The organism is Micromonospora trifolii (genome assembly GCF_050516465.1).
GTDB lineage: Bacteria > Actinomycetota > Actinomycetes > Mycobacteriales > Micromonosporaceae > Micromonospora > Micromonospora trifolii.
The window spans coordinates 2,839,161-2,895,540 of record NZ_CP191526.1 but is presented as its reverse complement, the minus strand read 5'-3'; the positions used below and the strand labels follow the sequence as shown (position 1 = coordinate 2,895,540).

The following is a 56,380-nucleotide window of genomic DNA, read 5'->3' as shown; positions in this document are numbered from 1 at the left end:
TCGCCACCCGGGCGCAGTTCGTCAACTACGAGAGCCACCGCGCCATGTTCGAGGCGTGGAACGCCAACCTGTGGCAGGACGCCACCGGTCTGCTGCTGTGGATGTCGCACCCGGCGTGGCACAGCACGGTCTGGCAGACCTACGACTACGACCTCGACGTGAACGGCGCCTACTACGGCGCCCGCAAGGGGTGCGAACCGGTGCACGTCCAGGCCGACCCGGGCACCTGGCAGGTCCGGGTGGTCAACCACACCGCCGCCCCGCTCAGCGGGGTCACCGTGAGCGCCCGACGCTACGACCTGAGCGGCCGGTCGCTGGGTTCGCCCCAGCGTCAGCGGGTGGACGTGGCCCGCTCGGCCACCACGGCGGTCTTCCCGCTCGCCGCGCCGGACGGCGGCGGGTTGCACCTGGTGCGACTGGAGCTACGGGACAGCCGCGACCGGCTGCTCGCGGAGAACACCTACTGGCGCTACGACAAGGCAGAGCAGTTGCGGGCGCTCAACGACGTGCCGAGCACCCGACTCTCGACGTCGTCGAGCACTGTGCGCGTCGTGGACGGGCGCAACACCGTCACCACGACGGTCCGCAACCAGGGTCGTACGGTCGCCGCGTTGGTGCGGCTCGCCGTGCGCGACCAGCGCGGTAAGCGGGTCCTGCCGGCCCGCTACGACGACAACTACTTCTGGCTCCTGCCGGGGGAGAGCCGCGAGGTGCGGATCTCCTGGCCGGCGCGGTCGGGCCTCGCCCGCCAGGTCACGGTGACCGCGCAGGCGTACAACTCCTAGGAGTACGCGGTGGGAAGCGGCGCCGTGCGGTTCCGCTTCCCACCGTGACCCGTGCGCTGCCACCTGATGCGGGCGTTTAGGTTCGTTAGCGCCCCTCGGCCCGGGACCGAGATCCATGCTGTACGTGTGACACGGTCCGGTTCCACGTCCGGCGCGGTGCGGGTCGCGTTCGCGTTCTGGATCACGCTCGTGGGCACCACCGTGCCGACGCCGCTGTACCCGCTCTACGAGCTGGAGTTCGGCTTCTCGTCGTTGACCGTGACCGTGGTCTACGCGCTGTACGCGCTGGGAGTCGTGGTCGGGCTGCTGGTCTTCGGTCGGCTCTCCGACCAGATCGGCCGACGCCCGGTCATCCTCATCGCGCTGCTGCTCTCGGTCGCCGCCGACGCCGTGTTCCTGGCCGCCGTGGACCTGGCGATGATCATCGTGGGTCGGATCCTCGCCGGGCTGTCCGCCGCACTGATCATCGGCACGGCGACCGCGGCGTTGGCGGAGCTGATCGACCCTCGGCACCCGAAGCGTGCCGCCACAGTGTCGATCTTCGCGAACCTGGGCGGCCTGGCCACCGGCACCCTCCTGTCCGGGATCGTGTCGGACGTGGCACCCGATCCGCTCCGGCTGCCCTGGGTGATCGTGCTGATCCTGGCGGTAATCGCGATCATCGCGCTGCGCGGGGTGCCGGAGACGGTCCGGGAGCGCTCGCCGGTGACCCTGCGGGTGCAGCGGTTGCACGTGCCGGCCACCATCCGCGGCGCCTTTGTCCGCTCGGCGATCACCGCTGGCGCGGGCTTCGCCGCCCTCGGGGTGCTCACGTCGGTGAGCGGGCTGTTCCTCGGCATGGTCCTGCACGAGACCTCACACACCCTGGCCGCGCTGGTGGTCTTCGTGGCGTTCACCGGCGCGGCGTTCGGTCAGCTGCTGACCCGCGTGCTGTCCTCGCGCGCCGCGCTGGCCAGCGCCTGCGCCGGCCTGGTCGTGGGGGCGGGCCTGCTCGCGTTCAGCATGTGGATGGCGTTGCTGACAACGCTGCTCATCAGCGCGGCGATCATCGGGGTCGCGTCCGGGGTGGCGGTCGGCGACGGCATCGCGACGATCACGATGAAGACCGAACCACAGCACCGGGCCGAGGCGGTGTCGACCTTCTTCGCCATCCTGTTCGCCATGCTCGGTGTGCCCGCGGTCGGGGTCGGTCTGCTGATCCAGACGATCGGTCTGCGCCCGGCCGGCGAGGTCTTCAGCGCGGTGGTGGCGGTGCTCGCGCTGGTCGTCCTGCTCAGCCTGGTTCGGGGCGGCCGGACACGGCCCGTGAGCTGATCACCGGCCGGGCCTGTTCAGGGCACCCGGGGTGCCTGGCGAGCCCATTCACGGAGGTCTTGCGGCGGTCATCGTATACAACATACGCTCCCCGAATCGCCCACTTGAGGAGCTCTCCATGACGAACCTCTCCGTCCGCGAAATGAACCTGCCCCGCCGCCGGGTGCTCCGGGCCGCCGTGGCGGCGGCCGCCGTCGTCTGCACTGTCGTCGCCTGCTCACCGGTGTCGAACAACGAAGGCGGCGACCCGTCCGGTGGCAACCAGTCGGCAGGCCAGGATTCCTTCGGTACGCCCGCAGACCCCGCCGCCGTGAAGCAGGGCGGCAAGCTGGTCATCGCCCTCTCCGCCGAGCCCGACGCGCTGGACCCGACGCTGTCGAGAAGCCTCTACTCCCGCTACGTCTTCCAGGCCATGTGCCAGAAGCTCTACGACGTCAACGAGCAGGCGCAGGTCGTACCGCAGCTCGCGACGGCCCTGCCCACCACGAGCGGCGACGGCCGGACGGTGACCATCCCGCTGCGGCCCGGCGTGCGCTTCGCGGACGGCACGGCGTTCGACTCGGCCGCGGTGAAGGCCACCCTGCAACGCCACCTCACCAACGCCCGGTCGGCGCGCAAGAGCGAACTCGGCCCCATTGACGGCGTCGACACCCCGGACGCGCAGACCGTCGTGCTGCGGCTGAAGCAGCCGTTCGCACCGCTGCTCGGGGCCCTGGCCGACCGGGCCGGCATGATCATGAGTGCGCAGGCGCTGCGGACCCGGGGTGACGACTTCGCCTCGGCGCCGGTCTGCGTCGGTCCCTTCAAGTTCGCGAAGCGGGTGCCGCAGAACTCCATCGAGGTGGTGCGGGACCCGAACTACTACGACGCGAGCAAGGTGCACCTGGACGCCATCTCGTGGCGGATCCTCACCGACGCCAGCATCCGCGCGGCCAACCTGCGCTCCGGTGACGCGCAGGTCGCCGACTCGGTCTCCACCCAGGACGTCGCCTCGCTCCGGCAGGACGCGGCGGTCTCCGTCCTCCAGTCGCAGTCCCTCGGCTACCAGGGCCTGACCATCAACGTCGGCAACGTCGACGGCGTCGGCACCGCCGCCAAGCCCATCAACCGCCCCCTCGCCCAGAACGCCAAGGTGCGGCAGGCCTTCGAGCACGCCATCGACCGCAAGGCCCTGGTCGACGCGGTCTTCAACGGTCTGCACGCCGCCGCCTGCTCGCCGATCTCACCCGCGAGCACGTTCTCGTCCCCTGAGGCGCAGACCTGCCCGGCGCACGACCCCGCCAAGGCCAAGCAGTTGCTGGCCGAGGCCGGCGTGCAGACGCCGTACACGGTGACGATGCTCGCCTCGAACAGCCCCGACACGCTGCGCCTCGCGCAGGCGTTGCAGTCCATGGTCAAGGACGGCGGATTCGACCTGAAGATCAACCCGGTGGAGTACTCGTCGCTCCTCGACGAGCAGGACCGCGGCAACTTCGAGCTGCTGCAACTGGGGTGGAGCGGACGGATCGACCCGGACGCCAACATCACGAACTTCGTCGGCACCGGCGCCAGCCAGAACGTCGCCGGCTACAGCAACCCGCAGCTCGACACCCTGTTGACCCAGGCCCGGCAGGCCGGCGACGTCGAGGAGCGCAAGAAGCTGTACGGGCAGGCGGTCACCCTGCTGCAGCAGGACGACGCCCTGATCTACCTCTACCGGCAGCGCAACCTGACCGCCGTCAGCAAGCAGATCCAGGGCCTTCAGGTCTACCCGGACGGCGTGATCCGGGCGGCCTTCGCCGGCTTCGGCAAGTAGGCCGTCGTGGCCCGATATCTGCTCACCCGCGCCTGGCAGTCGGCGCTGACCCTGCTGTTGTCGACGATCGTGGTCTTCGTCGGCGTACGGGCGCTCCCCGGCGACCCGGCCCTCGCCCTGGCCGGGGAGGACCGGTCGCCGGAGGCCCTGGAGGCCATCCGCCGGCACTACGGGCTCGACCAGCCGCTGCCGGTGCAGTTCGCCCAGTACGTGGAGCGCATGGCGCAGGGTGACTTCGGGGTGTCGATCCGCACCGGTACGCCGGTCTCGTCGATGCTCATGACCGCCCTGCCGGTGACCGTCGAGCTGTCCGTCCTGGCGATCCTCATCGCGGCGGCGCTCGGCGTCGGCGCCGGGGTGCTCGCGGCGGTCCGTCGTGGACGTCCGGCGGAGTGGCTCGCCAACGGCCTGGCCCTGATCGGCCTGTCGGTGCCGCACTTCTGGCTGGGGCTGCTGGCGATCCTCTACCTGTCCGTGGCGACCGGGCTCTTCCCCGCCTCCGGCTTCGTGCCGATCCTGGAGGACCCCGTGGACAACCTGCACCACATCGTCCTGCCGGCCGTGATCCTCGGCACCGGTCTGGCCGCCATCATCATGCGGCAGACCCGGTCGGCGATGCTGGACTCGCTCTCCTCCGACTACGTGCGCACGGCGAAGGCGAAGGGCCTGCGACCGCGCGCCGTCATCACCCGGCACGCCCTGCGGAACAGCCTCATCGTGGTGGTGACCGTCGTGGGTCTCCAACTCGGCGGGCTGATCTCGGGCGCGGTCGTCACAGAGCAGATCTTCGGGCTGCCGGGCTTCGGCAAGATGACCATCGACGCGGTGTTCCAACGGGACTACCCGGTGATCCAGGCCGTCGTCCTGCTCACCGCGGCGGCCTACATCGTGATCAACTTCTTCGTGGACCTGCTCTACTCGGTCATCGATCCACGCATCCGGGTGACGGGAGATCCGGCATGACCGTCCTCACCGTACCGATGGCGGAGACCGGCGCCGCCAGCATCACCAGGCGTACCCGGGTGCTGCGGCGGCTGCGGCGCAACCCGCTCGCCGTGGTGAGCTTCGTCGTCCTTGCGCTGGCCGGCGTCATCGCGCTGCTCTCACCCTGGCTCGCGCCGTACTCGGTCGACCAGACCGACTTCGGCCGTACGTTCGCGCCTCCCGGCACCGCCGGGCACCTGCTGGGCACCGACGACCTCGGCCGGGACGTCCTCTCCCGCATCATGCTCGGTGCGCGGGCGTCGTTGCAGGTGGGGCTCCTGGCGGTGGCCACGTCGCTGGTCATCGGCGTGCCGCTCGGGCTGGCCGCCGGCTACTTCCGGGCCTGGGACGCGGTGATCTCGCGCTTCACCGACCTGCTGCTGGCGTTCCCGTTCCTGATCATGGCGGTGGGGTTGGCGGCCATCCGGGGCGCCAGCCTCGGCAACGCCGCGGTGGCCATCGGCATTGCCCAGATCCCCGGGGTGATCAGGGTCGTCCGATCGGACACGTTGCGCCTCAAGTCGCTGGACTTCGTCGCGGCGGCCGTCGTGGATGGCGCGAGCGACCTGTGGGTGCTGGCCCGGCACATCCTGCCGAACGCGACCTCGGTGATCCTGGTGCAGGCCACTGTCGCCATCCCGGCCGCGATCCTCGGCGAGGCGGTGCTGTCCTTCCTCGGCCTCGGCATCCAGCCCCCGGCGCCCAGTCTCGGCACCATGCTGGCCACCGCCCAGCAGTTCGCCGCCCGGGCACCGTGGGCCGCCGTCTTCCCCGGCGTCGTGATCATGGGTTTGGCGCTGGCGTTCAACGTCTTCGGTGATGCCCTGCGTGACGCCCTCGACCCGAAGGGAGACCGGCGATGACCACCGCCTCCGCGCCCGTGCTGGAGATCCGTGACCTGTCGGTGTCGTTCCCGACCGAGACCGGCACCGTCTCCGCGGTCGACGGGGTCAGCCTGGACCTCGCAGCCGGGGAGATCGTCGGGATGGTGGGCGAGTCGGGGTGCGGAAAGAGCGTCACCGCGATGAGCATCGCCGGGCTGCTCCCGGGCAGCGCCCGGGTCACCGGTTCGGTGCGCCTGAACGGCACCCAGCTGGTCGGGGCCCGCGAGTCGGCCCTGCGTCGGGTCCGTGGCCGGGAGATCGCCTACATCTTCCAGGAACCGATGACGTCGTTGAACCCGGTGCTCACCGTCGGGCGGCAGATCGGGGAGGTGCTCCAGGTCCACGAACGGATGTCCCGACGGGCGGCGCGGGCGCGCGCCGTCGAGCTGTTGACGCTCGTCGGAATCCCGTCCGCCGCGCAGCGGGTCGACGGCTACCCGCACCAGCTCTCCGGCGGCATGCGCCAGCGCGTGATGATCGCGATGGCGGTGGCCTGCGGCCCGAAGGTGCTGGTGGCCGACGAGCCGACCACCGCGCTGGACGTCACCGTCCAGGCCGGCATCCTGCAGGTGCTGCGGGACCTGCGCGACCGGCTCGGCACGAGCGTCCTCATCATCACCCACGACCTCGGCGTGATCGCCGACATCGCCGACCGCGTCGTCGTCATGTACGCGGGCCGGGTGGTGGAACGGGCGCCGGTGGACGACCTGTTCGCCCACCCCCGGCACCGGTACACGGCCGGGCTCCTGTCGGCGTCACCGCAGCCGGGCCGGCACGCCGGCACCGACCGGTTGACCGAGATCCCCGGGCTGGTGCCCGTCCTGGCCAGCCAACCCGACGCCTGCACCTTCGCGGATCGATGCCCGGCCGCCGATGAGCAGTGCCGGGCGGCCGCCCCGCCGCTGGAGGGCATCGGTGGAACCGACCATGTCGCGGCCTGTTGGCACCCCTGCACAACGGCACCGACGGCACCGACGGCAGCTCAGGAGGCGAACCGATGACGCCGCAGCCGAACGCCCTGGAGATCGCGGACCTGGTGATGCACTTCGGCCCGGTGCGGGCCGTGGACGGGGTGTCCCTGACCATCCCGCGCGGCCGGGTCACGGCCCTGGTGGGGGAGAGCGGCTCTGGAAAGTCGACGGTGGGCCGATGCGTGGTGCGGCTCGTCGAACCGACCGCGGGAACGGTCCGGATCGCGGGCACTGATGTCACCCACCTGTCCCGACGCCGACTGCGCCCCCATCGCGGCGCGGTGTCGATCGTCTTCCAGGACCCGGCCGCGTCACTGGACCCACGCATGCTGGTGGGCGAGATCGTGGCCGAGCCGCTGCGGCTGGCCGGCAAGCGAATCTCCCGGCGTGACCGGGACGCCCGTGTCGCTCCCCAACTCGAACGGGTGGGCCTGCGCGCCGAGGTGGCCCGTCGCTATCCTCACGAGTTGTCCGGCGGGCAACGCCAACGGGTCAGCATCGCGCGGGCCCTGATCTCCGAGCCCATGCTGCTCATCGCTGACGAACCCACCAGCGCGCTCGACGTGTCCGTGCAGGCGTCGGTGCTCAACCTCCTCGCCGACCTGCAACGCGACATCGGGTTCGCCTGCCTCTTCATCACCCACGACCTCTCCGCGGTCGAGTACCTGGCCGACGACATCGCGGTCATGTACCTGGGTCAACTCGTCGAGACCGGTAGCCGCGAGCGGATCTTCGCCCGGCCCGCACACCCGTACACGCAGGCGCTGCTCTCCGCCGCGCCGGTGGCCGACCCGGTGCGTCAGCGCCACCGTCAGCCGGTGCTGCTCGGCGACGACCTGCCGTCCGCGCTCGACCCGCCGTCCGGCTGCCGGTTCCGGACCCGGTGCCCGCTCGCCTTCGACCGGTGCGCGACGGAGGTGCCGGCGCAGACCGCGATCGGCGACGGCATGGCCGCGTGCCACCTGGTCCGGCCGGACGGCACCGGTCCCGACGTTCGTACCGCAGATCCCAGTGAGGTGTTGTCATGACGTTCACCACCCGACCCACGTTGCAGGGCACCTTCGGCATGGTGTCCTCCACCCACTGGCTCGCCAGCCAGGCGGCGATGGGCATCCTGGAACGCGGGGGCAACGCCTTCGACGCCGCGGTCACCGCCGGGTTCGTCCTGCACGTCGTGGAGCCGCACCTGAACGGGCCGGGCGGCGAGGTGCCGGCCATCGTGGCCACCGCCCGGGACCCCCGACCGAAGGTGCTGTGCGGGCAGGGGCCGGCCCCGGCCGGCGCCACCATCGCGCACTTCCGGTCCCTCGGGATGGACCTCATCCCGGGTGCCGGGCCGCTCGCGGCGGCCGTACCCGGCGCGGTGGACGCCTGGCTCCTGCTGCTGCGCGAGCACGGCACGCTCACCCTCGCCGAGGTGCTGGAGCCGGCGATCGGCTACGCCGGCGCCGGGCACCCACTGGTGGGCCGGGTCGGTGACACAGTGGCGGCCGTCCGGTCGTTGTTCGAGGAACACTGGCCCACCTCCGCCGCGCTCTGGCTGCGCGGCGGCCGGCCACCGGCCGCGGGGGAGTTGGTCACCAACCCGGCGTACGCGGACACCCTGCGCCGGCTCGTCGAGGCGGGACGGGCGGCCGGCGTCGACCGGGAGGCCCAGATCGAGGCCGCCCGCCGGGCCTGGAGCACGGGTTTCGTCGCCGAGGCGATCGACGCGTTCAGCCGACGACCGTTCCAGGACTCCAGCGGACGCCCGCACGCCGGGCTGGTCACCGGCGACGACCTGGCCGGGTACTCGGCGAGCTGGGAGCAGCCCGCCACCCTCGACTGGCACGGCTACTCGGTGGCGAAGACCGGTTTCTGGGGTCAGGGCCCAGTGTTGCTGGAGTCACTGGCCACCCTGGACGCGCTGGACGACCCGGGCGCGTACGACCCGGGGACCGCGGCGGGCGTGCACGCCCAGGTCGAGGCGCTCAAGCTCGCCTTCGCCGACCGGGAGGCCTGGTACGGCGACGGTGTCGACGTGCCCGCCAAGGCGCTGCTCTCCCCGCAGTACGCGCGGGAGCGGGCCGCCCTGATCGGCGATCGCGCGTCGGCGGAGTTGCGGCCGGGGCGTCCGGATGGGGCGCAGCCGCGCCTGCCGGCCCACGTTCGACAGGGCGCCGGGCGGCGTACCGGGCCGACGGATGCCACCACGGGGGAGCCGACAGTGCAGTCGGACGGGGTGACCCGGGGCGACACCTGTCACGTGGACGTCGTTGACCGCTGGGGCAACATGATCTCCGCTACGCCCAGTGGTGGCTGGTTGCAGAGTTCCCCGACGATTCCGGAGCTGGGCTTTCCGCTGGGCAGCAGGTTGCAGATGTTCTGGCTGGAGGAGGGGCTCGCCTCGTCGCTGGCGCCGGGCCGCCGCCCGCGTACGACGTTGAGCCCGACGATGGTGCACCGCGACGGTGAGCCGGTGCTGGCCTGCGGCACCCCCGGTGGCGACCAGCAGGACCAGTGGCAGTTGCCGTTCCTGTTGCGGCACCTCGTCGGTGGGCAGAGCCTCCAGGAGGCCATCGACGCGCCGGCGTGGCACACGGTCAGCCTGCCGGGGTCGTTTTACCCCCGCGACATGGAGCCCGGTGTCCTGGTGGTGGAGGACCGGCTCGACGAGGGCGTGCTGGCGGCCCTGCGGGCGTACGGGCACGAGGTGCGGGTCACCGACGGGTGGAGCCTCGGTCGGCTCTGCGCGGTGACCCGTGACCCGGCGACGGGCGTGCTGGCCGCCGGTGCGAACCCTCGGGGGATGCAGGGCTACGCGTGCGGCCGGTAGCGGGCGCCATGGCCACACGCCCGTCAGCGGGCGCCGTAGCCGCCTTCGGCGTTCTCGTACGCCGCGGCGGATGCCGCGTCGAGGTGGTCGAGCGCGGCCCGCTCGGCGCGGTCACCGTCGCCTGACTCGATGGCGTCGACGAGTTGGATGTGCTCGGCCCACGAGTGTGGCGCGCGTTCGGCCGCCCCGAGCCGGAAGACCCACTGGACATGGAGGTAGAGCGACTTGGCGATCGACGACAGCCAGGGGTTTCCGCTGATCTGGAGGATGCGCAGGTGCAGCGTGCTGTTCAGCTCGGCGACCCGGGCCAGGTCGTGGCGCTGCGTCGCCTCGCGGCCCTGGTCGAGCAGGGCGCGCAGGGACGCCACGTCGGCTGCGGTGGCCCGCTCGGCGGCCAGCCGGGCGGCCAGCGCCTCCAGGCGCTCGCGCACGGCGAACATGTCGGTGATGGTCCCGCTGCTCGGTGAGGCGACGACCGCTCCCCGGCGGGGGAGGATCACGACGAACCCCTCCGCCTCGGCGACGCGCAGTGCCTCCCGGACGGGGTTGCGGGAGACGCCGAAGTCCTCGGCGAGCCGGTCCTCGGTCAGCCGTTCCCCGGGCAGGTAGTCGCCGTCGATGATGGCGGTCCGCAGCGCGGCGAGGACCTGATCGCGTAGCGGCAGGTGTTGCGCGCCGAGCTTGTCCCGTAGGTCTTCAGCCACCTGGTCGCCTCTCCGTGAACGTGTCCGGACAAAGTGTATACGAAGAACAATTACTGGAAGGTGGCCGACAGTGTCGAGCACAGCGCCCCGCGTCACCCGCCCCCGCGCCGCCCCGCGCCGAGACGAGCGCCTGCTGCGGCGACGGCAGGCGCTCGTCGTCGTCCTCACCTTCCTCACCGGGAGCGCCGACGCTCTCGGTTTCCTCGCCCTCGGCGGCGCCTTCGCCAGCGTGATGACCGGCAACATGGTCCTGCTCGGGCTCTCGGCCGGCCGGGGTGAAGCCGACCTGGCCCTGACGTCGGGCTGCGCCATCGTCAGCTTCATCGTCGGTGTCCTCGCGGGTGCCCGCGTCGTCGGCTCGGCACAGCCCGACGACCCGGTCTGGCCCCGGCGGGTCACCTGGGCGCTGGTCATGGAGCTGTCGGTGTTCCTGGTGTTCGCCGTCGTCTGGGAGGTCACCCTGCACACCCCCGACGCTGGTGTCCACCTGGCGCTTTTGATGCTGTCCGCGGTCGCGCTGGGCGTGCAGAGCAGTGCGATCCAACGCTTCGGCGTTTCCGGCCTGTCCTCCACGTACCTGACCGGCACGCTCACCAGCCTGATCGCCGGGGTCGCCGCGCGCAGCCCGTGGGCCAGCCTGCGCCCCAAGGCTCAGGTGCTGCTGGCCCTCATGGTCGGCGCGGCGGGCGGCGCCCTGGTCGCCCTGCACCTGCCGGTCGTCGCCCCGGCCCTGCTGATCGTGCCGCTGGTGCTCGTCATCGCCGTGTCCGCGCGGATGCGGGCCTGAGCGTCAGACGCCGCGAGCGAACAGGGCCAGGCGTACCCGGTTGGGGCTGTCGGTCTTGGTCATCAGGCTGGTGATGTGGGTCTTGACAGTGGTGACACCGATGTGGAGCTGGTCGGCGATCTCGGTGTTGGACAGGCCGTCGGCGACCAGGTCGAGCACGTCCCGTTCCCGGGCGGTCAGGCCCGGCAGGGCCGGTGGTGACCCGGGGCGGGCGTGCACCGCGCGCTCCACGAGGCGACGCAGCACCTCCGGGCTGAACGGGCTGTCCCCGACGGCGGCCCGGCGGATGCCGTCCAGCAGCTCGGTCGGCGGCGCGTCCTTGAGCAGGAACCCGCACGCTCCGGCGGTCAGCGCGGGGTAGAGGTGGTCGTCGTCGCCGAACGTGGTCAGCACCAGGACGCGGGTGGTGGGGCGTTCGGCGAGGATCCGGCTGGTCGCGGTGATCCCGTCGACACCGGGCATCCGCAGGTCCATGACGACGACGTCGGGAAGGAGCCGCCCGGCCAGTGGGATCGCCTCACGGCCGTTGTCGGCCTCCCCGACGACCTCGATGTCGGGTTGGGCGTCGCAGAGCATGCGCAGCCCGGCTCGGATGAGGTGCTGGTCGTCGACCAGCAGCACCCGGATCACGCCGGCTCCGGCGCGGGCGACCCGGCCGGGGCCTCCCGCTCGCGGGGCACCGATCCGACCGGAGCGTCGGCGGACGCGGCGGCCACGGCCGGGAGGACGGTACGCACCCGCCACCCCGCGTCGGTGGGGCCCGCCTCCAACCGGCCGCCGAGGACCTCGACGCGCTCGCGCATCCCGGTGATGCCGTGCCCGCCACCGGCCGGCATGCCCGCCGGCACCCCGCCTCGCCCGTTGTCGGTGACCTCCCAGTGCACGGAGCCGCCCCGGACGGCGACCACGAGATGCGCGAGCGCGGACGTCCCCGCGTGTTTGGCCACGTTGGTCAGCGCCTCCTGAGTCAGTCGCAGCACCGCCATGCCGCGCACCGAGTCGAGTGAACCGATCGCCGGATCGAGATCGGCCTCCACCGTGACACCCGCCTGCCGGGCCCGGTCGACGGACGCGCCGATCGCCGCCGGCAGCGCTGACGGTTCGATAGCGGTCAGCGCCGCGTCGCCGCGTACCCCGTCGGGGTTGCGCAGCACCGCGACCAGCCGGCGCAGCTCCGCGAGGGCCGCGGTGCCGGTGCCGTGCACGTCGTCGAAGACCTCGTCCACCCGGGGATCCAGGTCGGTGAGCACGTGCCGGGCGACGCCGACCCGCAGGACCATCGATGCCACGTGGTGCGCGACGACGTCGTGCAGCTCGCGGGCGATGGCGCTGCGTTCGTCGGCGCGCGCCGCTCGGGTCTCCGACTCGTGCTGGCGTTGCTCGGCCACGGCTCGCTCCACGGCCTGCCGACTCAGCTCCCGGTTGGTGCGGATGACGAGGCCGAGCAGCACCGGCACGCCGACCTCCAGGGCCAGCCCGACGGCACCGGAGGCGACCTGGCCGGCCGGGTCGCCGATCGAGTCGGTCAGGTCGACCACCACCAGCAGCGCTGCCGACAGCCAGATGATCCGGGGGCGGTGCGCCCGCATGGTGACCTCGAGCAGTGCCCAACTGGCGCCGACCTGGTTGATGGTGGAGTCGTCGAGCAGGCGGATCGCGACCGTCAGCAGGGCGGCCTGCGCCAGCAGGTTGACCATCGGCCAACGGTGCACCGCCAGCCCCACTGTGAACGCGAGTACCGCGAGGATCCACTGTGTCGTCGTGGGTGCGCTGGTGGAGTGCGGGACGACGAGCAGGTAGCTCAGCCCGGCGAGGTCGAGCAGCACCATCCGCACGAGCGTTTCCCGCATGTCGAACAGTCGCCCCGGCCAGCTCACGGTGGTCAGCCTAGGTGCTGCGGGCCGGTGGCAACGGCCGCCGGCCGCCGCCACCGGGTCCGGACCGCGAGGTACGCGGCCAGGCCGAGCGGTCCGAGCAGGATGGTCAGCAGCAGCACCGGAGCCATCACCAGCGCCGGCACCCCCCGATCCCGGCTGTCCAACCACGCCCACCGTCCGACGAACAGATCGAACGCGATCATGTGCGCCCAACCCGCCGCCGCCCCGTCCGAGGTGCCGAGCAGGTCGCGCACCCCGGCCAGGGTTGGCGACGTCACGGCCGGCAGCACGTCGGAGAACGCCGGCAGCACCAGCAGCGCGTAGATCACCACGACCGGCAGCACGATCAGCGGTGAGGCGATGATCCGGGCGGTCCACGACCAGCGGGGCAGCAGGATCATCAGCGCCCAGAACGGCGCGGCCACCGCGAACGTCAGGGAGAACAGCGTGGCGGTCACGCGGCCAGCGCCAGTTCCGGGCGACGTCGGCGGGCCAGCACCAGGCCGGTCGCGGTCGCCGTCGCGACCACCAGGGCCGCTACCGCGGCGAGCGTGACGGCGTCCGGCCGCAGCAGCGGCTGTTCGCGCAGGGCCTGCCAGGTCAACAGCACTGTGAGTACGCCGTACGCGCCGCCCGCGACGACCAGCAGCCGGGCGCGGGTGCGCTCGTCCAACCGTGTCGCGAAGCGGCTCAGCAGGATCGCCAGGATCGGCAGCGCCTGGAGGGCGTGCAGCCCCACGAAGTGCCCGATCCGCAGGTCACCGCCGGTGGTGCTCCAGCCCACGATCGGCAACCCCGGCCCGCCGTCGGGCACGCCGACGCTGTGCGCCCCACCGATCCCCTCGATCCCCGGGTCCTGCATCGGCAGCACCATCGGCACCGCCGCGAGCATGCCCAGCAGGGACAGGCCGAGCCCCCACCCGACGGCTGTCGCGGCGACCCGATCGGGGATCCGCTGGATCAGGACCACGATCCCGATGACGAGGTGCGCGAAGAACAGGACCATGATCGCCGCGCCCATCGACGCGACCAACACGATGTTCAGCGGGGTGGTGGAGTTGAAATGGCTGGTCTGCCCGCGTATCACCTGACCGACGATCCACGCGTTCTCGACGACCGCCACCGCGACGATGACGACGACCGCCCTCTCGACGGCACGGCTGCGCCGCGGCAGCAGGGAGAGCATCCAGGCGAGCGTCGCGCCGTACAGCACGAACGACACCGCGAACTTGAACGGCTTGAGCCAGATCGGCGCCCCGGTGAGGACGCGCGGGTCGACGAGGATGCCGACCACGGCGACGACGCCGAGCACCCCCATCACGGATACCAGGACCATCAGCGGGCGGTTCCAGCGCGTCGCCCGGCGCACAACGGTAGTCATGTCTGTAGATGTTCGTGGCCACGAGCGCCGATTTCGTCCGACCCCGAGCCCCGGTTGCGGCCGGTGGTCGGAGTGCGCCTCCTCCCTGGGTAGGAGGCGAAACCCGTCGAGGCCGCTCGGCGGTGCTGGCACAATGGCCGGCCTGCCGACCGGACCGGGAGTGACCATGACGACCAACGAGGACCGTGTCCAACCGAACGAGACCACCGTTCCGTTGCTGCACTGCGCGGCCCCGGAGGAGACCCTGGCGTTCTGGCGAGCCCTCGGGTTCGAGGTGGCTTATGAGCAACTCAGGCCCTATGTGTACCTGGCCCTCACCTGGAGTGGGTTCCAGCTGCACTACGGCCCGGCGCCCAAAGACCTTGACCCGGCGAAGGAGCATTCCGGCGGCTGCCTGGTGATGGTGGACGCGGTGGCGTCGTACCACGCGGCGTTCGCCGAGGCGATGCGCCGCAGTTACGGCAAGGTGCTGGTCAAGGGTCTACCCCGGATGACCCGCTACCGCGCCGGGGCGTCGCGGTTCAGCATCGTCGACCCGTCGGGCAACTCCATCGTCTTCATCCAGCGCGACGAGCCGAAGGACGTGGAGTACGGCGGGTCGAAGGAGCTTGACGGACTGGCCCGGGTGCTCGACAACGCGCGGATCCTGCGCGAGTTCAAGATGGACGACAGGGCGGCCTACCGGGCGCTCGACTCGGGGATGCGCCGCCGCGCCGAGGACGCCCCGGTGGTCGAGCAGGCGATGGCGCTGGCCGGCCTGATCGAGCTGGCCACCGCGTTGGACACGGCCGACCGGGTGCCCGAGTGGGGCGCCCGACTCCAGGCCCTGCCCCTGACCTCGGAGCAGCGGACGCAGGTGGCGCAGTACGTCGCCGACCCCACCCTCCTCGAACCATGGTGGCCCGACCCGCGCTGACCCCGGACCTTCCCGCGCCTCGCGCACCGTCGGCGATGTGGTTGTCTCCCGAATCCGTCAGGGCCGTAGCCTGCCGTCGTCCTTGAGGACAGCCTCGGCCAGCCGCTCCGGGAACATGCGCCGCACGCTGGTGGAGTATTCGCTCCCGTCGCCGGGCTGGGTGACGCGATCGCCGTCCACCCGCACCGGTATGGAGAGTCCGAAGACGTCCCCGACCCCCGGTGCTGCTTCGCAGTGCGCCCAGGCGAACGACGAAGAGCCGTCTCGCCCCAGCAGTCGGACCTCGCAGGTGCCCGGTCCACCCAGCAACTCGGCGGGGAGGAGCGTCGCGAGACGCTCCTCCTCAGCCCGCACGTCAGCCGCGTTTCGGTCGGGTAGTGCGTACGGCGGCTCGGAGCAGCCGGTGAGCAGCCCGATCGCCAGACCGAGCCAGACGGCGTGTCGGCGAATCACCCCCGCAGCATCCCACCCGGTGGTGCTGAGCCGCCATCACCGTCGGTCTGCGGACCGAGCGCTCGCGGCGCTGTGGCGGAACAGCGCCGCCACGCCGGCGAGCATGACCAGTAGCAACCCGGTGAACCAGTTCATCGCCGTGCCGGCGGTGACGGCCTGGGTGGCGACGCCGATGCCGACGGACGGCAGGATCATCCCCAGGTAGCCGATGAGGAACAGCCCGGCCAGGGCCTCGCCGCGCTGGGCGGGTGCGGCCATCGCCGCGACCGCGCCGACGGCGGCCTTGAAGAGCACGCCTGCGCCGATGCCGGCGACCACCCCGCCGACCAGGAAGACCGAGAGGCTGGCGGTGTGCATCCCCACCAGCAGGACGGGCACGCCGACGGCCTGGGCGAGCAACCCCAGGCGCACCTTCGCCGGGGCGGCCAGCCGGCTGGTGAGGGTCTGCGCAACGGCCGCACCGCCGAACACGGCGAACACGATCGCGCCGGCCAGGGCCCGCGACGGGAGGTGCAGGGCACCCGCGACGAAACCCGGGGCGACCGAGGTGAACAGGCCGAACACGGCGAAGGAGGCGAACCCGGCGGCTGCCGCGGCCAGGTATCCGGCCCGGTCCCCATGGTCGGCGCTGATCCGCTGCGGCCGGTAGGGGGGCTTGACCAGCCGCTCCTCGACGGTCTCCGGCGTCAGGGCGACCGCCACGATGCTCACCGCCAGCAGGACGGCGAACACCAGGTACGGCGTACGCAGCGGCGCGTCGACGTACTGGGCGAGGACGCCCGCGACCAACGCGCCGACACCCAGCCCGCCGATGTTGGCGGCGGTGGAGACCATCTCGAAGCGCTGACGGGACGAGCCGGGCCGGTGCGCGGCGTGCAACTCCTGGAGGTACGCGGTGGCGGTCGCGGTGATCAGGCCGATGCCCAGCCCGCTCACCAGCCGGGCGACCAGCAGCACCGGCAGGGACGGGTCACCCAGGAACAGGGCGGCGGCCACCAGTTCCAACGCCAACGCCGGAATGAGGATCTTCTTGCGGCCGACCCAGTCCGAGACGTGACCGGCGAGCAGCAGGCTGATCACCACGCCCACCGCGTAGACCGCGAACACGATCGTGCCCATGAACGTGGAGAAGCCGTCCCGCGCCATGTAGAGCGGGTAGAGCGGGGCGGGCACTGTGCAGAACGCCATCGCGGTGAGGAACGCCAGGGCGATCGCCCAGAAGCCACGGCCGTGCCGGCGGGACGAGCCGTCGCTGCGGTCGGACGTGGTGGGGCCGGGTGTCAGGGTCGACAAGGACATGACCCCACTGTCGCCTCGCCCAAGCATCAGGTCCAACGAAAGTTGATGTTCGCGACGATCGCGATCGGTGATACTTGGCGGTGTGGAGCTCCGCCAACTTGAGTACTTCGTCGCCGTGGCCGAGGAACAGAACTTCACCCGCGCCGCCGCCCGCCTGCACGTCGTCCAGTCCGCCGTCTCCGCCGCGGTCAAGACCCTCGAACGCGAACTGGGCGCGTCACTGCTGGACCGCAACTCCAAGCGCGTACGCCTCACCGACGCCGGTGCCGCGCTGCTGCCGCGCGCCCGGATCGCCCTCGACGCGGCCCGCGACGCCCGCGACGCGGTCGCCGAGGTGCACGGCGGCCTGCGGGGCACCCTGCGCATCGGCACGATGACCTCGATCAGACTCCTGCACCTGCCGGCCCTGCTCGGCGAATTCCACCGCCGGCACCCCGGAGTCCTGCTGCACACCAGCGTCGCCCCGCACGGCTCCCAGGGGCTCATCGACGCTCTCGCGGAACGCCGGCTCGACCTCGCGTTCGTCTCGCTGCCCGGCACGCCCCCGGCGGAGATCCACCTCACCGAGCTGGCCAGTTCGGTCCTCGACCTCGTCGTCCCGGACGACCACCCGCTGGCCACCCGCGAGGCGGTCACCCTGGCCGACATCGCCGGGCTGGACTTCATCGACTCCCCGGTCGGCTACGGCAACCGGGCCGTGACCGACCGGGCGTTCGCGGCCGCCGGCCTGTCCCGGCGCGTCACGATCGAGATCCCCGACATCGCCACCGGCGCCGACCACGTGCGGCACGGGCTCGGCATCGCGCTGCTGCCCCGCTTCGCCGTCGCCGACGACCACGGGGTGCGTCTGCTGAGCGTCACCGGCGCCGACCTGAACTGGACGGCGTCCCTCGCCACCCCGGTGGACCGCCCGGTCGGGGCCGCCGCCCGTGCGCTGATCAGCCTGACCGCCGAGTTCCTGCCCTGACGCGTAGGCCAAATTCGCGCGTACGTCTGGTCATTCCACGGAACGGCACGAAATTACCGCTTTAGGGTAAGTGAGGGCAACACGCTTAGTTGCTCCGATAGCTTTCGAAGGAGAGGAAAACTCGTATTCCTCCCTTCGGGTGCACAAGGAGTCAGTGATGAAGCGCAGTGTCGCGCTCGCGGCAGCCCTCCTGGCAGGTCTGACCAGCATCGGATCGATCCCCGGTACCGCCTTCGCCGATGGCGGTGGCCCCGGATACCACGACGACCGCAAGGGGGGTGATTACCACCACGGCGACGAGGGAGCGGTCTTCGTTCAGACCAACAAGGCCGAGGGCAACACCATCAAGGTGTACGACCGCGACGAGGACGGCCGTCTCACCAAGGCGGGCGAGTACGAGACCGGCGGGCTGGGCGGCTTCACCATCGGCGCACCGCTCGACGCGCTTGCCTCGCAGGGCTCACTGACCTATCACCGCGGACTGCTGTTCGCGGTGAACGCCGGCAGCAACACCGTGACGGTCTTCGGCGTCGAGGGCACCAAGCTGCACAAGCTCCAGGTCATCTGGTCCGGCGGTCTCCTGCCGGTCAGCGTCGCGGCCCGTGGCGACCTCGTCTACGTCCTCAACGCCGGTGGGGAGGGCTCGGTGCAGGGCTTCGAGCTGCACAAGGGGCGCCTGTCGCGCATCGAGGACGCCAACCGGTCGCTCGGGCTGCACAACGGCAACCCGCCCGCGTTCGGGACCGCCCCGGCCCAGGTCAAGATCGACCCGGACAGCGAGTTCGTTCTGGTGTCGACCAAGGCCGCCAACGTCATGTTCAGCTACGAGATCGGTCGCCACGGCAAACTGTCCCGCAACCCCGTCATCAGCGACGCGGGGAACACCCCGTTCGGCTTCACCTTCGACACCGATGACTCACTGCTGGTCACCGAGTCGGGAGCGAACGCGGTCAGCCGCTTCGAACTGGAGGACGACGGCGCGCTCGACCAGATCGGCCCGTCGGTGCCCAACGGCCAGCAGGCGACGTGCTGGATCCAGCGCGTCGGCGACTACTTCTTCGTCGCCAACGCCGGCAGCTCCACCATCAGCTCCTACCGGGTCAACGACGACGGCAAGCTCGAAATCGTCAAGAATGTCGCCGCCGACACCAACGGCGGGTCGATCGACATGACCACCAGCGACGGCTTCCTGTACGTGCAGAACGCCACCGCCGGCAACGTGCAGGGCTACAAGGTGCACGAGGACGGGTCCCTGAATCTCGTCACCACAGTGGAGGGCCTGCCGAAGTTCGCCGACGGCATCGGCATGGAGGGCATCGCCGCCTCCTGAGCGCACCACCCGCTGGTCCCGGTCGTTCATCGACCGGGGCCAGCGTCTTCTGGTGGGTCGTCGGCCGACGCGTCGTGCTGCGCCAGCGGGGTCGGGACTAGGAGGCCAACCGCTCGCGCGCGGTGCGCGTCGGTCGAGGGAGTTCGGCGCCGTCGCCCGACGTGTTGATCTCCGACCAGACGGCGTCGAGGGAGAGGCCGAGGACGTCGGCGATCGCCGCGATGGTCGGAAAGGCGGGGGTGGCTATCCGGCCGGACTCGATCTTTCGAAGGGTTTCCGGCGAGACGCCCGCGTCCAGCGCGGTGAGGAGCATCGAACGCTCTCCACGGGCTCGACGCAGGAGCGCGCCGAGGCGCTGTCCGCGTTCGACCTCTGCGGGAGTGAGCGGCAACCTGACCATGACCCGATTCTAGTACCGGGATAATATGGCCGGGATACTTATTGGTCGACCGAGGAAGGCGCTGCATGATCGAGATCCTGAGCCCCACCGACGTGCTGCGAGCGAAGGACACCGGCGCACTGGTCGCCGGCATCCTCAAGTCGCTGAAGAGCCGCTGCGTGGTCGGCACCAACCTCCTGGAGATCGACCGGTGGGCGCAGGCCATGATCACCGAGGCCGGGGCGCAGTCCTGCTACGTCGACTACGAGCCGTCCTTCGGGCGCGGACCTTTCGGCCACTACATCTGCACGTCGGTGAATGACGCCGTGCTGCACGGGTTGCCGCACGACTACCCGCTCGCCGACGGCGACCTGCTCTCGCTCGACCTCGCCGTCTCCCTGGGTGGAGTCGTCGCGGACTCGGCCATCAGCTTCATCGTGGGAGACGTGCGGCCAGCGGAGAGCCTCGCGCTGATCGACGCGACCGAGCGCGCGTTGCAGGCGGGGATCGCCGCCGCCGGCCCGGGCGTTCCCATCGGTGACATCTCGCACGCGATCGGCTCGGTCCTCAACGCGGCGGGGTACTCGGTCAACACGGAGTTCGGCGGCCACGGCGTCGGATCGACGATGCACCAGGACCCGCACGTCTCCAACACCGGGCGCCCCGGTCGCGGATACCGGCTGCGCCCGGGGCTGCTGCTGGCGTTGGAGCCGTGGGTGATGGCGGACACCGCCACGCTCGTCACCGACGCCGATGGCTGGACCCTCCGCAGCGCGACGGGCTGCCGGACGGCGCACAGCGAGCACACCATCGCCATCACCGACGACGGCGCAGACGTGCTCACCCTGCCGACGCCCTGACCCGTACGGCACGATCGACGCCCTCGCCGGTCAGCCGACGACGGGCCACCCACGATGGACGGTTAACGGGCCGCCGAAGGGGCACGTCCCTCCGTGGCACCCTGCCGGGTCGCGTTCAGAATGAACCGATCGGTCATATTTTCCGTGATGACGGTCAGGGTCACCCACCAGAGTCACGGAGGCACGATGTCAACGGTTCGAACTGGTCCGGTCATCGGACTGCTCGTGCAGATCGTCCTGCTGGCGGTGCTGGCGGAGACAGTCGGTCTGGGCGCGGCGGGCTGGGTGGCGGGGCTGGCGTACGGGTTGGTCCTGTGCGCCCTGCTCAGCCGGGGGATGTCCCGCTCGGGCGCGCGTGCGCTCAGCCCGGCCGACCGGGTGACCCTGAGCCGGGCGATCCTCGTCGGCGGCGTGACGGCCCTGGCCGCCGACTCGTTCGGCCGGTCGGCGCCGGTCACCCTGATGGTCGTCCTCACCAGCGTGGCGTTGGCCCTCGACGCCGTGGACGGGTACACGGCCCGCCGCACCGGGACCACCAGCGAGCTCGGTGCACGCTTCGACATGGAGATCGACTCCTTCCTGGTCCTGGTGCTCTGCCTGCACGTGGCCCCCGCGGTGGGTGGCTGGGTGCTCGTGATCGGCGCGATGCGCTACCTCTTCGGCGCCGCGACCTGGGTGTTCGGGTGGATGCGGGGATCCGCGCCGCCGCGTTACTGGAGCAAGGTCGTCGCCGCGATCCAGGGCGTGGTGTTGACGGTGGCGATGGCCGACGTGCTGCCCGCGCCGCTGACGACCATGGTGCTGGTGGTGTCGGTGGCGCTGCTGGTCGAGTCGTTTGGGCGTGACGTCGCGTGGCTCTGGACGACCCGGCACCACCGCCACACCGTCATCCACGGTGCCCCGGGCGCGATGGTCCAGCCAGTCAGTTCGGCGAGCCACAGTGCCCCAAGCACCGGAGCGGGGCTGGCCGAGCTGACCCCGAGTAAGACCGATGGGCTGCCGTGGTCGGACCGTCCCACGGTCACCGTGGCCCGACGCGGGATCGCCCGCGTCTGAGCCGCCCGGATGCCGCGCCCAACAAAGATCATGGAAGGATGCCCGGGTTGTCGCTCTTGACGCGCGTACGTCAGCTGCCGAACCAGGGACGGAGGGCGATGAGGGGCGAGGTATCGGGCGGTACCGCCGACGGCACCGACGTCGAGGATCGGCCGAAGCGCTCCATCGCGGCCCGGCTGACGACCGTGCTGGCCGCGCTGCTCGTGCTGCTCGTCCTCACCCTGCCGTACGACTTCGGCCGGCTCAGCCCGGCGGCGTTCGCGCGGATCCCCCTGGAGGCGCTGCTGGTCGTGGCCCTCCTGCTCGCCCTGCCGTCTCGTGGCAGCCGACTGGTCGCGACGCTCGCCGGCGTGGCCCTCGGCCTGCTCGGCCTGTTGAAGCTGCTCGACCTGGGGTTCACCGCCTCGCTGAGCCGGGCGTTCGACCCGGTGCTCGACTGGGCGCTCCTCGACGAGGGGTTCGCCTTCCTCAGTGAGTCGTACGGTCGACCCGCCGCCATCGGCGTTGCCATCACCCTGACGGTGGTGGTCGTGGGCCTGCCCACTCTGGTCACGCTGTCGATGCGGCGACTGCGGCGGCTGGTGGTTCGGCACCGCACCGGGACCACCCGGATCGTCGCGGCGCTGGTGGTCGTCTGGGTGGCCTGCGCCGCGTTCAACGTGCGGGTGGTCGAGGGCGTACCGGTCGCCGACACCTCCGCGACCACCCTGGCCAACGGTCACGGCTTCCAGGTGCGCCTGCGCCTCGACGACCGCGAGACGTTCGGCGCGCTGATCGAGGCCGACAGGTACGGCGACACCCCGGGTGACCAGCTACTGACCGCGTTGCGCGGCAAGAACGTGGTCGTCGCCTTCGTGGAGAGCTACGGCCGGGACGCCGTCGAGGACCCGGAGTTCGCGCCGCAGGTCGGTGCGGTCCTCGACCGCGGCGCCAGCGAGCTGGGCGCGGCGGGTTTCGCCGCGCAGAGCGGCTTTCTCACCTCGCCGACCTTCGGCGGCGGCAGTTGGCTCGCGCACGACACGCTGCTCTCCGGCCTCTGGATCGACAACGACCAGCGGCACCGCACTCTGCTGGCCAGTGACCGGATGACCCTCAACGGCGCCTTCCGACGGGCGAACTGGCAGACCGTCGGCGTGATGCCCGCCGTCACCAGGGCGTGGCCGGAGGGCTCCTTCTTCGGCTACGACCGGTTCTACGACGCCAAGACGCTCGCGTACCGTGGCCCGAAGTTCAGCTTCGGCACCCCGCCCGACCAGTACACACTGGCCAGCTGGCAGCGCCTGGAGCAGGCGAAGCGCGACGGCAACGTGATGACCGAGCTGGCGCTGGTGTCGAGTCACGCGCCCTGGACGCCCGTCCCGCCGCTGCTCGACTGGGCCGACGTCGGCGACGGCGCGGTCTACCGTGGGGCCGCGGGCAGGTCGGACGACAAGCGCCGCAACACCGCCCAGATCCGGGCGGACTACCGGAAGTCCATCGAGTACACCCTCGGCGCGCTCATCTCCTACGTGCGGACCTACGGAGACGACGACCTCGTGTTCATCGTCCTCGGTGACCACCAACCCGCCGCGGTCGTCACCGGCGAGAACGCCAGCCACGACGTCCCGATCTCGATCATCACCCGGGACCGGGCCGTGTTGGACCGCATCTCCGGGTGGGGCTGGCAGGACGGGCTGAAGCCCGGGCCGCAGGCGCCGGTCTGGCGGATGGACGCCTTCCGGGACCGGTTCCTGACCGCCTTCGGACCGTAACCCCGGCCACCTCTACGGACTGGACCCCAGACAGATGACGGCTATCACCGACACCAGGATCGCCGCGCTCCGGACCGACCCGGCCCTGGCCCTGCTGCACCGGTCGCTGGACGTCTACTACGGCGATCCCGAGCGGGACGCGAGGATGGACGCCTTCTACTCCCGCTTCGTCAGCAGCGGGGACCTCGTCTTCGACATCGGCTCCCACGTGGGCGATCACATCGCCAGCTTCCGTCGCCTCGGTGCCCGGGTCGTCGCCGTGGAACCGCAGCCGCTGTGTCTGCGCGCCCTGCGGGCGATCTACGCCGACGACGACCAGGTGACCCTGGTCGACGCCGCGTGTGGCGCGCTCCCGGGGCGCACCCGGTTGCACGTCAACTCCGCCAACCCCACCGTGTCGACCGCCTCACCGGACTTCGTCCGGGCGGCGAAGGGCGCGGGCGGATGGGAGGGCCAGGTGTGGGATGCCGACATCGAGGTCCCGGTGGTCACCGTCGACGCGTTGATGGAGACGTACGGCGTGCCGACCTTCACCAAGATCGACGTTGAGGGTTTCGAGGACGAGGTGCTGGCCGGCCTGAGCCGCCCACTGCCCGCGCTGTCGTTCGAGTTCACCACCATCGCGCGTGCGGTCGCCGACCGGTGTCTCGACCGCCTGACCACACTGGGCTTCGACGGCTTCGACGTCGCGGTGGGCGACGACAAGTCGATGACGTTCCGACGTTGGATACCCGCGACCGACCTGGCGACGCACCTGCACGACCTGCCGCACGCCGCGAACTCCGGCGACGTGTACTGCGTGGCTCGCGACAGGCAGACCATCACCACGCCGTAGCCGTACCCGACGTCAGATCATGCGCAGGACGAGCGCGGCAGAGACCGCCAGCTCACGATCGAGCACCTCGTCTCGGGGGACGAACAGCATGGCCTGCCCCTCACCGAGGACCACGTCCTCCTGACGAGCCGTGGTGGTGCCACGGAACACGTGGACGGTCACGGTGTGGGGAAAGCCCGCTTCGTACGGGCGCGGTCCGCTCCACAGCGGGTGCAGCTCGCCCGCGGTCAGACCAGTTTCCTCCAGCAGTTCGCGGCGGGCCGCTTCCTCCGGTGACTCGCCCGGCTCGATGTGGCCCCCCGGCAGGCTCCACTGGCCCAGCGAGACGACCGCATCCTCGTCGCGGTGTTGCAGCAGCGCCGCGCCCGACGGATCGATGAGCAGCACGAGGGCGACATCGTAGGTGGCCATGACGAGACCGTGCCACGTCGCCCGTGAACATGTCGACGACGGTCACGCCCGGCGCGCCGGGTCGCGTACCCTCCGTGGATGGACCTCGATGATCTTCCGCTTGCCGAGTTCGCGTTTCCGGGGCCACTGCGGGACAAGCTCGTGGGCGCGATCCTGTCCGGGGCGAAGACCTCGACGACCGGCCTGCTGGTCGGGTACGAGTGCGCGAACGAGCCGCTGCCCGAGGTGGGTCAACTGTCCGCCGTGGTGGACTCCGCCGGCCGCCGGGTCGCGGCCATCGAGCTGACCGACGTACGGGTGGTCCGGCTCGCCGAGGTCGACCTGCCACACGCCCTGGCCGAGGGGGAGGGCGACGAGTCGGTGGCGCAGTGGCGTGCGGGGCACGAGACGTTCTGGCACAGCGCCGAGGTGCGCGCCGAGCTGGGCGACCCCGGCTTCACCGTGGACGACGACACCCTGGTGGTGACCGAACGCTTCCGGCTGGTGCACGTCGCCTGAGCATCCCCGCCCACTGTGGACCGCCTAGCAACGGGCCACGCCGCCGTACAAGGTCACCTATGCTCGGCGCGTGATCCCCCCGGCACTCGAGATCCGCGGCCTGGTCAAGACCTTCGCGGCGCACCGCGCGGTGGACGGCATCGATCTGACCGTCCACCCCGGCACGTTCCACGGCATCGTCGGGCCCAACGGCGCCGGCAAGTCCACCACCATCGGGATGGCCGTCGGCCTGGTCACCCCGGACTCCGGGCAGGTCCGGATCCTCGGCCACGACGCGCTGCGCGAGCGCCGCCTGACCCGCGCGCTGACCGGCGTGCTGCCCGACGGCCTCGACTTCCCGGAACGCCTCACCGGCGCCGAACTGCTGCGCTACAGCGCCGGCCTGCGCGGGCTACCCCGGGCCGCGGCCACCGACCGTGCCGCCGAACTGATCGACGTGCTCGGGCTGGCCAAGGGCGCCGGCACCCCGCTGGCCGACTGCTCCACCGGCACCCGCAAGAAGCTCGGCCTCGCCCAGGCGCTGCTGCACGCACCCCGGCTGCTCGTGCTCGACGAACCGTTCGAGGCGGTCGACCCGGTCTCCGCGGCCACCATCCGCCGGGTGCTGCGCCGATTCGTGACCGGTGGCGGCACCTGCGTGCTGTCCACCCACTCGATGCTGCTCGTCGAGCAGATGTGCGACGAGGTCACCGTGATCCATCAGGGCCGGGTGGTCGCCGCCGGATCGGTCACCGAGGTCGCCGCCGGCAGCAGCCTGGAGGACCGGTTCGTCGAGTTGGTCGGCGCCGAAGCCTCCGGCAGCGCCGGTCTGGACTGGCTGACCGAGGCACGATGAGCGCCGAACCCATCGCCCCCGGCCGGCTGGGCGGCACCCTCGGCGCGATCGCGGTACCGGCCCGGATGCGCGCGACGATGCTGCGTCGCTCGCTGCGCGAGCACCCCGGCCCCACGGTGGCCGGCCTGGTCGGTCTGCTCGCCGCCGCCTGGTTGATCCGGTACGCGCTCCGCGGTGACCCGCACACGCTCGGGCTGCTCGCCGGGGCGTGGGTTCTCGGCTGGATCGTGTTGCCGTTGCTGCTCGGCGGCGGGCGCGGCCGGGTCCGCCCGGCCCACCTGCGGTTGGAGCCTATCGGCGGGGTCCCGGCCGCGATCGGTCTGCTCGCCGCGTCGGCGATCGGTATCGGTCCGGCCGTCTCGCTGGTGGCACTCGCCGCGCTGCCGGTGCACGCCGCCCGGCACGGCACCGTCGCGGTCCTCGTCACCGCCGGAGGCGCGGTGCTGCTCTGGCTGCTCGGGCTGATCGGCTCGGCCATCGCGCTGGAGGTCGTCGGCCACGCCGGCGGTCCGGCCGGGGCCCTGCTCACTGGCATCTTCACCGGTACGGCGATGGGTGTCGCCGGGTCGCTGTGGGCGGTCTTCCCGTGGGTTTCGGTCCTGCTCGTGGCAGCGCCACAGGAGGTGGTCCGGGCCATGGCGTACGTGCCGAGCGCCTGGCCGGTCGCCGCCGCGACCGGGCCAACCGGGCAAGGGGTACGCAGGATAACGGCCCTGGTCGGCATCGTGGCGCTCTGCGCCGCCGCGTACATCATGCTTGTCCGAAGGGTGATCGCCGCCGGCGCGCCGTTCCGGCCGCGCCGGACAGCGGCGGCGTCACCGGCCGGGGCTGAGCGCGAGTGGCTGGGGTGGGTGCCGGCCGCGACGCGGGCGGTCGTCGGCCGTGAGCTGCGTGCCTGGACGCGGCATCCACTGCGTTTGCAGTATCTGGCGTTCGCGGTGGTGTACGGGGCGCTCCTCGCCGGACTGCCGCTGCTGTCCGACGTGGACCTGCTGCTGCCGTGGGCCGGACCGCTAGCCGTGCTCGGCGCGGCGGCGATGTCCGCCGGGCTGGTCGGACTGGACGGCACCGCGTTGTGGCTGCCGCTCACCACGCCCAACGGCGAACGGGCCGAGGTCCGGGGTCGGGCCTTGGCGTGGCTGGTTCTGGTCACCCCGATCGGGGTGCTGCTCACCGTCGCGGGCATCATCGTGGCCCCCGACGTCGACCCCCTGGCCGCGCTCTGCACCCTGCCGGCCCTGCTCGGCGCGGGCGCCGCGGTGCCGGTGTGGGTGTCGCTGCTGCGCGTACGCCCGGTGGCCGACCCGCGGCATCCCACCGCCGCTGACAACCCGACCGACATCGTCAGCGTGCTGGTCGCCACCGCTGCTGGGCTGCTCGCTGCGGCGCCGGTGCTCGCCCTGGTGGTCTGGGGTCCGCCGCCGGCGGCACCGCTGTTGCCGCTGGTCGGGCTGCTCGGAGGCGCCGCAGCCTGGTGGGGCGGCGTGTGGCTGGCCGACGAGCGGCTCGCCCGGCGCGGCACGGCGGTGCTCGCCGCGGCCGGTCAGCGGAGCCGGCCCCCGGAGACGGCACTCCCGCTGACCTGGGACGTGCAGTGGTATCGGGAGAACAAGTCGACCGCGTGGGCGCTGGGGTTGCTGACGGTCGGGTGGATCCCGGTGATCCCGCAGGGGTTGATGCCGCTGGCGTTCGGGATAGACAGCGGGTGGATCGTGGCGGGCCACCTGGACGGGGGCGCGCGTACGTCGGTGGGGTTGGCGATGGTTGGTCTGGGCGTCGCGATGCTGCTCACCGGCCTGGTGCTGTGGGATCGCCGACCGCAGCCGGGAGGTCCTCCCCAGACCGCTCCCCCCGGATGACCGTCCCTGTCCGCGGGATCGCCCGCCTACAGCAGCGCGAGTTGGCCCTCGACCTCATCCGTGTGCGGCTCCCGTAACTGCCAGAGCCGGACCACTCCAGCGTCGGCGTCGTGCGTCAACCACTGTCCCTGCCCACCGGCGGACCGGATGGAGTTCTGCGGCATGTCGATGCCGTAATCCATGACGGTCTGGGGGCGCAGCGTGCGGGTCGAGAGTAAAAGATGCTGCTCGGCGTCGCTCTCGTCGGTCGCGACGCCGACCATCACCCAGTCGTCGGACACGACCGCCGCGGCCTCGTACATTCGGTAGTCGTCGGAGTCGCCGAACTCCGGGATGTCGTCGAAGTGGCGCTCGACCCGCACGCTGTCATCGGCGACCTCGCGTACCGAAACCCAGCCGCTGCCGTGCGGCATCGAGAGATAGCAGGCCCCACTGGCGCTCAGGTCGGCCAGGCAGCCGTTCAGAGTCCGCGCGAGGACCTGCTGCCTATCGACTGTCGTCAACCAATGGCTGAGGCAAGTCTCCGGGCCCACCGCGATGTGCACGCCGACGCGTCCCTGATCGGCGTGCACGACGAAGGTGGCTCCGCCCTCGAGGGTCTGGAGGGGATGCCGGCCGACCTCCGAACCGCCTGCGGAGTCCCATACGACGACCTGGTCTCCGGAACCGTGGGGCACGAACAGCCAGACAAGGCCGTCACCGGCCAGGTGACAGCGTGGTTGTGGCCATCCGGTCGACAGTGCTGCGCCGTGCTCGGCCGACCATTGAACGCGGCCGTCGGCACAGCGGACCTGCACCTCACGTGGTCCCACCAGCGCGAACCGCGACCGGTCCGGTGCCACGCCGACAGCCAGGATCGGATCCGCGTCGCGGCTTACCGCCTCCCACGCGAGCGCGACGGTCAGATCCGGGTCCAACACCCGCAGCGAGCGACGGTCCCAGACCAGCGCCCCCGCACCGGCCACCCACTCGACGCAGCTCGACGGCGTTACGACCGTCTCGGCGATCAGTAACGGGCGCACGGCCGTGAGCCTACGCATCACGACGAGCCGAGGTGCGCGTGGTCGTACCGATCAGGCGTGACGGCACCGGCCCCGCGATGTCGGCTGCGGGCTGCACTGGAGAAGTCGTTCTAATTCGACTGCGTAGGCTCAGCTACATAGACACCCTTGCCCGGATGCCCCTCGACCAGCTCGCGGTCCTTGAGGATCGTCATGACCCGGTTGATCGTAGAAATGTGCACGCTGTACTGCTCGGCCAGCTCGCGTGTGGACGGTAGCTTCTCACCCGGCGCGAGCTGCCCAGATTTGATCTTCTCGGTGATCTCGGTAGCGATGCGCCGGTAGTCCACTTTCTCGGTCGGCATGAGTCGATCTCCGTTGGGTCCCTGGTTTCGGCACCCCAATTCGATCACGCCCGCCGATCGTTGCCCGACAGCGCCATCGAGTGGAGTCTTCAGGATCCCGATGCCGGGGCTGGTCTTCGTAACCTTGGTCCGACAGACTGCGCGGTATGGGTGATCGTTGGCGCCGGTGGGCGTGGGTCGGGGTGCTCGTCATCGGGCTGATCCTCTATCTGGCGGTGCTGCGGACCCTGGTCAGCACCAAGAATCCGAACTTCGTACCGGCGTTGATCCTGCTCGGGGCGACGTTGGTGCCGTTGACGTTCCTGACGTTCGCGCAGGCCCGAACCGGGCGGTGGCAGGTGCCGGCGTCGGTGTTGGTGACGTCGGCGTTCTTCGGCGGCGTGATCGGCACGGTGGTCGCTGGCACCCTGGAGTACGACACCCTGCGCGGCCTCGGCACCCTGCCGATGCTGTTCGTGGCGCTGATCGAGGAGTCGGCGAAGCTGATCGTCCCGGTGGTGCTGCTGTTCACGGTGGTGGCCCAACGTCGTCGCCGGGTGCCCTCCGATGGGCTGATCATCGGGATCGCCGCCGGCATGGGGTTCGCCGCGCTGGAGACGATGGGCTACGCCTTCAGCGCGCTGCTGAGTTCGCAGGGCAACATCGGCGCGGTGGAGCAGACGCTCTTCATTCGGGGTCTGACGGCGCCCGCCGGGCACACCGCCTGGACCGGGCTGACCGCCGGCGCGCTCTGGGCGTTGCTGGCGAGCCCGAGCGTCGCTCGGCTCTTCGGGTTCATCGGCACGTTCGTGGGTGTCGTCGTCCTGCACACCCTCTGGGACACGTTCTCCGGTTCACTGGTCTTCGTCGTGTTGGCGATCATCAGCATCGGCTGGTTGTTCTGGGAGCTGCGCCGCTACCGGACCTTCGGCGACCAGCACATCGGCCAGCTGCAACCGCACTGACCAGCGCCGTACTCCATGCCTCTCCCGGCCCGCACCTAAGGGCTGGGGGAGGCATGACTGTTGGTGATCCCGCTGCGACCGGGCCGGCACCTCATCTAACGTCAGAGTGTTCATATTTGGCGGGATTGGTCGGGAAGGTGCGGCGATGGGGGTGCGCAGCTGGTTCGAGGGTTGGCCGGTCTACCGCCAGCTCACCGGCACCGACCCGCTGGGCCGGGGCGCTGCGGCGAAGTCCGACGGGTCCCGCGCGCTCACCGCCCGCACCGAGACCGCCGATTCGATGGCCCGGTCCGTCTGCCCGTACTGCGCCGTGGGTTGTGGCCAGCGGGTGTTCGTCAAGGACGGGCAGGTCAGTCAGATCGAGGGTGATCCGGACAGCCCGATCTCACGGGGTCGGCTCTGCCCGAAGGGTTCGGCGAGCAAGAGCCTGGTCACCAGTCCGCTGCGGCAGACCACGGTCCGCTACCGCCGGCCGTACGGCACCGAGTGGGAGGACCTGGACCTCGACACCGCGCTGAACATGATCGCCGATCGGGTCCTGGCCGCCCGGGACGAGACCTGGGAGGACGTCGACGTCGAGGGTCGACCGCTCAACCGGACGCTGGGCATCTCCAGTCTGGGTGGGGCGACGCTGGACAACGAGGAGAACTACCTCATCAAGAAGTTGTTCACCGCGATGGGGGCGCTCCAGATCGAGAACCAGGCCCGTATTTGACACTCCTCCACCGTCCCCGGTCTGGGGACCAGCTTCGGTCGTGGCGGCGCCACCCAGTACCAGCAGGACCTGTCGAACTCCGACGTCATCGTCATCCAGGGTTCGAACATGGCCGAGGCACACCCGGTGGGCTTCCAGTGGGTGATGGAGGCCAAGCGTCGGGGGGCGAAGGTCTTCCACGTCGACCCGCGGTTCACCCGCACCAGCGCGCTGGCTGACTCGTACCTGCCGATCCGGGCGGGCACCGACATCGCGCTGCTCGGCGGGGTGGTGCGCTACATCCTCGACAACGAGCTGGACTTCCGGGAGTACGTCGTCGCCTACACCAACGCCGCGACCATCGTGACCGAGGAGTACGCCGACACCGAGGACATGCACGGCCTCTTCTCCGGCTTCAACGATGACAACGCCACCTACGACCAGGCCAGCTGGCGGTACGAGGGCCACTCGCAGAACCAGACGACCCGCGACAGCGAGACGCAGCGGGAGACAGCGGCCGGGCTGGAGAACGAGTCGCACGGCGCGCCCGTCGGTGGCGAGACCGAACGTGACGAGACGTTGCAGCACCCGCGCTGCGTCTACCAGATCCTCAAGCGGCACTTCGCCCGCTACACCCCGGAGATGGTGGAACGGGTCTGCGGCATCCCACAGGAGAAGTTCCTCGAACTGGCCCAGGCGTGGACGGAGAACTCCGGCCGGGACCGGACCGGCATGCTCGTCTACTCGGTGGGCTGGACGCAGCACAGCGTCGGCGTGCAGTACATCCGCACCGGTGCGATCATCCAGCTCCTGCTGGGCAACGTGGGCCGCCCGGGTGGTGGGGTGATGGCCCTGCGCGGGCACGCCAGCATCCAGGGGTCCACCGACATCCCGACGCTGTTCAACCTGCTTCCGGGCTATCTGCCGATGCCCCACCACGCCAATCACCCGACCCTGGACAAGTGGGTGGACAGCATTGCGCACCCCGGGCAGAAGGGCTTCTGGGGCAACGCCCGCACCTACGGCGTCAACCTGCTCAAGGCGTACTGGGGCGACGCGGCCACCGCCGACAACGACTACTGCTACGGGTACATGCCGCGGATGACCGGCGACCACGGCACCTACCAGCAGGTGCTCGACATGATCGACGGCAAGATCAAGGGCTATTTCCTGCTCGGGCAGAACCCGGCGGTCGGTTCGGCGCACGGCCGGGCGCAGCGCCTCGGCATGGCCAACCTCGACTGGCTGGTGGTCCGCGACCTGTTCATGATCGAGAGCGCCACGTTCTGGCAGAACGCGCCGGAGATCGAGACCGGCGAGATCGCGCCCGAGCGGTGCCGCACCGAGGTGTTCTTCCTGCCCGCCGCCTCGCACGTGGAGAAGGAGGGCACCTTCACCCAGACCCAACGGCTGTTGCAGTGGCGGGAGAAGGCCGTCGAGCCACCAGGCGACGCCCGCTCCGAACTCTGGTTCTTCTACCATCTCGGTCGCGTCATCCGGGAACGGCTGGCGACGTCGACGAAGCCGCGTGACCGAGCGCTGCTCGACCTCGCCTGGGACTACCCCACGCACGGCCCGAACGTCGAGCCGAGCGCCGAGGCGGTGCTGCGCGAGATCAACGGGTACGACGTGGCCACCGGCCGGCCGCTGGCGTCGTTTACCGAGATGAAGGACGACGGCTCCACCGTCGGCGGTTGCTGGATCTACACCGGGGTGTACGCCGACGGCGTCAACCAGGCGGCCCGCCGCAAACCCGGCTCGGAGCAGTCCCTGGTGGCGCCCGAGTGGGGTTGGGCGTGGCCGGCGAACCGGCGCATCCTCTACAACCGTGCGTCCGCCGACCCGGACGGCAACCCGTGGAGCGAGCGCAAACGCTACGTCTGGTGGGACGCGGACAAGAGCGAGTGGACCGGCTACGACGTGCCGGACTTCGAAAAGACGAAACCGCCGTCCTACCGACCGGAGCGCGACGCCTCGGGTGTGGCGGGCATCGCCGGCGACGACCCGTTCATCCTCCAGGGCGACGGCAAAGGCTGGCTGTACGCGCCCACCGGTGTGCTCGACGGACCGATGCCCACCCACTACGAGCCGGTCGAGTCGCCGGTGCGAAACCCGCTCTACCGACAGCAGGCCAACCCGACCCGCAAGGTCTACACCCACCCGATCAACACGCTCAACCCGAGCCCGCCGGAACCGTACAGCCAGGTGTTCCCGTACGTGTTCACGGTCAGCCGGCTCACCGAGCACCACACCGCCGGTGGGATGAGTCGGACCGTGTCGCCGCTGGCCGAGCTGCAACCGGAGATGTTCGTGGAGGTGTCCCCGGAGTTGGCGGCCGAACGTGGTCTCACCCACCTGGGTTGGGCGCACCTGGTCACCGCCCGTGCGGCGATCGAGGCACGGGTGCTGGTGACCGACCGGCTCACCCCGCTGCGGGTGGACGACCGGATCATCCACCAGGTGTGGTTGCCGTACCACTTCGGTTTCGAGGGCCTGGTGACCGGTGACTCGGCCAACGACCTGTTCGGCATCAGCCTGGACCCGAACGTGCTGATCCAGGAGAGCAAGGTCGGCACCTGCGACGTCCGACCCGGGCGACGCCCGAGAGGCGCCGAGCTGCTGGCTCTCGTCGTCGACTACCGGCGCCGGTCCGGGGACCTCAGCCCGCACTATCCACCGCAGGTCACGACCGACTCCGCCGACAGCGGCCCGGACCAGGAGGTCTGACCCATGCCCCACACCAATGCCCTGTACGGGCCACTGGACCCCGCACCGGACGCCGGCTACGAGAACGCGCCGCCGAGGATGGGGTTCTTCACCGACACCAGCGTCTGCATCGGCTGCAAGGCGTGCGAGGTGGCCTGCAAGGAGTGGAACGGCGTCCCGGAGAGCGGCCTGGACCTGCTGGGCATGTCGTACGACAACACCGGCGCGCTGACCGCGAACTCGTGGCGGCACGTCGCGTTCGTGGAGCAGCCCCGCTCGGCCGGCTGGGCAACTCCGGCGTTCGCGGGGGACCCGGACGGGCCGGCGATCAGCCCGGTGACGGCGGCGGCCGGCGCGCGTACCAGCACCGACACCGGCACGTACCCCGGCCTGCCCACCGGCTCGCCTGCCGCGGCGGCCCGCATGTCGGGCGGGCCGGAGTTTCTGGGGATGCCGGGTGCGCAGCCGCCGGGGAGGGGCTCGGGCGCGGAGGGGCGGACGGATTTTCGCTGGTTGATGATGTCGGATGTGTGCAAGCACTGCACCCACGCGGCCTGCCTGGATGTCTGCCCGACAGGTTCCCTGTTCCGGACGGAGTTCGGCACCGTGGTGGTGCAGGAGGACATCTGCAACGGCTGCGGTTACTGCATCTCCGCCTGCCCGTACGGCGTCATCGATCAGCGCAAGGATGATGGTCGGGCGTGGAAGTGCACGTTGTGCTACGACCGGTTGGGTGTGGGCATGACCCCGGCGTGTGCGCAGGCGTGTCCGACGGAGTCGATCCAGTACGGGGCTCTGGACGAGTTGCGGGAGCGGGCCGCCGCGCGGGTGGCGAAGCTGCATGAGCGGGGAATGCCGGAGGCGCGGTTGTACGGGCACGATCCGAACGACGGCGTCGGTGGTGATGGTGCGTTCTTCCTGCTGCTCGACGAGCCGGAGGTGTACGGACTGCCACCGGACCCGATTGTGACCACCCGCGACCTGCCGGCCATGTGGAAGCGCGCAGGCCTGGCGGCGATGACGATGGCGGTCGCCACGGCGGTCGCGTTCCTGGGCAGGCGGCGATGACCCGCGGTGGCGAGCAGCTCACGGTGCCGCCGGCCGACTTCGCCTCCTACTACGGACGGCCGGTGCTGAAGCCGCCGGTGTGGAAGTACGACATCGCCGGCTACCTGTTCACCGGCGGCCTCGCCGCCGGAAGTGCGCTGATCGGCGCGGGCGCCCAACTGACCGGACGACCCGGGCTGCGCAAGGTGGGCCGTTGGACGGCCCTCGGCGGCGTCGCCGCCAGCACGTACCTGCTGGTCCACGACCTCGGCCGACCGGCCCGGTTCCATCACATGCTCCGGGTGGCGAAGGTGACCTCGCCGATGTCGGTCGGCACCTGGATCCTCGCCGCGTTCGGCCCGCTGGCCGGTGTGGCCGCGGTCGCCGAGCTCGCGCCGCTGCTCCCGCAGCACGGTGTGCTCGGCCTCGCCCGTCGGATCGCACCGCCCATCGGCAACGTCGCCGGCCTGGCCGCTGCGGCGACCGCGCCGGCGCTGGCGACGTACACCGGGGTGCTGCTCGCCGACACGGCCGTGCCGTCCTGGCACGACGCCTACCCGTCGTTGCCGTTCGTCTTCGCCGGCAGCGCGCTCGCCGCCGCGTCCGGGGTGGGCCTGGTCGCGGCACCGGCCGCGGAGACCGCCCCACTGCGACGACTCGTCCTGGCCGCCGCGGCCATCGAGTTGGGCGGGGGGCACCGGCTGGAGCGGCAGGGCCTCACCAGCGAGCCCTACACGCACGGACGCAGCGGCCGGCTGGTGAAGGCGGGACGCGCCCTGCTCGCCGTGGGCACCGCCACCGCGCTGGTCAGCCGACGCAGCCGGGTCCTGTCGGCGATCTCCGGCGCCGCCCTCGTGGCCTCGTCGGTCGCCACCCGGTTCGGCGTCTTCGAGGCGGGAAGAGTGTCGGCACGCGATCCGAAGTACACGGTCGTGCCACAACGGGAGCGGCTCGACGAGAGGCGGGCGACGACCCGGCTCTGAGCGGGTCGACGAAACGGAAGGCGCCCCTTCGAGGGGGCGCCTTCCGTTGCGATGCAAGAGGTCTGGCCGCGACGGGCCGCCGCGCGTCAGCCGGTGAACAGCTTCGCGGCGGTGATGGCGGTCTGGACGATGCCGTACCCGAGGAGCGCCGCTACCAGCAGCCACGACAACCAGAGCCGCCCGGTCTGGCTACCGACGCGCGGCGGCGCGGGCGGCTGGCTTTCCCGCCCGAGAGCGACCGGCTCGGTGACGGTGGCCTTCGCCACGGGCGAGGTCGGCCCTCGGTTCGGTTCGTGGAACCGCTCGGGCACGGAACGGACCAGCAGGTTCGCGATGAACCCGATGGCGAGGATGCCGACCATGGTGAACAGCGCGGGCCGGTACGCCGCCGCGGTGAGGGTGCCGGGCTTTCCCTGCGTGTCGAGGATCCCGTTGACGATCAGCGGGCCGGCGACACCCGCAGCCGACCAGGCGGTGAGGATCCGGCCGTGGATGGCCCCGACCTGGAAGGTGCCGAACAGGTCACGCAGGTAGGCGGGCATGGTGGCGAAGCCACCGCCGTAGAAGGAGATGATCGCGGCGGCGATCAGCACGAAGACCGCGGTCGCGGAGTGGCCGGCCACGGCGAGCAGCAGGTACAGCACCATGCCGACGCCGAGGTAGACCATGTAGATGGGCTTTCGGCCGATGAGGTCGGATGTTGTCGACCAGACGAACCGCCCAGCCATGTTGAACAGCGACAGCACGCCCACGAAACCGGCCGCCGCGGTCACCGAGACCGTGGTGGCGGTCCCGTTGTCCCGGAAGAAGTCCTGGATCATCGGGCTTGCCTGCTCCAGGATGCCGATGCCCGCGGTGACGTTGCAGAACAGCACGATCCACAGCAACCAGAACGACCGGGTACGCACCGCGTTCGACGCGGACACGCTCGCCGTCGTCACCAGAGGTCGGGCGGCGACGCTCGCGGGGTCGAACCCGGCGGGCCGCCAGTCCGGCGCCGGAACCCGGACGTTGAACGGGCCGAACATCATGATCACGAAATACCCGATGCCGAACGTGACGAAGAGCGCCACGAGGGCATTACCCGACGCCACGGCGGCCGGGTTGTTGGGGTTGTAGCCGGAGTCGTAGAGGGAGAGCAGTTGGCGCGCGAGCGGGCCGGCGACCAGGGCGCCGCCGCCGAACCCCATGATGGCCAGTCCGGTGGCGAGGCCGGGGCGGTCCGGGAACCACTTGATCAGGGTCGAGACGGGCGAGATGTAACCGATGCCGAGCCCGATGCCGCCGATGACGCCGTATCCGAGGTAGAGGAGCCAGAGTTGTTGGGTCGCGATGCCGAGCGCGCCGACCAGGAACCCGACGGCCCAGAAGCACGCGGAGACGAACATCGCCCGGCGCGGCCCGTTGCGCTCCACCCAACGGCCACCCACCGCCGCCGACGAACCCAGCATGACGATGGCGATACTGAAGATCGCCCCGATTGCCGTCTGGCTGACGTCGAAGTGCGCGATGAGGGAGTTCTTGTAGACGCTCGTCGCGTAGACCTGGCCGATGCAAACGTGCACGGCCAGTGCCGCGGTCGGGATGAGCCAGCGGCTGTATCCCGGGGGAGCGACAGTGTGCCGGGGATCGAAGACCGACAGCATGGGCATCGTCCACACCTCCTGCGGCTGAGTAGGCCGCGACGTTGCCGAGCTGTCCGACCCGGCAGGCGGCCGAGCGGCGCCGCCGCAGTGGCGGCCCGGCGCACGTCTGGCGTCAGCCGTTGACCGGCTCAATCTCACGTTACGTGGCAAGGGGTTCGCGCCATGTCGTTACCGAGAAACGCGGCGGCAGGTGGCACAGGACGGGGGCGGGCCAACCGGCCCGCCCCCGCTCTGCTGTCGTACAGCTCAGTGAATCGCGACCTTTGCGGCCGCCTCCTCCTGGGCGCGTCGTTCGTCCCCGCTGAGGGTGTGCAGCGGCTTCTCCTTGATGAACAGCACGACGATCAGCGCGAGCAGCGCGATCGGCGCGCCGACCAGGAAGAGGTCCGCGGTGGCGATGCCGTACACGTCCTGCACGATGCGCAGCACCGGCTCGGGCAGGGTGGACAGGTCGGGCACCTCGGCGGAGCCACCGCCGGCGGTCGCCGCCGGGCCGAGCCGGTCGGTCGTCAGCGAGGTCACCCGACTTGCCAGGACCGCGCCGAGGGCGCTGACTCCGATCGCGCCGCCCATGCTGCGGAAGAACGTCAGCACGGAGGTGGTGGCACCGAGCTCGTGGGCCGGCACGTCGTTCTGCGCGGCGAGCACGAGGTTCTGCATGAGCATGCCGACGCCGACGCCCAGCACGGCCATGTAGATCGACAGCACGACGACGCTGGTGTCGGCATCGATGGTGCCCAGCAGCAGCATTCCGACGGTCATCACCGCCGCGCCGGCCACCAGGTACGCCTTCCACCGGCCGTACTTCGTGATGAGCTGGCCGGCCACCGTCGACGAGACGAGAAGACCGAAGATCATCGGAAGACTCATCAGGCCCGCGACGGTGGGCGACTTGCCCAGCGAGATCTGGAAGTACTGGGACAGGAAGACGGTGCCGCCGAACATCGCGACACCGACCAGCACGCTGGCGATCGTGGCCAGGGAGACCGTGCGGTTGCGGAAGATGCCCAGCGGGACGATCGGCTCCGCCGCCCGCGACTCGACGACCACGGCCAGCGCCAGCAGAACCAGACCGCCGATGACCATCAGGGCCGTCCAGCCGGAGGCCCAGTCGAACTTGTTGCCGGCCAGGGACGACCAGATCAGCAGCGTGGAGACGCCCGAGGTGATGAGCAGGGCGCCCAGCCAGTCGATCTTTGCCTTGCGACGGACGACCGGCAGGTGCAGGGTGCGCTGGAGCAGGGCGATGGAGATGACGCTGAACGGGACGCCGATCAGGAAGCACCACCGCCAGCCCAGCCACGACGTGTCGACGAGCAGGCCGCCGATGAGCGGACCGGCGATGGTGCCCACACCGAAGACCGCGCCGAAGATGCCGGCGTAGCGGCCCAGCTCACGCGGCGGGATCATCGCCGCCATGACGATCGTGGCCAGCGCCGTCATGCCGCCGGCGCCGATGCCCTGGACGACCCGGCTGAGCAGCAGAACCTCGACGTTCGGCGTCAAGCCCGCGATGAGCGAACCCACCACGAACAGTCCCAGCGACAACTGGATCAGCAGCTTCTTGCTGTACAGGTCGGCCATCTTGCCCCACAGCGGCACCGTCGCCGTCATGGCGAGCAGTTCGCTGGTGACGATCCAGGTGTAGACGGTCTGGCTGCCGTCCAGATCCGCGATGATCCGCGGCAGCGCGTTCGCCACCACAGTGGAGGCGAGGATGGACACGAACATGCCGACCATCAGGCCGGAAAGGGCCTGGAGAACCTCCCGACGCGACATGCGCGTGCCGACGTCGGCCGTGTCGGCGGGCGGGACGGTGGTGGTCATTGACGCTCCCTTGTCGGGTGTGTGGCGGGATGGCTGGCCCCAGAGCTGATGCGGCGGGGCGGGGACCTGCGGGTCAGGAGGGGGGCGGCGGATCCGGCAGGCCGGCGGCGATCGCGGCGAACGCCTCGTCGACGAAGTCGTGCAGGGGTCGGGCGTCGTCGTCGGCGGCCCAGCGCAGCATCGCGGTGCGGAACGCGGCACCGGTGACAGCGACGACCAGCGGCGGGTGGCCGTGGTCGAGGCCGACGCCGAGGCGGGTGGCGACGACCGCGACCATGGCCTGCTCGGTCGCGCTGTTGCCAGCCACCAGCCGGGGCAGCAGCGCGGGGTTCTGGGTGATGACAGTCAGTCGCAGCCGCCACAACTCCCGGTCGGCCTGGATCGAGTCGATCGACTCGTCGAGGGCGACCCGCACGGCCTGCAACGCCGACACCTGCGCCGGGGCGGCTGCCAGGCGCGCCACGACTGGGTTGCCGTCGAGCGCCGGATCGTCGGTGAGGGCCTCGTCCTTGCAGGTGAAGTAGTTGAAGAAGGTCCGGGAGGAGACGTCGGCGGCCTCGCTGATCTCCTCCACCGTGACGTGCTCCAGGCCGCGTTCGGCGACCAGCCGTAGCGCGGCGGCGGTCAGCGCGGCCCGCGTCTGTGCCTTCTTGCGGTCGCGACGCCCGGGCGCAGCTTGGTCGGTGTCGGTCACGCGGCGAGATTAGGAGCGAACTTGCACGGCCTGCAAGTTTTTAGACAGTGAAGTGATTTTCCTGACCGCGACGCTGGACGGAAACCGACGGATCCGGTCGTTCGATGCGGGGCACGGCACCGGTGGTCTCCAGGATGAGCGCGGCGACCAGGTCCGGGTCGTCGCTCATCGGCACGTGCCCGCAACGGGGCAGCGTCACCACCCGTGCCGCCGGCAGGCCCGCCCGGGCGCGCTCGGCCTGGTGGACGCCGAAGATCCGGTCGCAGTCCCCCCAGCCGATGGTCACCGGCACCGTCGCGTCGGACAGCCGAAGGCAGTCGAAGCGATAGTCGCGGGCGGCTCGGGCCACGGCGTTGAAGCCGAGCCCGCGTCGCAGGGCGAGCGCGTCGCCCAGCGCGCGCTCGACATCCAGCAGCGTCGGGCGGGCCATCAGCGGCGCGAAGCACAATGCCCGTAGGTACGCCGAGCGCAGCGCGACCCGCATGATCGTGGTGGGCAGGTACGAGTTGGCCCGCAGCATCCGGAGGATGGCCAGCGCCCGGCGGCGCTCCGCCGGGGTGAAGAATCCGGCGGGGGAGAAGGCGGTGGCTGAGGCGACCGTCCCGGTGGCGGCAAGCTCCAGGGCGATCGCCCCACCGAGGCTGTAGCCGGCGACGTGCGGACGCTCCAGCCCCCACTCGGTCAGCGCCGGCAGGACCCCGGCCACGGTGGCGGCCATGTCGGCGGGCATGCCGGTGCCGGGTACCGGGGAGTTCCCGAAGCCGGGCAGGTCGAGCGCGATCACCTCGTGGTGGGCGGTGAGCCGGTCGAACACCGGCTCCCATGCCTGGTGACGGTGACCGATGCCGTGGATGAGCACGAGCGGCTCTCCGCTGCCCGCACGTCGGAAATGAATGCTCATGACCGCTCTCCCACCGACGTCCTGCCGAAGGAACGCCCGAGCTGGCGTACCTCGTCTTCCATCTGGCCGACCATGGTCTGGCCGCCGAAGCGGGTGATCAACGCGTCCGAGAGGCCGCTGAGCACCACCGGCCGCAGCGCCTGCACCAGGGCGAGCGACCGTGGCACGTACACCTTGCGCTTGCGGCGCTCGATGCCGCGGAGCAGGGCCTCGACGCACTGCTCGACGGGTACGACGGTGGACAGCGGCCACGGCAACCGGCGCAGCGCGGTGCGGAACGATGCCAGGTCGTCGCGGATGTCGCGGACCAGGTCGGTGTCGATCCAGATCGGATGCGCAGTGCCGACGGTGACGCCGCGCGGGCGAATCTCCAGGCGCAGCACGTTGGCGAACTGCTCCACACCCGCCTTGGACGCGCAGTAGGCGGCCATGCCGGGCATCGCCGTGAAAGCGGCGGCTGACGAGACGATCAGGACGTGACCACGGGCGGCGGTGACGTGAGGCAGCGCCGCGCTGACCGTGCGGATCGCGCCGCAGAGGTTCACCTCGACGGTACGGACCAGCGCGTCGACCGGCCCCACGGCGACGGTGCCCAGGTTCGCGATGCCCGCGTTGGCCACGACAACGTCGATGCCACCGAAGCGGTCCACAGTGGAGGCCACCGCGGCGTCCAACGCCGCCTGGTCGGTGACGTCACACTCGTACCAGTGCGCGTCGAGGTCGGCGCTGAGCTGCTTGAGCAGATCGCCTTCCAGACCGACGAGGGCGACCCGGGCCCCGCGGGCGACGGCCTCGCGGGCCAGCTGCGCCCCGATGCCGCGCGCCGCGCCGGTGACGAGCAGGACCTTGCCCGCCAGGTCATACCGCATCGGCGTGCTCCCGCTCCGCTTCGTTGGGGGTGCCGCCGGTCGAGGCGACCTGGTAGTCGGCCGGCCGGAACCGGCGCAGCCGCATGCGGAAGCTGGTGGCGAAGCCCGGCCAGATGGTGGTGTTCCGGCCTGTCGCGTCGAGGTACCAGCTCGAACATCCGGTCTGCCAGACGGTGCCGGCCATCTTCCGGTCGACCCGCTCGGTCCAACGTCGTTGCGCCTGCGCGGTGGGCTCGATGGCCTGGATGCCCCTGGCCCGCATGTGACGCAGGGCCGCGAGCACCAGATGCAGCTGCGCCTCGATCATCAGCACCACCGAGGTGTGTCCGAGCCCGGTGTTCGGGCCGAGCAGGAAGAACAGGTTGGGGAAGCCGGCGATGGTCGTGCCCCGGTACGCGCGCATGCTCGGGGTCCATGCATCGCCCAGGCTGCGCCCGCCCCGGCCCTGGATGCGTCGTACGACGGGGGAGTCGGTGACGTGGAAGCCGGTCCCGAGGATGATCGTGTCCGCCCGGTGGTGGACGTCGTCGTCGGTGACGAGGCCATCCGGCACGATCCGGGCGATGCCGACGGTGACCACGTCGACGTTCGGTCGGGTGAGCGACGGCCAGTAGTCGTTGGAGATCAGCACCCGCTTGCAACCCATCGCGTATCGGGGGGTGAGCTTGTCCCGCAGGTGCGGGTCGGGAACCTGACGCCGCAGCGTACGCAGGGACAGGCGCGAGGCGAGGCGGTTGACCGCCGGGTGCAGGAAGCCCAGGCCCATGCTCTCGCGTACCAGATAGAGCCCTGCCCGGGCGGCCCGCTGCGCGCCGGGCACGGTGCGGAACGCGGCCTGCTCGACAGCGCTGATCCGGCGCGACAACCTCGGCATGATCCAGGCGGGGGTGCGCTGGAAGAGCGTCAGCTTCTCGACCGTCGGCTGGATCTGGGGCACGAACTGGACGGCCGAGGCGCCGGTGCCGATCACCGCGACGCGCTTGCCGGTCAGGTCGTGGTCGTGCTGCCAACGGGCGGAGTGGAACACCGGGCCGGCGAACTCGTCGATCCCGGGCAGGTCGGGGATGGCCGGGTCGCTGAGCGGGCCGGTGGCACAGATCAGGACCCGGGCGCTGTGGTCGCCGCCGGAGGTGCGCAACAGCCAGCGTTGGCGCTGCTCGTCCCACCTCGCCTCCCGTAGCTCGTGGCGCAACCGCAACCTCGGGCGTATCCCGAAGCGGTCGACGCAGCCGCGCAGGTAGTCCCAGATCTCCGGCTGGCTGGAGAACGTGTTCGACCAGCGGGGGTTGGGGGCGAAGGAGAACGAGTAGAGGTGCGACGGGACATCGCAGGCACAGCCCGGGTAGCTGTTGTCACGCCAGGTGCCGCCGACGTCCGCACCCCGGTCGAAGACGAGAAAGTCGGTGAAGCCGGCCCGCTGTAGGCGGATGGCGGCGCCCAGGCCACCGAAGCCGGCGCCGATGATGGCAACGTCTGTCTCCATTCACTCCTCCGTGGGCTCGGGCGCGGAAGTCGGGTCGGCCGGGGGCGGCGGCCAGGGCGCGTCGCCCACGCCGGTGATTCGTACGCCGCCCCACGGATCGACCTCGGCCAGTCGGGCCGCCCGGACGCGGTCGGCGATGCGTAACTCGACGTCGCGCCGGCCGGAGCGCAGCAGGTGGGCCACCCGTGGCTCGGGCTCGATCCGTCCACTCCAGTGGAAGCGGCCGTCGACCGGCTCCCACCGCCCGCTGAGGTGCACCCGGACCGGGGTGCCCTCGACACCCGCCGGGCCGTGGTAACTCACGGCACGATCCGCTCGTGGGCGCGGGTGAGCTCGTGCGGCAGGTCGGCGCTGGCCCGTACGCCCTCGATGCCGTTCCACAACAGAGCGGTCAGGTAGTCGGTGAGGGCGGCCCGACTGATCGGCTGGCCGTGCGTGGTCCACCAGTCGCCGACCGCCTGCACGAAGCCCACCAGGCCGTACGCCCAGGGCTCGGCGGGACCGGCGTCCAGGCCCAGTGTGCGTAGCCGGTCGCCGATCACCCGGGCGAGCCCGGCGGCCACCTGCCGGCTGGTGCCGGCGATCACCTGGTGGATGCCGGGGTCGCCGGACTGGTGCATCAGGAACCGGTAGAGCCTCGGCTCCGACTCGATCACGCCCAGGTAGGCGTCGATCGTCGCTTCGACCAGGCCACGTTCCTCGCGGACCTGTTCGACGGCGGGCGCGATGGTGTCGACCATCCGGGCCGCCACCACCTCGCTGACCGCGACCCAGAGCTGCGACTTGTCGGCGAAGTAGCGGTACAGAACCGGTTTGCTGACCCCCGCGGCGGCCGCCACCTGTTCCATGTCGACCTCCGGCCCGTGCCGCAGCAGCGCCTGCACGGCGGCACCGACCAACTCCTGCCTTCGTTGCTCACGATGGTCTGCCCAGCGGTCTCGGCGGCCGTTGCCCTTCGCCTTCGGGCTGCCGTCGGGGGGTGTGGCCGGCGGGTCGGACGCATTGACATCGGTGAGCGGCGATTGCATGCTACTACTCGTAACAGTTACTGGTCGTCACGTCAATATGGAGGAGCCATGGAGACGGCGGAAACCGAGCGTGCGGCGGTCGCCGAGCGACTACTCACGTCCTCACTGCGGACCAGCTACGACCCCACCATCGAGATCGACTGGGACGCCCCGCACACCCCCGGCGCCTACTGGCTCCCGCCACAGCGCAGCAGCCTGTACGGCACGCCACTGTGGGAGCAGCTCAGCGAGGAGCAGCGCGTCGAGCTGACCAAGCACGAGGTGGCCAGCGCGGCCAGCGCCGGGCTGTGGTTCGAGACGATCCTCATGCAGATGCTGATCCGGGAGTACTACCGCTCCGACCCGACCAGCCGGCAGGCCCAGTACGCGTTGACCGAGGTCGCCGACGAGTGCCGGCACTCCATCATGTTCGGCCGGCTGATCGAGGCGATGGGCTGTCCGGTCTACCGGGCGAGCACCGTCGACCACCACCTCGGGCGCTTTCTCAAGGCCACCGCCAGCGGCCCTCGGATGTACGCCGCGATCCTCATCGCGGAGGAGATCCTCGACGCGTTCCAGCGCGAGATCATGGCGGACGAGTCGCTCCAGCCGCTCATCCGGATGGTCTCCCGCATCCACGTGGTGGAGGAGTCGCGGCATGTCCGCTTCGCCCGCGAGGAACTGGCCGCCGCGGTCGCGGCCACCGGCCCGCTGGGCATGGCGTACGCCCGACTGTTGGTCGGTCGCGCCGCCTACACGATCGCCAACCGCCTGGTCCATCCCGACGCGTACGCGGCGGTGGGCATTCCGCCGGCGGTCGGTCGTGCCGCTGCCCGCGCCAACCCGCACTGGCGTGCCACCCTCCGCTGGTCGGCGGCGCGGGTGCACGCCAACCTGGCGGACGTTGGACTGGTGGCTGGACCGGGGCGTCTGTTGTGGGCCCGGGCCGGGCTGATCTGACCCGTCGTCCCTCAGTGGAGCGGCATGGGGCGGGCCGTCTCCGGCCAGGCCCCACGCCGCCCGTGTGGGCTCACTCGCTGCGGGCGAAGCCACCCTTCGGCGCGATGATCTCCAGATTCGTCCCGTCCGGGTCGTTGAAGTACGCGACCTCGGTGCCGACCGCCGCCGACGGCTCCACCTCGCCGGACGCGAACGTGTACGGCTGCCCGAGGAACTCGAACCCGGCCTCGCTCATCCGGTCGTAGACCGCGCGCACGTCGTCCACGTGGAAGCACAGGTGCATCGAGCCCGGCCGGTTGGCCGCCACCTGGGCGGCGTCGCCGACCGGCTCCTGGAACTGGATCAGGTCGATCCCGAGGTTGTCGAGGTTGAACGTGGCGTACCGCAGCTTCGTCGTCGGCAAGCCCTGTGACTGCGCGAACCCGGCGCCGTGCATGCTTTCGTCCCGAACGACCGGTTCTGCGCCGAGCAGGGCCTGGTAGAACGCGACCGAGCGGTCGAGGTCACTCACCGCGATCCCGACGTGCGCGGCCTTCTTCAGCCCGATGGACACGGTTGAGGGATTGGGGAATGCCATCCTGACTCTCCTTACCAGCGCTCTTCGTCGCCTGTGTTGATGCTGATCTTCCTGGCGTACCCCGGGCGAGATCAGTTCATGCGACGTCGCTGTCAGGCCCGTTCGACCCGCGCCTGCTGGTGATCGGTCAGCCGCAGCCCCACACCACGGACGACATCGATGGTGGCCCAGGTACCCAGGGCGTGCAGCTTGCGGCGCAGCCGCTTGACCAGCGACTGCACGTCCGCCTTGCGTTCGCGCCCCTCGTCACCCCAGACCGACCGGTGCAGCTCGGCGTAGCTCCAGACCCGGGCCGGCTCGGTGATCAGGCAGGTCAGCAGGTCGTGTTCCAGGCGGGTGAGGTCGATCTCACGTTCCCCGCAGCGGGCGCTGGAGCGGGCCGAGTCGATCACCAGGGCGGCGACCGGGGCCGGTTCGGACGGGGCGGCCACCTGCTGCGGGGCAGCGATCAGCCGGCGCAGCTCGTCGAGGTCGGCGACCAGCAGCAGCGGTGCGATGCCGTCGAGGAGCTCCGCGAGCCGGATGCGCTCGGCCGGCGACGGGGTCACCGCGATCAGCAGTGGGAACGGCTCGTCGGCCGGATCACCCCTGTTCACCGTTGCCTCGTCCTCGGCCACCGCACCACCCGGGATCGATGGGCATCCCTGCCCAGCTCTCGTCACGGTACTGACAATGATTGGCAAGCGTGCCGCCAGCCAGGGCAACTCTTAGCGACAAGTTGCTCACGGCAAGTTCTTGATCGTCCGTTCTTCTCGATCATAGTGTCCACTCGGGCAACCGGCGTGACCCGCGCGGTGCATGGGGGAGGTCCACCATGGCCCACTACACCCTGGGTCGTTCTGAGGGAGGCAGCACCGATGTTCAGACGTCCACAATGGCGGCGCGCAGCCAGATCACTGGTGAGCGCCGGCGCGGCGACGATCCTCGCCGCGACATGCTTGGCCACTATCAGCTCGGGCGCGCAGGCCGCGCCGGGCGGTGCGATGGGGGCGGGCGCCCCGACCGGGGACAAGATCCGACCGGAGCTCGCCAAGCAGCTCCAGGCCAAGAGTGAAGGGGACTTCTGGATCCGGTTCAAGGACCGGGCGGACCTGAGCAAGGCCAGCGCCATCAAGGACTGGTCGAAGCGTGGCACGGCGGTGGCGGACGCGCTGCGCAAGACCGCCGCCGCGAGCCAGGGCAAGATCCGAACCGACCTCGACAGCTCGGGCACCAAGTACCAGACCTTCTGGGCCACCAACGCCATCAAGGTGAACAGCGGTTCGCTGGCGATGGCCCAGAAGTTCGCCGGGCACTCGGAGGTCGAGGGCCTCTACGCGCCGGTCGCGTACAAGGTGCCGGAGACGACCAAGGGCACCGACGAGAAGACCGTGAACGCCCTGGAGTGGGGCATCGCCAACATCAACGCCGACGACGTCTGGTCCCAGTACGGCGTCAAGGGCGAGGGCATCACCATCGCGAACATCGACACCGGGGTGCAGTTCAACCACCCGGCGCTGGTGAACTCCTACCGGGGCAACAACGGCGACGGGACGTTCGACCACAACTACAACTGGTTCAACGCCGCCAACGGCACCGGGGCCTGCGCCACCGCCCCGTGCGACGGCGACGGCCACGGTACGCACACGATGGGCACCATGGCCGGCTCCGACGGCGCGAACCAGATCGGTGTCGCCCCCGGGGTCAAGTGGATCGCGGCGAACGGTTGCTGCCCCAGTGACGCCGCTCTGGTCGAATCCGGTCAGTGGATGCTCGAACCGCTGGACCTCAACGGTCAGAACGCGGACGCGAGCAAGCGACCGAACATCATCAACAACTCGTGGGGCACCCGGGACCCGTCCAACGAGCCGTTCATGGAGGACGTGACGAACGCCTGGACCGCGTCCGGGATCTTCGGCACCTGGTCCAACGGCAACAGCGGACCGGCCTGCCAGACCAGTGGCTCGCCGGGCAGCCTCGTCAGCAACTACTCGACCGGCGCGTACGACGTCAACAACAACGTCGCCGGCTTCTCCTCCCGCGGCGCCGGCCAGAACGGCGAGATCAAGCCCAACATCTCGGCGCCGGGCGTGAACGTCCGGTCGAGCATCCCGGGCAGCGCCTACGGCAGCATCAGCGGCACCTCGATGGCCGCACCGCACCTCGCGGGCGCGATCGCGCTGCTGTACTCGGCGGCGCCGTCGCTGGTCGGTGACGTCAACGCGACCCGCGCGCTGCTCAACGGCGCGGCGATCGACAAGGCCGACGACCAGTGTGGCGGCACCGCCGCCGACAACAACGTCTACGGCGAAGGCCGACTGGACGCCCTCGCGTTGCTCAACGCCGCCCCGACCGGCGACATCGGCACGCTGGCCGGCACTGTCACCGACGCGACCTCCGGCGCCCCGATCGCCGGCGCGACCCTGACGCTCACCGGCGCGTCCGAGCGTGAGCTGACCACCGGTGCCGACGGCAAGTTCTCCACCCAGCTCCCCACCGGCGACTACCAGGTCGCCATCGCGGCATTCGGCTACGCCAGCACCACCAGGACGGCAACGATCGCCAAGGGCGCGACCACGACGCTCAACGTCGCCCTCACGGCGGTGCCGAGCGTCAACGTCACCGGAGCGGTCACCGACGGCTCCGGCCACGGCTGGCCGCTGTACGCGAAGGTGACCGTGACCGGTGTGTCCGGCGTCTACGACTACACCACCCCGTCGAACGGCCGCTACAGCATCAAGCTGCCGGCCGGGCAGACCTACACCCTGAAGTACGAGCCGCAGTACCCGGGCTACCAGACCGTCACCAAGGAGGTCGTGGTCGGCTCGGGCAACACCACCGCCAACGTCGCCGTGCCGGTGGACAGCACCGTCTGCACCACCGCGCCCGGATACACGACCGGCTCCGACGGTGAGTACGAGACCTTCGATGCCACGACCACGCCGGCCGGCTGGACCGTCGTGGACAACGCGGGCAGCGGTCAGGTCTGGAAGTTCACCGACGACGGCGACCGGGGCAACCTGACCGGCGGCACCGGCAACTTCGCGATGGTCGACAGCGACGCCTACGGCGCGGGCACCAGCCAGGACACCTCCCTGGTCAGCCCGGTGGTCAACCTGACCAGCGTCACGGCCCCGGTCATCCGGTTCAACCAGGACTTCAACCAGCTCAACGACGACACCGCCGACGTGGACCTGAGCATCGACGGCGGTGCCACCTGGACCAACGTGCTCCGGCAGGAGACCGACGTCCGGGGACCGAAGCTGACCGAGATTCCGATCCCGCAGGCCGCCGGCCAGGCGCAGGTGCAGGTTCGGTTCCACTACTACGACGCCTCGTACGAGTGGTGGTGGGAGGTCGACAACGTCCTGATCGGCAGCCAGGTCACCTGCGTGCCGGTCGACGGCGGTCTGGTCGTCGGCAACGTCCGCGACAAGAACGACGACAGCTACGTCAACGGCGCGACCGTCACCAGCAAGGACCGGCCCGCCGAGAAGGCCGTCACCGTGGCGACCCCGGACGACCCGGGACTGGCCGACGGCTTCTACTGGATCTACTCGTCGCTCACCGGCGAGCACCCGTTCACCGCGACCGCCGGCAACTACGTCAGCCAGACCAAGCAGGTCGACGTCGAGGCCGATTGGGCGACCACCGCGAACTTCCAGCTCGCGGCCGGTCGACTGGCGGTGACGCCGACGCAGCTGAGCGCGACGCTCCAGATGCCCAACGGCAAGGCCAGCAGGTCCTTCACGGTGACGAACACCGGCGGCGCGCCGGTCGAGGTCAAGTTCGGTGAGCGGGACAACGGGTTCGAACTCCTGCGGGCGGACGGCTCCAAGGTCACCCGGCAGCAGGTGCTCGGGTCCAGCGGCGCGCCGGAGCAGCGGCTCACCGCACCGACGTCGTTCGCCGCCAAGGCGTCCGGCAAGGAGGCCAAGGCGGCTGCCGCGGCGGCCGGCCCGCAGGCGGCGCCGTGGACCGACATCGCCAACTACCCGGCCACGATCATGGACAACCGGGTGGTGAACCTGGACGGCAAGGTGTACTCGCTCGGTGGCGGCGACGGTGAGGCCTCCACCACCAAGAACTACGCCTACGACCCGGCCGCGCAGACCTGGACGGCGATCGCCGACCTCCCCGGCGCGCGTAACGCAGTGACCGCGGGCGTGGTGAACGGCAAGATCATTGTCACCGGTGGCTGGGCCGACGCGGGCCCGGACTCCGCCACCTGGTCGTACGACCCGGGGGCCAACACCTGGACGGAGCTGGCCGACAACCCGGCGCCGCGGGCCGCGGCCGGTCAGGCCGTCGTCGACGGCAAGCTGTACGCGGTCGGTGGCTGCACGACGGCGGCCTGTCTGCCGATGTCGAACAGCGTCGTCCGCTACGACCCGACCAGTGACACCTGGGAGACGATGGCCAACTACCCGAAGTCGGTGGCCTTCGCCTCCTGCGGCGGGATCGACGGCGTCCTCTACTGCACCGGCGGCAACGACGGTTCCGCCGCGCAGAAGTCCAGCTACGCCTTCGACCCGGGTGCCAACACGTGGACCGCCATCGCCGACGCGCCGGCCGACAACTGGGCCAGCTCGTACGCGGTCGCCAGCGGCAAGCTCCTCGTCGTCGGTGGTTCGCAGGGTGGGGCCATCAGCAACGCCGGCTTCGCCTTCGACCCGGCCGCCGGTTCGTGGTCCAACCTGCCCAACGCCAACACCGCGCGGTACCGCGGCGGCGCGGCGTGCGGCTTCTACAAGATCGGCGGCTCGTCCGGCAGCTTCAACGCGGCTGCGGAGAGCGAGGTGCTCCCGGGCTTCGAGGGATGCTCCGAGTCGGCTGCCGACGTCAGCTGGATGACCATCGACAAGTCGGCGGTCACCCTCGCACCGGGCGCGAAGGTCACGGTCACCGTCGGTCTGACGGCGAACGTGGACCAGCCGGGCACCTACTCCGGCGCGGTCGCGATCTCCGAGAACACCCCGTACTCGGTGGCGCCGGTCGCGGTGACCATGACCGCGAACCCCCCGAAGACCTGGGGCAAGCTCATGGGTACGGTCACCGGTACCAGCTGCCAGGGTGCGACCTCGCCGCTCGCCGGCGCGGTCGTGCAGGTCGACTCGTGGGCGGCGTCGTACACCTTCGCCACCGACGCCGAGGGCAAGTACGCCTACTGGGTGGACCGCCGCAACAACCCGCTCACGATGATCGTGGCCAAGGACGGCTGGAAGCCGCAGACCCGTCAGACCAGGATCGACACCGCCACTCCGACAGTGGAGAACTTCGGGTTGGCGCCCATCAAGTGCTGACGCCTGAGCACTAGCCGAAGAAATCCGGCCCGCCTGGTCTGCGACCAGGCGGCCGGACCACGTCCGGGGTGATCAGACGGGGGCGAGCCGGAAGCCGACGCCGCGTACCGAGTGGATCGTCGCCGCGGCGTTGAGCCTGGCGAGCTTGCCGCGCACCCGGCGGACCACCGAGTGAATGTCGGAGCCCCGGCCGAGGTGCCGGTTGCCCCAGACCTCAAGGTGCAGGCGCTCGTAGGTCCAGACCTGCCCGGGCGCGTGCACCAGGCAGAGCAGGACGTCGTGCTCCAACCGGGTCAGGTCGATCTCCTGGTCGCGCCAGCGCAGCACCCGGCGGTCGGAGTCGACGGCCAGATCCGGTGGCGGTGGCTGAGGGCTCGGCACCACCTCGGCGAGCGCCGCCCTGGTCGGGGGAGCCGGAACGGCAGGCGCCTCGACCACCCCGAGGAACTCTCGTGCCTGGTCGACGGTCGAGACGATCAGGAAGGCGTCACTGCCGCCGAGCAGCCGGGCCAGATGTCGCCGCTCGGCCGGCGAGGATGCGATGCCGATGACCAGGCTGGCGACTTGAATTCCCTGCATTTGCCAACACCTTCCGGTTCCCCAACTCACTCCGGATGGATTTTTCGCACCGCCGACCGAAACATCGATCGGCGTCCTGACCCTAGTGGTGGCTGATCTCGGCTGGGTAAAACATAGTTGCATGTAAGCATGTGAATCCCGCTGCGCCGGCCAGGTCCACCCGGCCCACCGCCGACGATCCGCTTTCCGGAAGCGGTGGGGGTGGTTGTGACAGAACCAAGACAATCCGAGTACGGGGTACGGACCTGCCGGGGCGAGCATGGTCGCCATGTCCATCGGATCGTTGTACTCCGTCGGGCGGTCGACGCCCGGTCCGGCGCGACCGCTGCCCCACGCCCGCGCGGCGGTGCCGCTGGGGCTTCGACTGCTCGCGGCGGCGCTGTGCGGTCTGGTCGCCCTGGCCCTCACCGCCGCCGTCTTCGTGCGGACGTACCCGGGTCAGTGGCTGGACGGGGTGCTCCTGCCGCGCGCCGAGCGGGGCGGAGGGTACGAGCAGCAGACCGTGCTGGTGGGCCCGGCCAAGACCGTGCTGGCCACCTTCGGCAGCCCGAGCCTCATCGCGGCCCTGCTCGGCGTGGTGCTGCTGGTGGGTGTGCTCCGCCGGCGGCTGGTGGCGGGGGTCGTCGGTGTTGGCATGGTCGTCAGCGCGGTTCTGCTGGCCGGCGCGGTGAAGTCGGAGCTGCCCCGCCCGGATCTGCAGATCGAGAGCTCCACCACCCACAACAGCTTCCCCAGCGGTCATGTCGCGGCGGCGACCGCCCTGCTGCTGGCGTTCATGCTGGTCCTGCCGGGGTGGGCCCGGCGCTGGCTGGCGGCGCCGGGCGCGGCAGGTGTCTCGGTGATCGCCTCCGCCACGATGATCGCGGGCTGGCACCGGTTCAGCGACGTGCTCGGTGGCGTACTGCTGGGGGTGACACTGTTCTGCCTGGCCGCGGCCGCGTTGGCGGCCTGGCCCAACGACCGCGACACGACCGGCGGTTCGGACGGCGGCAACCTCTGGCGCAGGCTGGCCGAGGCGGCAGTCGGGCTGGTCGTGCTGGTCTGGGCGCTGCTGGTGGTTGTGCCCGGTCTGGCCGCGTCGGTGCAGCGCGGCCTGCTGATCGCCATCGTGGCCGCGGCCGCCTCGACGATGTTCCTGGTGGGAGCGGTGGTGTTCCTGGTGCGTTCGACGGATTTCGCGGCGCCGCTCTCCCCGCGGAGCCCCGATCAGCCGCCGCCAACGACCGAAACCCGAAAGATCTCATGATGGGATACTTGACGACATGTCCCAGGTCCTGTTGATCGAAGACCACCAGACGGTGCGCGACGGACTCCAGTTGGCGCTCACCCGACAGGGCCACACAGTGCATGCCGTGGGCACCGGCGAGCAGGGGTTGGAGTGGCTGCGCACGACCCCGTCCGATGTCGTGGTCCTCGATCTCATGCTGCCCGGGATGGACGGGTTCGAGGTCTGCCGCCGAATTCGGCAGCTCGGTGACCTGCCGATCATCATGCTCACCGCCCGCAACGACGACATGGACGTGGTGGCGGGTCTGGAGGCTGGCGCCGACGACTACGTGGTCAAGCCCGTGCAGGCCCGGGTGCTCGAGGCGCGCATCCGCGCGGTGCTGCGACGGACCGGTGGCGACTCGCGGCGCGGCGGCGACCGGGCCGGCCTGGAGCAGCACGGCCCGTTGACCATCGACCGGGCCGCGCTGGTGGTCAGCAAGGACGGAACGCCGGTCAGCCTCGCCCCGACGGAGCTGCGGCTGCTGCTCGAACTCTCGCACACGCCGGGCCAGGTGCTCAGCCGCCAGCAGCTGCTGGAGGCCGTGTGGGAGCACGGCTATCTCGGCGACTCGCGACTCGTGGACGCGTGCGTCCAGCGGGTACGGGCCAAGATCGAGGCCGATTCGTCGGCGCCGGTGTTCATTCAGACGGTACGTGGTTTCGGATACCGGTTCGGCCCGCTGTGACGTTCTGGCGCTCGGTCGCCGCCCAGGTCTCGGGCCTGCGGGTCCGGCTACTCCTGGCGTTCGCGCTGCTGGGGATCACCACCACGGCCGTCGTGGCCAGCGGGAGCTACGTGCAGGCCCGGACCGTCATCCTCCAGCAGGCGCAGGACGCAGCGGTGATGTCGCTGACCGACCAGCTCACGAAGGTCTACCCGATAGCCCAGCTCCCACCGACCCAGGACGAGCTCGAACTGTTGGCTCAGCGCCTCAGCGACCGGGAGAGCTTCGCGGTGGTCGTCTACCGGGACATGCGGGCACAGGGCGGCTCCGAATTCGCCGACCCGCTCACCCCCGAGCTGCGGCAGAAGGTCCGTGACGGTCGCCTCGCCTGGCAGCGTGTCTCGCTGGGCGGACAGCCCTCGCTGCTCATCGGCACCCAACTGAAGCTCGACCGACCCGACGGCACGTCCCGACCGTCCGGGCTGGAGGTCTACTCGGTGCGCAATCTCGTGCCCGAACAGCAGAGCATCGACAAGCTCGCCACCAGGGCGTGGCTGACCGGCGGGTTGTCCCTGCTCCTCGCCGTCCTGCTGGCCCTGCTGTCCGCCCGCGGAGTCCTGCGACCGGTCCGCGACCTCGGGCGAGCGGCTCGCCGCCTCGGTGAGGGCGACCTGTCCACCCGGCTGACGGTCCGGGGCGTCGACGAGCTGGCAGACGTGGCGCGGACCTTCAACGACACCGCGGGCACGCTGGAGCGGCAGGTCGGTGAGCTGCGGCGGATGGAATCCGACGCCCGCCGCTTCGTGGCCGACGTCTCGCACGAACTCCGTACGCCGCTGGCCGCGATGACGGCGGTCACCGACGTGCTCGACGAGGAGGCCGAGCATCTGCCCGGGGACGCCGGCCAGGCCGCCCGGCTGGTCGGCCAGGAGACACAGAACCTCACCCAACTGGTCAACGACCTCATCGAGATCAGCAGGTTCGACTCCGGCACCGCACGGCTCGCCCTCGACGACGTGGACGTGGCCGCGGCGGTGACCGCGACCCTGCGGATCCGCGGCTGGGCCGACCGGGTGCGCGCCGACCTGCCGTCCGGAGTGGTGGCCCGGCTCGACCCCCGCCGGCTGGACGTCATCGTCGCCAACCTGGTCGCCAACGCCTTCCGGCACGGTGCCGAGCCGGTGTCCGTGCGCCTGCGCGCCGACCCGGACTGGGTCACCATCGAGGTGGCCGACCAGGGGCCAGGGCTGGACCCGGAGGTGTTGCCACACGTCTTCGACCGCCTCTACAAGGCCGACACCGCGCGTACCCGCTCCGAGGGCAGCGGCCTCGGCCTCGCCATCTCCTGGGAGAACGCGCGGCTGCACCGCCACGGCGAGCGACGCGGGGCCCTCGTCGCCGGCAACGGCCCCGGGGGCGGCGCGGTCTTCACGCTCCGGCTGCCCCGTGAGACGGCGGACCCCGGAGGTGCCCGGTGACCGGCCGGCGGACCGGCCGCGCGCTGCTCGCCAGCGGACTGCTGCTCGGCACGCTGCTGGCAGCGGGCTGTGGGGTACGGCCGAGCGCCGTCATCACCGGTCGCCCCGCGGTCAGCGGCCCAGCGCAGGGCGTCGGGCTCTACCTGCTCGCGCAGGGCGAACTCGTGCTGGTCGTACGTCCGGCGACGGGGGACTCCGCACCCGCCAACATCCTCGCCCTGCTCGCGGCCGGCCCGGAGGAGAACGAACGCCGACAGGGCCTCACCAGTGAGGTGCCGGCTGGACTCGACCCGGTCACTGTGACGTCCGCGGCCGATCAATCCGGTGGCCTCACCGTGCGGACGGACGCCGCGGCGCGGGCGTTGTCGGGAAACGCGGTCGACCAGATCGTCTGCACGGTCGCCGACGCCGCGGCGCAGACCGGCTTCACCAACAGCTCCGCCCCGGTCACCATCGTCGGGCCGGACGGCGCCCGGCCTCCTCAGCGGTGCCCGATCAGCTGACCGGGCACCGACCACCGCCTCACACCAGGTCGACCGCTCGGGCCTGCCGGGGCAACCCGCTGTGGTGGCCGTGGTCCTGGTCGGCCAGCGCGCCGGCGATCAGGATGTCGATCAGGGCGGCGAACCCGATGCCGGCCTGCTGCCAGATCTGCGGGAACTGGGACGCGGCGGTGAAGCCGGGGAACGTGTTGACCTCGTTCACGATGGGCTCGGGCGACCCCTCGGTGGGCAGGAAGAAATCGACCCGCAGCAGCCCACGGCAGTCGAGGGCCTGGAAGGCGCGGATCGCACGGTCCTGGAGCACCTCGGTGGTCGCCGCGTCGAGCGGGGCGGGAATCTGGAAGATCGCCCCGCCGTCGTACTTCGCGTCGTAGTCGAAGAAGCCCGCGCCGGTCACCCGGATCTCCAGCGGCGGGCCGGCCTGCACCCGGCCGTCCGGGTGCTGGAGGACGGCCACGTCGATCTCGCGTCCCCGCGCCCCCTGCTCGACGAGCACCTTCGGGTCGACCCGGCGGGCCTGCTCCAGCGCGGCGGGAACCCCCGGCCAGTCGTCCACCCTGACGACGCCCAGGCTCGACCCGGCCCGGGCCGGCTTGACGAAGACCGGCAGCGCCAGCCGACGCTGGTCCTCGGGAGACAGGTCCTCACCGGGACGCAGGGTCACCCCCGGGCTGACCCGCAGGCCCTCCGCCGCGAGGAGCCGCTTGGTGACCCCCTTGTCCATGCCGGCGGCGCTGGCGAAGACGCCGTTGCCGACATACGGCACGCCGAGCCATTCCAGCAGCGACGACACGGTGCCGTCCTCGCCGTACGGGCCGTGCAGGGCCGGGAACACCACATCCTGGGCGCGCAGGACGCGCAACGCCGCAGGCAGGGGCGTCGGTCGGCCGCCGACGTGCCACCCGCCGTCGCGGCCGATGAGCACCTCGATGACCTGGTACCGCTCACGGTCCAGGTGGGCGAGGATGCTCGCCGCCGAGCGGCAGGACACGTCGTGCTCGCCGCTCTGCCCGCCGTACAGCACTGCCAGTCGGGTTGTCATGAGTTCCGTGCCCTTCCGTGGAGGTGCTCGCGGGCCACTCGGGCCCCGATGCCGGTCAAGATCTCGTGTGGGTTGGTGTCGGCCCAACGGGCCCACTCGACGACCGTCGGAG

The 56,380-nt window shown here is 70.9% G+C and carries 53 protein-coding genes (2 of these 53 only partly in view); 29 read left to right on the top strand and 24 right to left on the bottom strand.

Annotated features, from left to right (window positions below; translation table 11 throughout):
- The 8 genes from ACQRWP_RS13420 to ACQRWP_RS13385 all read left to right on the top strand — a co-directional run.
- Nucleotides 1–785 carry the end of a discoidin domain-containing protein gene (locus ACQRWP_RS13420; RefSeq protein ID WP_430502552.1) on the top strand. It extends 3,250 nt beyond the left edge of the window, so only the last 785 of its 4,035 coding nucleotides appear in the window; the start codon falls outside the window, past its left edge; its stop codon occupies nt 783–785.
- Nucleotides 786–911: 126 nt separating this feature from the next.
- Nucleotides 912–2,099 carry an MFS transporter gene (locus tag ACQRWP_RS13415; protein ID WP_430502551.1) on the top strand — a complete coding sequence of 396 codons (1,188 nt, stop codon included), beginning with the start codon at nt 912–914 and terminating at the stop codon, nt 2,097–2,099.
- Nucleotides 2,100–2,217: 118 nt separating this feature from the next.
- Complete coding sequence (locus ACQRWP_RS13410) at nt 2,218–3,894, top strand: ABC transporter substrate-binding protein (RefSeq protein ID WP_430502550.1); 1,677 nt, start codon at nt 2,218–2,220, stop codon at nt 3,892–3,894.
- 6 nt (nt 3,895–3,900) lie between these two features.
- Nucleotides 3,901–4,857 (top strand): ABC transporter permease, encoded by a 957-nt coding sequence (locus ACQRWP_RS13405; protein ID WP_430502549.1) that lies wholly within the window; start codon nt 3,901–3,903, stop codon nt 4,855–4,857.
- Nucleotides 4,854–5,741: an ABC transporter permease gene (locus tag ACQRWP_RS13400; protein ID WP_430502548.1), complete on the top strand. Its 888-nt coding sequence runs from the start codon at nt 4,854–4,856 to the stop codon at nt 5,739–5,741. The genes ACQRWP_RS13405 and ACQRWP_RS13400 overlap by 4 nt, the downstream gene beginning before the upstream one ends.
- Nucleotides 5,738–6,763 carry an ABC transporter ATP-binding protein gene (locus ACQRWP_RS13395; protein WP_430502547.1) on the top strand — a complete coding sequence of 342 codons (1,026 nt, stop codon included), beginning with the start codon at nt 5,738–5,740 and terminating at the stop codon, nt 6,761–6,763. The genes ACQRWP_RS13400 and ACQRWP_RS13395 overlap by 4 nt, the downstream gene beginning before the upstream one ends.
- Complete coding sequence (locus ACQRWP_RS13390; protein WP_112678145.1) at nt 6,760–7,761, top strand: ABC transporter ATP-binding protein; 1,002 nt, start codon at nt 6,760–6,762, stop codon at nt 7,759–7,761. The genes ACQRWP_RS13395 and ACQRWP_RS13390 overlap by 4 nt, the downstream gene beginning before the upstream one ends.
- Nucleotides 7,758–9,548 carry a gamma-glutamyltransferase family protein gene (locus ACQRWP_RS13385; RefSeq protein ID WP_430502546.1) on the top strand — a complete coding sequence of 597 codons (1,791 nt, stop codon included), beginning with the start codon at nt 7,758–7,760 and terminating at the stop codon, nt 9,546–9,548. Before ACQRWP_RS13390 ends, ACQRWP_RS13385 begins: the two co-directional genes overlap by 4 nt.
- Before the next feature lie 23 nt (nt 9,549–9,571).
- On the opposite strand, the gene ACQRWP_RS13380 is transcribed toward ACQRWP_RS13385, so the two are convergent.
- Complete coding sequence (locus ACQRWP_RS13380; protein ID WP_167362372.1) at nt 9,572–10,252, bottom strand: GntR family transcriptional regulator; 681 nt, start codon at nt 10,250–10,252, stop codon at nt 9,572–9,574.
- Between the two features lie 70 nt (nt 10,253–10,322).
- On the opposite strand from ACQRWP_RS13380, the gene ACQRWP_RS13375 reads away from it, so the two are divergent.
- Nucleotides 10,323–11,039, top strand: a complete 717-nt coding sequence (locus ACQRWP_RS13375) for a YoaK family protein (RefSeq protein ID WP_430502545.1) — start codon at nt 10,323–10,325, stop codon at nt 11,037–11,039.
- Nucleotides 11,040–11,042: 3 nt separating this feature from the next.
- On the opposite strand, the gene ACQRWP_RS13370 is transcribed toward ACQRWP_RS13375, so the two are convergent.
- The 4 genes from ACQRWP_RS13370 to ACQRWP_RS13355 are packed head-to-tail and all read right to left on the bottom strand — an operon-like array spanning nt 11,043 to nt 14,297.
- Complete coding sequence (locus tag ACQRWP_RS13370) at nt 11,043–11,669, bottom strand: response regulator transcription factor (protein ID WP_430502544.1); 627 nt, start codon at nt 11,667–11,669, stop codon at nt 11,043–11,045.
- Nucleotides 11,666–12,916 carry a sensor histidine kinase gene (locus ACQRWP_RS13365; RefSeq protein WP_430502543.1) on the bottom strand — a complete coding sequence of 417 codons (1,251 nt, stop codon included), beginning with the start codon at nt 12,914–12,916 and terminating at the stop codon, nt 11,666–11,668. Before ACQRWP_RS13365 ends, ACQRWP_RS13370 begins: the two co-directional genes overlap by 4 nt.
- Nucleotides 12,917–12,921: 5 nt before the next feature.
- Nucleotides 12,922–13,374, bottom strand: coding sequence for an ABA4-like family protein (locus tag ACQRWP_RS13360; RefSeq protein ID WP_430502542.1), 453 nt, complete (start codon nt 13,372–13,374; stop codon nt 12,922–12,924).
- Complete coding sequence (locus tag ACQRWP_RS13355; protein WP_430502541.1) at nt 13,371–14,297, bottom strand: hypothetical protein; 927 nt, start codon at nt 14,295–14,297, stop codon at nt 13,371–13,373. Before ACQRWP_RS13355 ends, ACQRWP_RS13360 begins: the two co-directional genes overlap by 4 nt.
- A 166-nt stretch (nt 14,298–14,463) precedes the next feature.
- Between ACQRWP_RS13355 and ACQRWP_RS13350 the strand changes: the two genes are divergently transcribed.
- A complete protein-coding gene (locus tag ACQRWP_RS13350) occupies nt 14,464–15,213 on the top strand; it encodes a glyoxalase (RefSeq protein WP_430502540.1) in 750 nt (249 codons plus the stop codon).
- 57 nt (nt 15,214–15,270) lie between these two features.
- On the opposite strand, the gene ACQRWP_RS13345 is transcribed toward ACQRWP_RS13350, so the two are convergent.
- Together ACQRWP_RS13345 and ACQRWP_RS13340 are read right to left on the bottom strand one after the other, a co-directional pair.
- Nucleotides 15,271–15,666 (bottom strand): hypothetical protein, encoded by a 396-nt coding sequence (locus tag ACQRWP_RS13345; protein WP_430502539.1) that lies wholly within the window; start codon nt 15,664–15,666, stop codon nt 15,271–15,273.
- A 36-nt stretch (nt 15,667–15,702) separates the two neighbouring features.
- Nucleotides 15,703–16,965 carry an MFS transporter gene (locus ACQRWP_RS13340; protein WP_430502538.1) on the bottom strand — a complete coding sequence of 421 codons (1,263 nt, stop codon included), beginning with the start codon at nt 16,963–16,965 and terminating at the stop codon, nt 15,703–15,705.
- Nucleotides 16,966–17,047: 82 nt separating this feature from the next.
- Here ACQRWP_RS13340 and ACQRWP_RS13335 point away from each other — a divergent pair, with 82 nt between their 5' ends.
- Together ACQRWP_RS13335 and ACQRWP_RS13330 are read left to right on the top strand one after the other, a co-directional pair.
- Nucleotides 17,048–17,932: a LysR family transcriptional regulator gene (locus ACQRWP_RS13335; RefSeq protein WP_357179980.1), complete on the top strand. Its 885-nt coding sequence runs from the start codon at nt 17,048–17,050 to the stop codon at nt 17,930–17,932.
- A 157-nt stretch (nt 17,933–18,089) separates the two neighbouring features.
- Nucleotides 18,090–19,262 carry a lactonase family protein gene (locus ACQRWP_RS13330; RefSeq protein ID WP_430502537.1) on the top strand — a complete coding sequence of 391 codons (1,173 nt, stop codon included), beginning with the start codon at nt 18,090–18,092 and terminating at the stop codon, nt 19,260–19,262.
- A gap of 97 nt (nt 19,263–19,359) precedes the next feature.
- On the opposite strand, the gene ACQRWP_RS13325 is transcribed toward ACQRWP_RS13330, so the two are convergent.
- Nucleotides 19,360–19,662, bottom strand: a complete 303-nt coding sequence (locus ACQRWP_RS13325) for a helix-turn-helix domain-containing protein (RefSeq protein WP_430502536.1) — start codon at nt 19,660–19,662, stop codon at nt 19,360–19,362.
- Nucleotides 19,663–19,727: 65 nt separating this feature from the next.
- On the opposite strand from ACQRWP_RS13325, the gene map reads away from it, so the two are divergent.
- From map to ACQRWP_RS13305, 4 genes are all read left to right on the top strand, one after another.
- Complete coding sequence (gene map / locus ACQRWP_RS13320) at nt 19,728–20,501, top strand: type I methionyl aminopeptidase (protein ID WP_430502535.1); 774 nt, start codon at nt 19,728–19,730, stop codon at nt 20,499–20,501.
- Between the two features lie 186 nt (nt 20,502–20,687).
- Complete coding sequence (locus ACQRWP_RS13315; RefSeq protein ID WP_430502534.1) at nt 20,688–21,557, top strand: CDP-alcohol phosphatidyltransferase family protein; 870 nt, start codon at nt 20,688–20,690, stop codon at nt 21,555–21,557.
- Nucleotides 21,558–21,655: 98 nt separating this feature from the next.
- Complete coding sequence (locus ACQRWP_RS13310) at nt 21,656–23,308, top strand: sulfatase-like hydrolase/transferase (RefSeq protein ID WP_430502533.1); 1,653 nt, start codon at nt 21,656–21,658, stop codon at nt 23,306–23,308.
- A 34-nt stretch (nt 23,309–23,342) separates the two neighbouring features.
- Nucleotides 23,343–24,143 (top strand): FkbM family methyltransferase, encoded by an 801-nt coding sequence (locus ACQRWP_RS13305; protein ID WP_430502532.1) that lies wholly within the window; start codon nt 23,343–23,345, stop codon nt 24,141–24,143.
- Nucleotides 24,144–24,155: 12 nt separating this feature from the next.
- Here ACQRWP_RS13305 and ACQRWP_RS13300 read toward each other — a convergent pair whose 3' ends face one another.
- Complete coding sequence (locus ACQRWP_RS13300) at nt 24,156–24,554, bottom strand: NUDIX hydrolase (protein WP_430502531.1); 399 nt, start codon at nt 24,552–24,554, stop codon at nt 24,156–24,158.
- Nucleotides 24,555–24,632: 78 nt separating this feature from the next.
- Here ACQRWP_RS13300 and ACQRWP_RS13295 point away from each other — a divergent pair, with 78 nt between their 5' ends.
- The 3 genes from ACQRWP_RS13295 to ACQRWP_RS13285 all read left to right on the top strand — a co-directional run bounded on the left by ACQRWP_RS13295 (nt 24,633) and on the right by ACQRWP_RS13285 (nt 27,746).
- Nucleotides 24,633–25,052 carry an ASCH domain-containing protein gene (locus ACQRWP_RS13295; protein ID WP_430502530.1) on the top strand — a complete coding sequence of 140 codons (420 nt, stop codon included), beginning with the start codon at nt 24,633–24,635 and terminating at the stop codon, nt 25,050–25,052.
- 70 nt (nt 25,053–25,122) lie between these two features.
- Nucleotides 25,123–25,887 (top strand): ABC transporter ATP-binding protein, encoded by a 765-nt coding sequence (locus tag ACQRWP_RS13290; protein ID WP_430502529.1) that lies wholly within the window; start codon nt 25,123–25,125, stop codon nt 25,885–25,887.
- Nucleotides 25,884–27,746, top strand: a complete 1,863-nt coding sequence (locus ACQRWP_RS13285) for a hypothetical protein (protein WP_430502528.1) — start codon at nt 25,884–25,886, stop codon at nt 27,744–27,746. The genes ACQRWP_RS13290 and ACQRWP_RS13285 overlap by 4 nt, the downstream gene beginning before the upstream one ends.
- A 26-nt stretch (nt 27,747–27,772) precedes the next feature.
- Here ACQRWP_RS13285 and ACQRWP_RS13280 read toward each other — a convergent pair whose 3' ends face one another.
- Complete coding sequence (locus ACQRWP_RS13280) at nt 27,773–28,663, bottom strand: hypothetical protein (protein WP_430502527.1); 891 nt, start codon at nt 28,661–28,663, stop codon at nt 27,773–27,775.
- 215 nt (nt 28,664–28,878) lie between these two features.
- The gene (locus tag ACQRWP_RS13275) at nt 28,879–29,112 is read right to left on the bottom strand and encodes a winged helix-turn-helix domain-containing protein (protein WP_203120265.1); all 234 of its coding nucleotides are present in this window, start codon (nt 29,110–29,112) and stop codon (nt 28,879–28,881) included.
- Nucleotides 29,113–29,258: 146 nt separating this feature from the next.
- Here ACQRWP_RS13275 and ACQRWP_RS13270 point away from each other — a divergent pair, with 146 nt between their 5' ends.
- The 4 genes from ACQRWP_RS13270 to nrfD all read left to right on the top strand — a co-directional run bounded on the left by ACQRWP_RS13270 (nt 29,259) and on the right by nrfD (nt 35,486).
- On the top strand, nt 29,259–30,056 hold the full coding sequence (locus tag ACQRWP_RS13270; protein ID WP_430502526.1) for a PrsW family intramembrane metalloprotease: 798 nt from the start codon (nt 29,259–29,261) through the stop codon (nt 30,054–30,056).
- A gap of 145 nt (nt 30,057–30,201) precedes the next feature.
- Complete coding sequence (gene fdh, locus ACQRWP_RS13265) at nt 30,202–33,477, top strand: formate dehydrogenase (protein ID WP_430502525.1); 3,276 nt, start codon at nt 30,202–30,204, stop codon at nt 33,475–33,477.
- A gap of 3 nt (nt 33,478–33,480) precedes the next feature.
- Nucleotides 33,481–34,524, top strand: a complete 1,044-nt coding sequence (locus ACQRWP_RS13260) for a 4Fe-4S dicluster domain-containing protein (protein WP_430502524.1) — start codon at nt 33,481–33,483, stop codon at nt 34,522–34,524.
- On the top strand, nt 34,521–35,486 hold the full coding sequence (gene nrfD, locus ACQRWP_RS13255) for an NrfD/PsrC family molybdoenzyme membrane anchor subunit (RefSeq protein ID WP_430502523.1): 966 nt from the start codon (nt 34,521–34,523) through the stop codon (nt 35,484–35,486). The genes ACQRWP_RS13260 and nrfD overlap by 4 nt, the downstream gene beginning before the upstream one ends.
- A gap of 86 nt (nt 35,487–35,572) precedes the next feature.
- Here nrfD and ACQRWP_RS13250 read toward each other — a convergent pair whose 3' ends face one another.
- The 8 genes from ACQRWP_RS13250 to ACQRWP_RS13215 all read right to left on the bottom strand — a co-directional run bounded on the left by ACQRWP_RS13250 (nt 35,573) and on the right by ACQRWP_RS13215 (nt 43,934).
- Nucleotides 35,573–37,132, bottom strand: a complete 1,560-nt coding sequence (locus ACQRWP_RS13250; protein ID WP_430503197.1) for an OFA family MFS transporter — start codon at nt 37,130–37,132, stop codon at nt 35,573–35,575.
- Nucleotides 37,133–37,378: 246 nt separating this feature from the next.
- The gene (locus tag ACQRWP_RS13245; RefSeq protein WP_430502522.1) at nt 37,379–38,959 is read right to left on the bottom strand and encodes an MDR family MFS transporter; all 1,581 of its coding nucleotides are present in this window, start codon (nt 38,957–38,959) and stop codon (nt 37,379–37,381) included.
- Between the two features lie 73 nt (nt 38,960–39,032).
- Nucleotides 39,033–39,653: a TetR family transcriptional regulator gene (locus ACQRWP_RS13240; protein WP_430502521.1), complete on the bottom strand. Its 621-nt coding sequence runs from the start codon at nt 39,651–39,653 to the stop codon at nt 39,033–39,035.
- A 40-nt stretch (nt 39,654–39,693) separates the two neighbouring features.
- Complete coding sequence (locus ACQRWP_RS13235; RefSeq protein WP_430502520.1) at nt 39,694–40,554, bottom strand: alpha/beta fold hydrolase; 861 nt, start codon at nt 40,552–40,554, stop codon at nt 39,694–39,696.
- Nucleotides 40,551–41,423, bottom strand: coding sequence for an SDR family oxidoreductase (locus tag ACQRWP_RS13230; protein ID WP_430502519.1), 873 nt, complete (start codon nt 41,421–41,423; stop codon nt 40,551–40,553). The genes ACQRWP_RS13235 and ACQRWP_RS13230 overlap by 4 nt, the downstream gene beginning before the upstream one ends.
- Complete coding sequence (locus tag ACQRWP_RS13225; RefSeq protein ID WP_430502518.1) at nt 41,413–42,906, bottom strand: flavin-containing monooxygenase; 1,494 nt, start codon at nt 42,904–42,906, stop codon at nt 41,413–41,415. The genes ACQRWP_RS13230 and ACQRWP_RS13225 overlap by 11 nt, the downstream gene beginning before the upstream one ends.
- Nucleotides 42,907–43,209, bottom strand: coding sequence for a DUF4873 domain-containing protein (locus ACQRWP_RS13220; RefSeq protein WP_430502517.1), 303 nt, complete (start codon nt 43,207–43,209; stop codon nt 42,907–42,909).
- Nucleotides 43,206–43,934, bottom strand: coding sequence for a TetR family transcriptional regulator (locus ACQRWP_RS13215; protein ID WP_430502516.1), 729 nt, complete (start codon nt 43,932–43,934; stop codon nt 43,206–43,208). Before ACQRWP_RS13215 ends, ACQRWP_RS13220 begins: the two co-directional genes overlap by 4 nt.
- Nucleotides 43,935–43,982: 48 nt before the next feature.
- Between ACQRWP_RS13215 and ACQRWP_RS13210 the strand changes: the two genes are divergently transcribed.
- On the top strand, nt 43,983–44,873 hold the full coding sequence (locus ACQRWP_RS13210) for an AurF N-oxygenase family protein (RefSeq protein WP_430502515.1): 891 nt from the start codon (nt 43,983–43,985) through the stop codon (nt 44,871–44,873).
- 70 nt (nt 44,874–44,943) lie between these two features.
- Here ACQRWP_RS13210 and ACQRWP_RS13205 read toward each other — a convergent pair whose 3' ends face one another.
- Together ACQRWP_RS13205 and ACQRWP_RS13200 are read right to left on the bottom strand one after the other, a co-directional pair.
- The gene (locus ACQRWP_RS13205; protein ID WP_430502514.1) at nt 44,944–45,450 is read right to left on the bottom strand and encodes a VOC family protein; all 507 of its coding nucleotides are present in this window, start codon (nt 45,448–45,450) and stop codon (nt 44,944–44,946) included.
- A gap of 92 nt (nt 45,451–45,542) precedes the next feature.
- Nucleotides 45,543–46,067 carry a winged helix-turn-helix domain-containing protein gene (locus tag ACQRWP_RS13200; RefSeq protein WP_430502513.1) on the bottom strand — a complete coding sequence of 175 codons (525 nt, stop codon included), beginning with the start codon at nt 46,065–46,067 and terminating at the stop codon, nt 45,543–45,545.
- A gap of 321 nt (nt 46,068–46,388) precedes the next feature.
- Here ACQRWP_RS13200 and ACQRWP_RS13195 point away from each other — a divergent pair, with 321 nt between their 5' ends.
- Complete coding sequence (locus ACQRWP_RS13195; protein ID WP_430502512.1) at nt 46,389–50,732, top strand: S8 family serine peptidase; 4,344 nt, start codon at nt 46,389–46,391, stop codon at nt 50,730–50,732.
- Between the two features lie 72 nt (nt 50,733–50,804).
- On the opposite strand, the gene ACQRWP_RS13190 is transcribed toward ACQRWP_RS13195, so the two are convergent.
- Entirely contained in the window at nt 50,805–51,311 is a 507-nt protein-coding gene (locus ACQRWP_RS13190; protein ID WP_430502511.1) for a winged helix-turn-helix domain-containing protein, read from the bottom strand.
- A gap of 268 nt (nt 51,312–51,579) precedes the next feature.
- On the opposite strand from ACQRWP_RS13190, the gene ACQRWP_RS13185 reads away from it, so the two are divergent.
- The 4 genes from ACQRWP_RS13185 to ACQRWP_RS13170 are packed head-to-tail and all read left to right on the top strand — an operon-like array spanning nt 51,580 to nt 55,226.
- Nucleotides 51,580–52,557 (top strand): phosphatase PAP2 family protein, encoded by a 978-nt coding sequence (locus tag ACQRWP_RS13185; RefSeq protein ID WP_430502510.1) that lies wholly within the window; start codon nt 51,580–51,582, stop codon nt 52,555–52,557.
- 16 nt (nt 52,558–52,573) lie between these two features.
- On the top strand, nt 52,574–53,266 hold the full coding sequence (locus tag ACQRWP_RS13180; RefSeq protein WP_430502509.1) for a response regulator: 693 nt from the start codon (nt 52,574–52,576) through the stop codon (nt 53,264–53,266).
- A complete protein-coding gene (locus tag ACQRWP_RS13175) occupies nt 53,263–54,723 on the top strand; it encodes an ATP-binding protein (protein WP_430502508.1) in 1,461 nt (486 codons plus the stop codon). Before ACQRWP_RS13180 ends, ACQRWP_RS13175 begins: the two co-directional genes overlap by 4 nt.
- On the top strand, nt 54,720–55,226 hold the full coding sequence (locus ACQRWP_RS13170; RefSeq protein WP_430502507.1) for a hypothetical protein: 507 nt from the start codon (nt 54,720–54,722) through the stop codon (nt 55,224–55,226). The genes ACQRWP_RS13175 and ACQRWP_RS13170 overlap by 4 nt, the downstream gene beginning before the upstream one ends.
- A 19-nt stretch (nt 55,227–55,245) precedes the next feature.
- Here ACQRWP_RS13170 and ACQRWP_RS13165 read toward each other — a convergent pair whose 3' ends face one another.
- Nucleotides 55,246–56,268, bottom strand: coding sequence for a D-alanine--D-alanine ligase family protein (locus tag ACQRWP_RS13165; protein WP_430502506.1), 1,023 nt, complete (start codon nt 56,266–56,268; stop codon nt 55,246–55,248).
- Nucleotides 56,265–56,380, bottom strand: the final stretch of a protein-coding gene (alr, locus tag ACQRWP_RS13160) for an alanine racemase (RefSeq protein WP_430502505.1). It continues 1,027 nt past the right edge of the window; the window shows 116 of its 1,143 coding nt (coding positions 1,028–1,143); the start codon falls outside the window, past its right edge; the stop codon is at nt 56,265–56,267. Before alr ends, ACQRWP_RS13165 begins: the two co-directional genes overlap by 4 nt.

What these genes read in the sequence shown, in the direction of transcription:
- ACQRWP_RS13410 (WP_430502550.1), top strand. Translation starts at nt 2,218, where the DNA reads ATGACGAACCTCTCCGTCCGCGAAATGAACCTGCCCCGCCGCCGGGTG.
- ACQRWP_RS13400 (WP_430502548.1), top strand. Translation starts at nt 4,854, where the DNA reads ATGACCGTCCTCACCGTACCGATGGCGGAGACCGGCGCCGCCAGCATC.
- ACQRWP_RS13395 (WP_430502547.1), top strand. Translation starts at nt 5,738, where the DNA reads ATGACCACCGCCTCCGCGCCCGTGCTGGAGATCCGTGACCTGTCGGTG.
- ACQRWP_RS13390 (WP_112678145.1), top strand. Translation starts at nt 6,760, where the DNA reads ATGACGCCGCAGCCGAACGCCCTGGAGATCGCGGACCTGGTGATGCAC.
- ACQRWP_RS13385 (WP_430502546.1), top strand. Translation starts at nt 7,758, where the DNA reads ATGACGTTCACCACCCGACCCACGTTGCAGGGCACCTTCGGCATGGTG.
- ACQRWP_RS13355 (WP_430502541.1), bottom strand. Translation starts at nt 14,297, where the DNA reads ATGACTACCGTTGTGCGCCGGGCGACGCGCTGGAACCGCCCGCTGATG.
- ACQRWP_RS13350 (WP_430502540.1), top strand. Translation starts at nt 14,464, where the DNA reads ATGACGACCAACGAGGACCGTGTCCAACCGAACGAGACCACCGTTCCG.
- ACQRWP_RS13340 (WP_430502538.1), bottom strand. Translation starts at nt 16,965, where the DNA reads ATGTCCTTGTCGACCCTGACACCCGGCCCCACCACGTCCGACCGCAGC.
- ACQRWP_RS13330 (WP_430502537.1), top strand. Translation starts at nt 18,090, where the DNA reads ATGAAGCGCAGTGTCGCGCTCGCGGCAGCCCTCCTGGCAGGTCTGACC.
- ACQRWP_RS13325 (WP_430502536.1), bottom strand. Translation starts at nt 19,662, where the DNA reads ATGGTCAGGTTGCCGCTCACTCCCGCAGAGGTCGAACGCGGACAGCGC.
- map (WP_430502535.1), top strand. Translation starts at nt 19,728, where the DNA reads ATGATCGAGATCCTGAGCCCCACCGACGTGCTGCGAGCGAAGGACACC.
- ACQRWP_RS13315 (WP_430502534.1), top strand. Translation starts at nt 20,688, where the DNA reads ATGTCAACGGTTCGAACTGGTCCGGTCATCGGACTGCTCGTGCAGATC.
- ACQRWP_RS13310 (WP_430502533.1), top strand. Translation starts at nt 21,656, where the DNA reads ATGAGGGGCGAGGTATCGGGCGGTACCGCCGACGGCACCGACGTCGAG.
- ACQRWP_RS13305 (WP_430502532.1), top strand. Translation starts at nt 23,343, where the DNA reads ATGACGGCTATCACCGACACCAGGATCGCCGCGCTCCGGACCGACCCG.
- ACQRWP_RS13300 (WP_430502531.1), bottom strand. Translation starts at nt 24,554, where the DNA reads ATGGCCACCTACGATGTCGCCCTCGTGCTGCTCATCGATCCGTCGGGC.
- ACQRWP_RS13295 (WP_430502530.1), top strand. Translation starts at nt 24,633, where the DNA reads ATGGACCTCGATGATCTTCCGCTTGCCGAGTTCGCGTTTCCGGGGCCA.
- ACQRWP_RS13285 (WP_430502528.1), top strand. Translation starts at nt 25,884, where the DNA reads ATGAGCGCCGAACCCATCGCCCCCGGCCGGCTGGGCGGCACCCTCGGC.
- ACQRWP_RS13275 (WP_203120265.1), bottom strand. Translation starts at nt 29,112, where the DNA reads ATGCCGACCGAGAAAGTGGACTACCGGCGCATCGCTACCGAGATCACC.
- ACQRWP_RS13270 (WP_430502526.1), top strand. Translation starts at nt 29,259, where the DNA reads ATGGGTGATCGTTGGCGCCGGTGGGCGTGGGTCGGGGTGCTCGTCATC.
- ACQRWP_RS13260 (WP_430502524.1), top strand. Translation starts at nt 33,481, where the DNA reads ATGCCCCACACCAATGCCCTGTACGGGCCACTGGACCCCGCACCGGAC.
- nrfD (WP_430502523.1), top strand. Translation starts at nt 34,521, where the DNA reads ATGACCCGCGGTGGCGAGCAGCTCACGGTGCCGCCGGCCGACTTCGCC.
- ACQRWP_RS13250 (WP_430503197.1), bottom strand. Translation starts at nt 37,132, where the DNA reads ATGCTGTCGGTCTTCGATCCCCGGCACACTGTCGCTCCCCCGGGATAC.
- ACQRWP_RS13245 (WP_430502522.1), bottom strand. Translation starts at nt 38,959, where the DNA reads ATGACCACCACCGTCCCGCCCGCCGACACGGCCGACGTCGGCACGCGC.
- ACQRWP_RS13235 (WP_430502520.1), bottom strand. Translation starts at nt 40,554, where the DNA reads ATGAGCATTCATTTCCGACGTGCGGGCAGCGGAGAGCCGCTCGTGCTC.
- ACQRWP_RS13230 (WP_430502519.1), bottom strand. Translation starts at nt 41,423, where the DNA reads ATGCGGTATGACCTGGCGGGCAAGGTCCTGCTCGTCACCGGCGCGGCG.
- ACQRWP_RS13225 (WP_430502518.1), bottom strand. Translation starts at nt 42,906, where the DNA reads ATGGAGACAGACGTTGCCATCATCGGCGCCGGCTTCGGTGGCCTGGGC.
- ACQRWP_RS13215 (WP_430502516.1), bottom strand. Translation starts at nt 43,934, where the DNA reads ATGCAATCGCCGCTCACCGATGTCAATGCGTCCGACCCGCCGGCCACA.
- ACQRWP_RS13210 (WP_430502515.1), top strand. Translation starts at nt 43,983, where the DNA reads ATGGAGACGGCGGAAACCGAGCGTGCGGCGGTCGCCGAGCGACTACTC.
- ACQRWP_RS13205 (WP_430502514.1), bottom strand. Translation starts at nt 45,450, where the DNA reads ATGGCATTCCCCAATCCCTCAACCGTGTCCATCGGGCTGAAGAAGGCC.
- ACQRWP_RS13190 (WP_430502511.1), bottom strand. Translation starts at nt 51,311, where the DNA reads ATGCAGGGAATTCAAGTCGCCAGCCTGGTCATCGGCATCGCATCCTCG.
- ACQRWP_RS13185 (WP_430502510.1), top strand. Translation starts at nt 51,580, where the DNA reads ATGTCCATCGGATCGTTGTACTCCGTCGGGCGGTCGACGCCCGGTCCG.
- ACQRWP_RS13180 (WP_430502509.1), top strand. Translation starts at nt 52,574, where the DNA reads ATGTCCCAGGTCCTGTTGATCGAAGACCACCAGACGGTGCGCGACGGA.
- ACQRWP_RS13165 (WP_430502506.1), bottom strand. Translation starts at nt 56,268, where the DNA reads ATGACAACCCGACTGGCAGTGCTGTACGGCGGGCAGAGCGGCGAGCAC.